At 37.5% G+C, this 57,671-nt stretch carries 55 protein-coding genes, 4 tRNA genes and 1 pseudogene (1 of these 60 only partly in view); 23 read left to right on the top strand and 37 right to left on the bottom strand.

Annotated features, from left to right (window positions below; translation table 11 throughout):
• The first annotated feature begins 294 nt into the window (after positions 1–294).
• Together C9J41_RS07955 and corA are read left to right on the top strand one after the other, a co-directional pair.
• Positions 295–1,338 (top strand): GMP reductase, encoded by a 1,044-nt coding sequence (locus C9J41_RS07955; protein WP_107207012.1) that lies wholly within the window; start codon positions 295–297, stop codon positions 1,336–1,338.
• Positions 1,339–1,892: 554 nt separating this feature from the next.
• Positions 1,893–2,843, top strand: a complete 951-nt coding sequence (gene corA / locus C9J41_RS07950; RefSeq protein WP_107207013.1) for a magnesium/cobalt transporter CorA — start codon at positions 1,893–1,895, stop codon at positions 2,841–2,843.
• 95 nt (positions 2,844–2,938) lie between these two features.
• On the opposite strand, the gene C9J41_RS22015 is transcribed toward corA, so the two are convergent.
• The 5 genes from C9J41_RS22015 to C9J41_RS07925 all read right to left on the bottom strand — a co-directional run bounded on the left by C9J41_RS22015 (position 2,939) and on the right by C9J41_RS07925 (position 10,105).
• Positions 2,939–4,903, bottom strand: coding sequence for a chitinase (locus C9J41_RS22015; protein ID WP_233220398.1), 1,965 nt, complete (start codon positions 4,901–4,903; stop codon positions 2,939–2,941).
• Between the two features lie 289 nt (positions 4,904–5,192).
• Entirely contained in the window at positions 5,193–5,468 is a 276-nt protein-coding gene (locus tag C9J41_RS07940) for a hypothetical protein (protein WP_107294440.1), read from the bottom strand.
• 85 nt (positions 5,469–5,553) lie between these two features.
• Complete coding sequence (locus tag C9J41_RS07935; protein ID WP_107207015.1) at positions 5,554–5,907, bottom strand: putative quinol monooxygenase; 354 nt, start codon at positions 5,905–5,907, stop codon at positions 5,554–5,556.
• Between the two features lie 175 nt (positions 5,908–6,082).
• Entirely contained in the window at positions 6,083–7,993 is a 1,911-nt protein-coding gene (locus C9J41_RS07930; protein WP_107207117.1) for a BCCT family transporter, read from the bottom strand.
• A 723-nt stretch (positions 7,994–8,716) separates the two neighbouring features.
• Entirely contained in the window at positions 8,717–10,105 is a 1,389-nt protein-coding gene (locus C9J41_RS07925) for a lytic polysaccharide monooxygenase (protein WP_107259836.1), read from the bottom strand.
• Between the two features lie 949 nt (positions 10,106–11,054).
• Between C9J41_RS07925 and C9J41_RS07920 the strand changes: the two genes are divergently transcribed.
• Both C9J41_RS07920 and C9J41_RS07915 read left to right on the top strand, forming a co-directional pair.
• Positions 11,055–11,447, top strand: coding sequence for an H-NS family nucleoid-associated regulatory protein (locus C9J41_RS07920; protein WP_107207017.1), 393 nt, complete (start codon positions 11,055–11,057; stop codon positions 11,445–11,447).
• 322 nt (positions 11,448–11,769) lie between these two features.
• Positions 11,770–12,174 (top strand): annotated as a pseudogene (locus C9J41_RS07915) (alanine dehydrogenase); the annotation flags it as partial.
• A gap of 76 nt (positions 12,175–12,250) precedes the next feature.
• Here C9J41_RS07915 and C9J41_RS07910 read toward each other — a convergent pair.
• The gene (locus C9J41_RS07910) at positions 12,251–12,802 is read right to left on the bottom strand and encodes a YbhB/YbcL family Raf kinase inhibitor-like protein (protein WP_107207018.1); all 552 of its coding nucleotides are present in this window, start codon (positions 12,800–12,802) and stop codon (positions 12,251–12,253) included.
• 172 nt (positions 12,803–12,974) lie between these two features.
• Between C9J41_RS07910 and C9J41_RS07905 the strand changes: the two genes are divergently transcribed.
• Complete coding sequence (locus tag C9J41_RS07905; protein WP_107207019.1) at positions 12,975–13,868, top strand: LysR substrate-binding domain-containing protein; 894 nt, start codon at positions 12,975–12,977, stop codon at positions 13,866–13,868.
• A gap of 45 nt (positions 13,869–13,913) precedes the next feature.
• Here C9J41_RS07905 and C9J41_RS21790 read toward each other — a convergent pair whose 3' ends face one another.
• Complete coding sequence (locus tag C9J41_RS21790; protein WP_158259674.1) at positions 13,914–14,066, bottom strand: hypothetical protein; 153 nt, start codon at positions 14,064–14,066, stop codon at positions 13,914–13,916.
• A gap of 17 nt (positions 14,067–14,083) precedes the next feature.
• Positions 14,084–14,458 carry a hypothetical protein gene (locus tag C9J41_RS07900; RefSeq protein ID WP_107207020.1) on the bottom strand — a complete coding sequence of 125 codons (375 nt, stop codon included), beginning with the start codon at positions 14,456–14,458 and terminating at the stop codon, positions 14,084–14,086.
• Positions 14,459–14,752: 294 nt separating this feature from the next.
• Here C9J41_RS07900 and rpoS point away from each other — a divergent pair, with 294 nt between their 5' ends.
• Positions 14,753–15,613: an RNA polymerase sigma factor RpoS gene (rpoS, locus tag C9J41_RS07895; protein ID WP_107207021.1), complete on the top strand. Its 861-nt coding sequence runs from the start codon at positions 14,753–14,755 to the stop codon at positions 15,611–15,613.
• A gap of 233 nt (positions 15,614–15,846) precedes the next feature.
• Here rpoS and C9J41_RS07890 read toward each other — a convergent pair.
• A tRNA-Ser gene (locus C9J41_RS07890) sits at positions 15,847–15,937 on the bottom strand.
• 249 nt (positions 15,938–16,186) lie between these two features.
• On the opposite strand from C9J41_RS07890, the gene C9J41_RS07885 reads away from it, so the two are divergent.
• Positions 16,187–16,696, top strand: a complete 510-nt coding sequence (locus C9J41_RS07885; protein WP_107259840.1) for a hypothetical protein — start codon at positions 16,187–16,189, stop codon at positions 16,694–16,696.
• A gap of 68 nt (positions 16,697–16,764) precedes the next feature.
• On the opposite strand, the gene C9J41_RS07880 is transcribed toward C9J41_RS07885, so the two are convergent.
• The 3 genes from C9J41_RS07880 to C9J41_RS07870 form a co-directional block, all read right to left on the bottom strand.
• Positions 16,765–16,855 (bottom strand) — tRNA-Ser (locus C9J41_RS07880).
• Between the two features lie 137 nt (positions 16,856–16,992).
• Entirely contained in the window at positions 16,993–17,625 is a 633-nt protein-coding gene (locus C9J41_RS07875; protein WP_107207023.1) for an HD domain-containing protein, read from the bottom strand.
• A gap of 72 nt (positions 17,626–17,697) precedes the next feature.
• Entirely contained in the window at positions 17,698–18,009 is a 312-nt protein-coding gene (locus C9J41_RS07870) for a hypothetical protein (RefSeq protein ID WP_107294439.1), read from the bottom strand.
• 246 nt (positions 18,010–18,255) lie between these two features.
• Between C9J41_RS07870 and C9J41_RS07865 the strand changes: the two genes are divergently transcribed.
• The 3 genes from C9J41_RS07865 to C9J41_RS07855 all read left to right on the top strand — a co-directional run bounded on the left by C9J41_RS07865 (position 18,256) and on the right by C9J41_RS07855 (position 20,651).
• Positions 18,256–18,843, top strand: coding sequence for a TetR/AcrR family transcriptional regulator (locus C9J41_RS07865; protein ID WP_107246853.1), 588 nt, complete (start codon positions 18,256–18,258; stop codon positions 18,841–18,843).
• 142 nt (positions 18,844–18,985) lie between these two features.
• On the top strand, positions 18,986–20,005 hold the full coding sequence (locus C9J41_RS07860; RefSeq protein ID WP_107294438.1) for an NADP-dependent oxidoreductase: 1,020 nt from the start codon (positions 18,986–18,988) through the stop codon (positions 20,003–20,005).
• Between the two features lie 22 nt (positions 20,006–20,027).
• Positions 20,028–20,651 (top strand): glutathione S-transferase family protein, encoded by a 624-nt coding sequence (locus C9J41_RS07855; protein ID WP_107207027.1) that lies wholly within the window; start codon positions 20,028–20,030, stop codon positions 20,649–20,651.
• 292 nt (positions 20,652–20,943) lie between these two features.
• On the opposite strand, the gene C9J41_RS07850 is transcribed toward C9J41_RS07855, so the two are convergent.
• The 9 genes from C9J41_RS07850 to C9J41_RS07810 all read right to left on the bottom strand — a co-directional run bounded on the left by C9J41_RS07850 (position 20,944) and on the right by C9J41_RS07810 (position 29,331).
• Positions 20,944–21,020 (bottom strand) — tRNA-Asp (locus C9J41_RS07850).
• Between the two features lie 40 nt (positions 21,021–21,060).
• A tRNA-Ser gene (locus C9J41_RS07845) sits at positions 21,061–21,151 on the bottom strand.
• Positions 21,152–21,272: 121 nt separating this feature from the next.
• Complete coding sequence (locus C9J41_RS07840) at positions 21,273–21,698, bottom strand: hypothetical protein (protein WP_107294437.1); 426 nt, start codon at positions 21,696–21,698, stop codon at positions 21,273–21,275.
• A 12-nt stretch (positions 21,699–21,710) separates the two neighbouring features.
• Positions 21,711–24,092: a S8 family serine peptidase gene (locus C9J41_RS07835; RefSeq protein ID WP_107294436.1), complete on the bottom strand. Its 2,382-nt coding sequence runs from the start codon at positions 24,090–24,092 to the stop codon at positions 21,711–21,713.
• 134 nt (positions 24,093–24,226) lie between these two features.
• Positions 24,227–24,871 carry a response regulator transcription factor gene (locus tag C9J41_RS07830; RefSeq protein ID WP_107207030.1) on the bottom strand — a complete coding sequence of 215 codons (645 nt, stop codon included), beginning with the start codon at positions 24,869–24,871 and terminating at the stop codon, positions 24,227–24,229.
• Positions 24,852–26,219 carry a cache domain-containing protein gene (locus tag C9J41_RS07825; protein ID WP_107294435.1) on the bottom strand — a complete coding sequence of 456 codons (1,368 nt, stop codon included), beginning with the start codon at positions 26,217–26,219 and terminating at the stop codon, positions 24,852–24,854. Before C9J41_RS07825 ends, C9J41_RS07830 begins: the two co-directional genes overlap by 20 nt.
• A gap of 95 nt (positions 26,220–26,314) precedes the next feature.
• Entirely contained in the window at positions 26,315–27,601 is a 1,287-nt protein-coding gene (locus C9J41_RS07820; protein WP_107294434.1) for a TRAP transporter large permease subunit, read from the bottom strand.
• A 12-nt stretch (positions 27,602–27,613) separates the two neighbouring features.
• Entirely contained in the window at positions 27,614–28,147 is a 534-nt protein-coding gene (locus tag C9J41_RS07815; RefSeq protein ID WP_107294433.1) for a TRAP transporter small permease subunit, read from the bottom strand.
• An 89-nt stretch (positions 28,148–28,236) separates the two neighbouring features.
• Positions 28,237–29,331: a TRAP transporter substrate-binding protein gene (locus C9J41_RS07810; protein WP_107207033.1), complete on the bottom strand. Its 1,095-nt coding sequence runs from the start codon at positions 29,329–29,331 to the stop codon at positions 28,237–28,239.
• Positions 29,332–29,796: 465 nt separating this feature from the next.
• On the opposite strand from C9J41_RS07810, the gene C9J41_RS07805 reads away from it, so the two are divergent.
• On the top strand, positions 29,797–30,348 hold the full coding sequence (locus C9J41_RS07805; protein ID WP_107207034.1) for a hypothetical protein: 552 nt from the start codon (positions 29,797–29,799) through the stop codon (positions 30,346–30,348).
• A gap of 503 nt (positions 30,349–30,851) precedes the next feature.
• On the opposite strand, the gene C9J41_RS07800 is transcribed toward C9J41_RS07805, so the two are convergent.
• The 6 genes from C9J41_RS07800 to C9J41_RS07775 all read right to left on the bottom strand — a co-directional run bounded on the left by C9J41_RS07800 (position 30,852) and on the right by C9J41_RS07775 (position 38,086).
• Positions 30,852–31,055 (bottom strand): hypothetical protein, encoded by a 204-nt coding sequence (locus tag C9J41_RS07800; protein ID WP_107246857.1) that lies wholly within the window; start codon positions 31,053–31,055, stop codon positions 30,852–30,854.
• A gap of 242 nt (positions 31,056–31,297) precedes the next feature.
• Entirely contained in the window at positions 31,298–31,507 is a 210-nt protein-coding gene (locus tag C9J41_RS07795; RefSeq protein ID WP_005364106.1) for a cold-shock protein, read from the bottom strand.
• A 355-nt stretch (positions 31,508–31,862) separates the two neighbouring features.
• Complete coding sequence (locus C9J41_RS07790; protein WP_107207036.1) at positions 31,863–33,359, bottom strand: DHA2 family efflux MFS transporter permease subunit; 1,497 nt, start codon at positions 33,357–33,359, stop codon at positions 31,863–31,865.
• Positions 33,359–34,408, bottom strand: coding sequence for an HlyD family secretion protein (locus C9J41_RS07785; RefSeq protein ID WP_107207037.1), 1,050 nt, complete (start codon positions 34,406–34,408; stop codon positions 33,359–33,361). Before C9J41_RS07785 ends, C9J41_RS07790 begins: the two co-directional genes overlap by 1 nt.
• Before the next feature lie 79 nt (positions 34,409–34,487).
• The gene (locus tag C9J41_RS07780; RefSeq protein ID WP_107207038.1) at positions 34,488–34,931 is read right to left on the bottom strand and encodes an NUDIX domain-containing protein; all 444 of its coding nucleotides are present in this window, start codon (positions 34,929–34,931) and stop codon (positions 34,488–34,490) included.
• A gap of 329 nt (positions 34,932–35,260) precedes the next feature.
• Positions 35,261–38,086, bottom strand: coding sequence for an FAD-binding and (Fe-S)-binding domain-containing protein (locus C9J41_RS07775; RefSeq protein WP_107259854.1), 2,826 nt, complete (start codon positions 38,084–38,086; stop codon positions 35,261–35,263).
• Positions 38,087–38,208: 122 nt separating this feature from the next.
• Here C9J41_RS07775 and C9J41_RS07770 point away from each other — a divergent pair, with 122 nt between their 5' ends.
• Entirely contained in the window at positions 38,209–39,114 is a 906-nt protein-coding gene (locus tag C9J41_RS07770; RefSeq protein ID WP_107259856.1) for a LysR family transcriptional regulator, read from the top strand.
• 6 nt (positions 39,115–39,120) lie between these two features.
• Here the strand turns inward: C9J41_RS07770 and C9J41_RS07765 are convergent, their stop codons facing one another.
• Positions 39,121–39,603 carry a GreA/GreB family elongation factor gene (locus C9J41_RS07765; RefSeq protein ID WP_107207041.1) on the bottom strand — a complete coding sequence of 161 codons (483 nt, stop codon included), beginning with the start codon at positions 39,601–39,603 and terminating at the stop codon, positions 39,121–39,123.
• A 284-nt stretch (positions 39,604–39,887) separates the two neighbouring features.
• Between C9J41_RS07765 and C9J41_RS07760 the strand changes: the two genes are divergently transcribed.
• Positions 39,888–40,298: a hypothetical protein gene (locus tag C9J41_RS07760; RefSeq protein WP_107259859.1), complete on the top strand. Its 411-nt coding sequence runs from the start codon at positions 39,888–39,890 to the stop codon at positions 40,296–40,298.
• Positions 40,299–40,382: 84 nt separating this feature from the next.
• On the opposite strand, the gene C9J41_RS07755 is transcribed toward C9J41_RS07760, so the two are convergent.
• On the bottom strand, positions 40,383–40,958 hold the full coding sequence (locus tag C9J41_RS07755) for a porin family protein (RefSeq protein ID WP_107207043.1): 576 nt from the start codon (positions 40,956–40,958) through the stop codon (positions 40,383–40,385).
• A 443-nt stretch (positions 40,959–41,401) separates the two neighbouring features.
• On the opposite strand from C9J41_RS07755, the gene C9J41_RS07750 reads away from it, so the two are divergent.
• The 6 genes from C9J41_RS07750 (at position 41,402) to C9J41_RS07725 (ending at position 46,958) form a co-directional block, all read left to right on the top strand.
• On the top strand, positions 41,402–42,019 hold the full coding sequence (locus tag C9J41_RS07750) for a hypothetical protein (RefSeq protein ID WP_107207044.1): 618 nt from the start codon (positions 41,402–41,404) through the stop codon (positions 42,017–42,019).
• A gap of 977 nt (positions 42,020–42,996) precedes the next feature.
• Positions 42,997–43,512, top strand: a complete 516-nt coding sequence (locus tag C9J41_RS07745) for an SRPBCC family protein (protein ID WP_107207045.1) — start codon at positions 42,997–42,999, stop codon at positions 43,510–43,512.
• A 175-nt stretch (positions 43,513–43,687) separates the two neighbouring features.
• On the top strand, positions 43,688–44,221 hold the full coding sequence (locus tag C9J41_RS07740) for a GNAT family N-acetyltransferase (protein WP_107207046.1): 534 nt from the start codon (positions 43,688–43,690) through the stop codon (positions 44,219–44,221).
• An 82-nt stretch (positions 44,222–44,303) separates the two neighbouring features.
• Complete coding sequence (gene lhgO / locus C9J41_RS07735; RefSeq protein WP_107294432.1) at positions 44,304–45,497, top strand: L-2-hydroxyglutarate oxidase; 1,194 nt, start codon at positions 44,304–44,306, stop codon at positions 45,495–45,497.
• Between the two features lie 57 nt (positions 45,498–45,554).
• Positions 45,555–45,860: a DUF1289 domain-containing protein gene (locus C9J41_RS07730; RefSeq protein ID WP_107207048.1), complete on the top strand. Its 306-nt coding sequence runs from the start codon at positions 45,555–45,557 to the stop codon at positions 45,858–45,860.
• A 63-nt stretch (positions 45,861–45,923) separates the two neighbouring features.
• The gene (locus C9J41_RS07725; RefSeq protein ID WP_107287355.1) at positions 45,924–46,958 is read left to right on the top strand and encodes a DUF2157 domain-containing protein; all 1,035 of its coding nucleotides are present in this window, start codon (positions 45,924–45,926) and stop codon (positions 46,956–46,958) included.
• A gap of 82 nt (positions 46,959–47,040) precedes the next feature.
• Here the strand turns inward: C9J41_RS07725 and C9J41_RS07720 are convergent, their stop codons facing one another.
• Both C9J41_RS07720 and C9J41_RS07715 read right to left on the bottom strand, forming a co-directional pair.
• Entirely contained in the window at positions 47,041–48,801 is a 1,761-nt protein-coding gene (locus C9J41_RS07720) for a lysophospholipid acyltransferase family protein (RefSeq protein ID WP_107207050.1), read from the bottom strand.
• A 178-nt stretch (positions 48,802–48,979) separates the two neighbouring features.
• Positions 48,980–49,315 carry a hypothetical protein gene (locus C9J41_RS07715; protein WP_005364081.1) on the bottom strand — a complete coding sequence of 112 codons (336 nt, stop codon included), beginning with the start codon at positions 49,313–49,315 and terminating at the stop codon, positions 48,980–48,982.
• A gap of 501 nt (positions 49,316–49,816) precedes the next feature.
• Here C9J41_RS07715 and C9J41_RS07710 point away from each other — a divergent pair.
• The gene (locus tag C9J41_RS07710; protein WP_045152230.1) at positions 49,817–50,305 is read left to right on the top strand and encodes a CreA family protein; all 489 of its coding nucleotides are present in this window, start codon (positions 49,817–49,819) and stop codon (positions 50,303–50,305) included.
• Between the two features lie 71 nt (positions 50,306–50,376).
• Here C9J41_RS07710 and C9J41_RS07705 read toward each other — a convergent pair whose 3' ends face one another.
• From C9J41_RS07705 to C9J41_RS07695, 3 genes are all read right to left on the bottom strand, one after another.
• Positions 50,377–50,655: a molybdenum cofactor biosynthesis protein gene (locus tag C9J41_RS07705; protein ID WP_107207051.1), complete on the bottom strand. Its 279-nt coding sequence runs from the start codon at positions 50,653–50,655 to the stop codon at positions 50,377–50,379.
• A gap of 464 nt (positions 50,656–51,119) precedes the next feature.
• Positions 51,120–51,653: a molybdopterin adenylyltransferase gene (gene mog / locus C9J41_RS07700; protein ID WP_107259863.1), complete on the bottom strand. Its 534-nt coding sequence runs from the start codon at positions 51,651–51,653 to the stop codon at positions 51,120–51,122.
• Positions 51,654–51,800: 147 nt separating this feature from the next.
• Positions 51,801–52,253 (bottom strand): isoprenylcysteine carboxylmethyltransferase family protein, encoded by a 453-nt coding sequence (locus tag C9J41_RS07695; RefSeq protein ID WP_107294431.1) that lies wholly within the window; start codon positions 52,251–52,253, stop codon positions 51,801–51,803.
• Positions 52,254–52,383: 130 nt separating this feature from the next.
• Here C9J41_RS07695 and C9J41_RS07690 point away from each other — a divergent pair, with 130 nt between their 5' ends.
• Positions 52,384–52,905 carry a M48 family metallopeptidase gene (locus C9J41_RS07690; protein WP_107207053.1) on the top strand — a complete coding sequence of 174 codons (522 nt, stop codon included), beginning with the start codon at positions 52,384–52,386 and terminating at the stop codon, positions 52,903–52,905.
• 86 nt (positions 52,906–52,991) lie between these two features.
• Entirely contained in the window at positions 52,992–53,342 is a 351-nt protein-coding gene (locus tag C9J41_RS07685) for a hypothetical protein (RefSeq protein ID WP_005364069.1), read from the top strand.
• Between the two features lie 58 nt (positions 53,343–53,400).
• Here C9J41_RS07685 and C9J41_RS21910 read toward each other — a convergent pair whose 3' ends face one another.
• Positions 53,401–53,538, bottom strand: coding sequence for a hypothetical protein (locus tag C9J41_RS21910; RefSeq protein ID WP_199194433.1), 138 nt, complete (start codon positions 53,536–53,538; stop codon positions 53,401–53,403).
• Between the two features lie 203 nt (positions 53,539–53,741).
• Entirely contained in the window at positions 53,742–56,528 is a 2,787-nt protein-coding gene (locus tag C9J41_RS07680; RefSeq protein ID WP_158259673.1) for a pitrilysin family protein, read from the bottom strand.
• Between the two features lie 381 nt (positions 56,529–56,909).
• Here C9J41_RS07680 and C9J41_RS07675 point away from each other — a divergent pair, with 381 nt between their 5' ends.
• Positions 56,910–57,332: a DUF3010 family protein gene (locus C9J41_RS07675; RefSeq protein WP_006644285.1), complete on the top strand. Its 423-nt coding sequence runs from the start codon at positions 56,910–56,912 to the stop codon at positions 57,330–57,332.
• A gap of 187 nt (positions 57,333–57,519) precedes the next feature.
• Here C9J41_RS07675 and C9J41_RS07670 read toward each other — a convergent pair whose 3' ends face one another.
• On the bottom strand, positions 57,520–57,671 hold the 3' portion of the coding sequence (locus C9J41_RS07670; RefSeq protein WP_107294429.1) for a glycosyl hydrolase family 18 protein. The gene runs 2,404 nt beyond the window's last position; only the last 152 of its 2,556 coding nucleotides appear in the window; its start codon lies off the right edge, out of view; it ends in the stop codon at positions 57,520–57,522.

Genomic DNA, 57,671 nt, shown 5'->3' with positions numbered 1-57,671 from the left:
GTACAAACTACGCAGGAAATTATGCAAGGATTTACCAAGAATGGAAGCGAAAAGTTTATAAAAAGTATTACTTTGATAGTAAATCAGGCTAGTTTTATCTTCATTTATCGTCACAAATACACATTTATTTACATTTATAGGCTTGTTTTTGAAAATTTGCTTCCTATAATGTTGAAAACCGGAGCGTCTGACAACGCTCCGGTTTTTTTGTGCCTGCTCACTAGGCGAAAATGTTTACCTGCCAGTAACGATTTCGTTGAGCAGCATTCGATAAGATAAGTTTAAGGAATAACCATGCGTATCGAACAAGACTTGAAATTGGGCTTTAAAGATGTACTGTTTCGTCCAAAACGTTCAACCTTAAAAAGTCGCTCTCAAGTTGAATTAACCCGCGATTTTACATTCAAACATAGTGGTCGTCAATGGTCTGGCGTACCCATTATTGCTGCAAACATGGACTCTGTTGGTAGCTTTGAAATGGTTAAATCCTTATCAAAACACAATGTGATGACAGCAGTTCATAAACACTATACGGTAGAGCAATGGGCTGACTTTATTAACAGCAACGACGCCTCTGTTCTGAATAATGCCATGGTTTCTACTGGCACTTCTGACGCTGATTTCCAAAAAACCAAAGACATCATGGCTATGACAGATGATTTAATCTTCATTTGTATTGATATTGCTAATGGTTACTCTGAACACCTTGTTGAGTATGTTGAAAAAGTACGTGCGGCATTCCCAGATAAAGTGATCAGTGCTGGTAACGTTGTAACAGGTGATATGGTTGAGGAACTGATTCTTGCAGGTGCTGATATTGTTAAAGTGGGTATTGGCCCAGGTTCAGTATGTACAACACGTGTAAAAACGGGTGTCGGCTACCCTCAACTATCCGCTATTATTGAGTGTGCAGATGCTGCGCACGGCCTAGGTGGCCGTATCATTGGTGACGGTGGTTGTTCATGTGCTGGCGACGTATCAAAAGCATTTGGTGGCGGTGCTGATTTCGTTATGCTTGGTGGTATGTTAGCGGCGCACGATGAAAGCGGCGGCGAACTTATCGAGCAAGATGGCAAAACATTTATGAAGTTCTACGGTATGTCTAGCCAAAGTGCAATGGACAAGCACTCAGGTGGCGTGGCGAAATACCGTGCAGCAGAAGGTAAAACTGTACTGCTTCCTTACCGTGGCCCTGTTGAAAATACAATCCAAGATATTATGGGTGGTGTCCGCTCAACATGTACTTATGTCGGTGCCGCGCAGCTTAAAGAGCTAACTAAGCGTACGACATTTATTCGAGTACAAGAGCAAGAAAACAACGTTTACGGTAAAGAGTAAGTTATTGATTTTATATTTAAAAAATAGAAAGTCATAATTTGATATAGCCTTTTTCTTCGCGACTTCCGTGTTTGAAGAAGGCTTTATTCTTTCCCATAGTTACTCATTAATACTCCTCGCGTTAGTAGAGAAGACGCCTCTCTACATAACACAACCACAACCGTCCTAGCAGCTATCTGCTCACAATAACTTTCCTGAATCAACGCTGAATGAGCCATTTACCTAACTTATCTTAGCGCAAATCTAATGTTGCAATAGCGCTAGTTGATGTTCTATGAGCTCAAGCGTAACATGCGCACACCATCATTTGAGAGGACACCACTTTGAACACTCCCAGTCGATACTGGAATAATATTTTTCCTCGTTAATCTGTCCTCCCCTGCTTTTGCGTGTGAGTTGACAACGTTTAACTGTCAGCATACGCAGCCCTATTGTTCGTTGCTTTTGTTTAAATCTTATTCCACCAGTTTGTATTGGTAGAAGCTCTGTTTATCTTGCTTCAAATTGTGTTTTAATGTGTTGTTAATATCATCACCATTCGCGGAGATATAAACATGCTAAACGCATTTAAATTGAACGATTTCCGTTTACAACGTTTGAATTTAGAAGATAAAGATCCAATCTCATCAGCATTATGGGTTGATCTTATCGAACCCAATGAAGAAGAACGAGATCGCGTTCAAATAGAACTAGGTCAAGAGTTAGCAACTCGCCCTGAACTAGAAGATATTGAGGCTAGTGCGCGCTTTTTTGAAGATGAAGACGGTCTTCATATTCACTCTTTCTTCTATTATGAGGATGCTGAAGATTATGCCACTAACTCAACAGTGGCTTTTACCATCCGTGATGGTCGCTTATTTACCTTACGTGAGCGTGAATTACCTGCATTTCGTCTTTACCGAATGCGAGCACGTACTCAACATTTACAACAAGGTAGTGCTTATGAGTTGCTGTTAGATCTATTTGAAACAAAAATTGAGCAACTGGCTGATGTTATTGAAGACATTTACAGCGCGTTAGAGTCAATTGGTAAGGTCATTTTAGGTGGTAAACCGGGCGAGCATTTTGACAAAGCCTTATCTAGTCTTGCAGAGCAAGAAGATGCAGGATGGAAGATTCGTTTATGTCTTATGGATACTCAGCGCGCACTAAGCTTTTTAGTAAGAAAAGCGCGTTTACCAGCAAGTGAGTTAGAGCAAGCACGCGAAGTATTACGCGATATTGAATCTCTATTGCCCTACAATGAATCTTTATTCCAAAAGGTTAACTTCCTGATGGATGCGGCTATGGGTTTCATTAATATTGAGCAAAACCGAATTATTAAAATATTTTCGGTGGTATCAGTAATATTTCTTCCGCCAACATTAGTTGCATCTAGCTATGGTATGAACTTTAAGTTTATGCCTGAACTTCATTGGGAGCTCGGTTATCCTTATGCGCTATTGCTCATGCTACTGGCAGGTTTTGCACCTTACCTCTACTTTAAACGTAAAGGTTGGTTATAATATCCCTTTTTATAGCGTCTTCTTGCTATAAAGAAAAAGCCCACAGCTGAAATTCATCATCACTGTGGGCTTTGTTATTTACTTTTGGATCTTAATTAATTAGGAATAATGTCACCATTCACGCCCGTTGCCTGTACATTGAAATTATCTTCAACACACAGCTCGTAATCGCCAGCATTCCATGCACTGTAAGCGGTTTGATAACCCACTAACTTACATTTGAAGCTAGCATTACTTGGAGTATTCGCATCCCAGCTCCAATCTTTGTCCCAGTACACTTCTAGTGCTCCTGCACCGCTCGTATTAAACGGTTTCATATCAGCGCAATCTAACTTCTCGCCTGAGATATCAAGATTTAAGTAATTAGTGATTTCTTTATAATAAGCAATACGCGCTTTAGCTTGTGGTGTTGTCGATCCTTTCGTACATTCAAAGGCACCGTTAATGATTTGAATCGTGGCGCCAAAGCCATGCTCAATACCGTTGGCTTTGTCTGCTGCATTTGGCTGCCACGTACCATCAATAACATGTAACATACTCGGCTTTGGTGGTTGTGGATAGACATAAAAGAAAACTGCAGACGCAAGATTTAACCATGTATCAGCCACCAGCTCTGGTTTTTCTAACAGCACCATTTTGTCGTCAAACATAGCCTCAGAGAAAGGTCCGTAGTTATAGTTCCAACTTAACTGTTTTGCTCCACGTCCAAAGTAACTCTTATTTGCACAAGGCCAGCGATCACCAGCCCACCCAGTACATTTATTGTAAGGGCCTGTGGTATCACTTTCTGACTTGTTAATTTCACGCACATAATACAATCCTTGACGCCACTCAGGATTACCTAATGCTCCTTCCCAGTTTGGCGCATGAGCCCCCGTTTCTTGTACAAAATGAGCAAACATAGTGGCAAGTGAACGCTTACAGATCGCTAAAGAGTCTCGACCATCATTATAGGTACGGCAAAACGCAGGGAATTTTGCAATCGCTTGAAGGAAACGATTATAGGTATAAGCTTGATTGCGGATCGGGAACAAGAACTCCCATAATGCTTCATTTACAATCGACTCTGCTCGTTTTACGTTTTCAGGATTCGCTGCACGTAATGGTAATACCGCTTCTACTGATACGTTATCTAACGTTACAGTATCTGAACGTACTCGATCGAATAACTCACCACTGGTTAGGCTTTGTTCAATTGCAATAAACTCAGCACGTGGAATTAAGTATCCTCCGTTACCATCAGAGGTTACTGTCATGGTTGTTGGTACATCAATAGCCGGGCAATCTTCAACCTTAGTTGCAGTTGTTCCATCAGGACACGTCACAGGTATGACAGGGCACTGTGCAATATCATCAACTTGGCTACCATCTTCACAGACCACTTTTTCTGGCGGACAAAACTCAACAGAATCAGCAGAATTTCCATCAGAACACACCACAGGCGGAGCAACTGGGCACTCATCTACCGTTGCTGCGTTGCTGCCATCAGGACATTCAACAGGCGCTATCACACATTGATTTTCAATTAATACTTCAGGTAACTCACAAGTAATTGGTGGCTCAACAGTGCCACAACTTGTTTGAGCCCAGAACCATGAACTGGCTTTTGGTGCTTCCCATACCCCAGGGTTATTTTGAGCAATAAAACACTGTCGTTGATAAGAAACAATATCACCATTAGCTACACGAGTTTCACCTAACACAAAAGTGGTAATATCAGAAGGTATGTCTATTGTTGGTGGCTCTGGGTCTATGACGGGTGGCTCAGTAACAGGAAGTTCTACAACAGGAGGCGCGACAGGCGGTTCAACGGTATCACTTGAGCAGATTACCGGCACCCAAAACCATGAACCTGATTTTGGTGCTTCCCAAGTTCCCGGGTTATTTTTTGCGGTGTAACATTCCCCTTTAAAAGAGACAATATCGCCATTAATGACTTTCGTAACACCAAGCTCAAAAGGGATTTCTTTAGCAGAAACATGGGTGGCAAATAGCCCTATTGCAGCTGATAGGTATAAAGCAATTGAAGCGACTTTATTTGCTGGTTTAATTCTCAGCATTTTATCATCCTTGATTTGGAAGTTTACAAGATGACAAAATAAATGATGATGAATAATGAGAGCTATGTTTAAACCCTCAACCTCTATTTCTCAACTTGTTATTTTATCGTGGATATACTTTTTCAGTATTGCGAGCGCATTTTTACATCGCAACCAAACCCACAATTTTTAGAGAAATAACACAAGTGGTAAGACAAAATAACAAGAGAGCTATCAATAATTACATCAAAGTTGCAACCTATGCCAAATTTATGACGCTATACATCATCCAATAACACCATTACTGCGGCTATTTATTCGCAAATAAAATTTTACGATGGTTATCTTTTAAAACAATACCAATTTCAGCGAGTTTATCTGCTACTAATAAACGCATCTCATTTTTAACCGTATCGGTCGGCTCAATCTCATAAACGCACGTAACCGTTAAACTATCTGGAAAAGATTGATAATTAACATTGTGTGTTAACCATTGAAAACCTGGCTGGCTTTGTTGGGCAATATGGCAAACATCCGTTAAGGCCGAAATAATGGTGTTATCTATTTTTTTATCTGTTTTTCGCATTTTAAAATACCGATCTAATCAAAATATGCCCTGTAATATCAACATTATCAGGGCATCTTTAACATTCAAAAAATATGACCTCTATCTATACATCAAAACACGGCGCATCATAATCGTAACCTTCATCACTGTAAGCGGTAACAATGGCATCTTCGACTAACCCTGCTGGATCTTTAACTTGGCTATTAAAAAAATGTTGGATTTGTTTACGTCGACCATGAGCGGCCCACGATTCAGCATCTTGCCAGATTTCATTAAAAACAATCGGGTAATCATTTCGAGTTGCACTAGGGTGATCAATCTGACGCGTCAACATATATTGAATACAACCTTCTTCACGGTATGAATCCGGCTCTAATGCTTTTAGCACATCAAATAATTCAGCTTCTTTCCCTGCTTTTGGTTTAAATTGAGCAAGTACATATACTCGGCTTGTCATTATCATTCCCCTTCTTGTGCTATGTTTTGCGTATCGGTAAGTCAAAACTTTAACGTATCAATGTTTACAAAGATACTTGTTACTTCTTTGATATTTTTATTTTGTTATCTCAATGCCAGTAAAATAAAAAAAGCGACCCCTAAGGATCGCTTTATGAATGCAATAACGTTAGTTATTAAGCGGTTGCTTCAGTTATTGCTGCTTGTTCTCTCTCTTTCATCAACTCATTGAAAACAACACGTGCTTCCTGTGCTTGTGCTGATGCTTCAAGCTTGGTTTCTTTCGCTGCCATCGCTTCTGTGGTTAGGCGGTGTAACTCTTCTGCTAATTCAGCAGGAACCTCACCCATATCCGCGCCACTATCACCACGGGCTAATGCTTCAGCTCGAATTGTTTTCTTAATTTTCCAGATTGCATTCAGTGCATCACGCTCAGCATCTGCCGCTTCAATCGCAACATCTTTCAATTGCTCAAACTTCGCTAACGCCATGCCTTCTTTTGACCATGGATCAACATCAGGTAAATCTTCGATGTTAATAACAGGATCTTCGTAGCCTTCTTGGTGACTCAAGTCTAATGTTGCAGCTTTAACTGCTGAAATCATTAGCATTACAGTAATGAACAGTAATGGTAAGCCACCTACAATCGCCGCAGTTTGCAATGTTGCTAAGCCGCCCATGAACATCAATACCGATGGCATAAATGACATTGCGAAAGCCCAGAACAGACGGTTCCATCGCATTGGCTCTTCTGTTACGTCGTTTTGTACAACAGAGGCCAGAATGTACGAGATTGAGTCAAACGTTGTCGCTGTAAAGATTAAACATAATCCAGTAAATACAGCGATAACTAATGTGCTAAATGGCAGTTGTTCTAGGATAGAGAAGATCGCTTTTGTTGCACCTTCAGCATTCAGGATTGACACCACATCTAACTGACCCGATAGCTGTAGCGATAAACCATAGTTACCCAGTACCATGAAGAATAGGAAACAGCCCATTGAACCGAAGAAGATAGAACCCGCTACCATTTGCTTGATCGTACGACCACGAGAGATACGTGCGATAAACAGACCCATACTTGGTGCAAACACTAACCACCATGCCCAGTAGAAGATTGTCCAATCTTGTGGGAAGTGCGTGTCTTCAAATGAACCGTAGCCGCCAAATGGCTCTGCCCATGTTGCCATCACAAAGAAATTAGACAGCATACGACCTAGTGAATCTAAGCCTGTTTCCAGCATGAAAATAGTAGGACCAACAGCCAAGATAAACGCAAGTAAGCCAAGCGCACCCCAGAAGTTGATATTACTTAGGATCTTGATGCCTTTTTCCATACCCGCATATGCTGAGTAACCAAAAATTAAAGTACAAATCAGTAGTACGAAAATTTGTGTTTCTGTATTTTTTGGTGTGCCGAACAGGTAGTTTGAACCTTCAGTAATAAGAGGTGCGGCTAAACCTAATGTTGTTGCACCACCACCTAGTAAACCAAAAATAAAAAGAACATCGATAACTTTACCTGTCCAACCGTAGCTACGTGCTTCACCAATAACAGGCATTAGCGCTGCAGAAACTTTTAAGACAGGCTGCTTACGAACATAGAAGAAATAAGCAATTGGCACAGCCGGTACAAGGTAGATAGCCCACGCAACAGGTCCCCAGTGGAATACACCGTAGGTCGCAGCCCAACGTACCGCTTCTTCACTTCCTGGTGTTAATTGGAAAGGCGGACTTTGGTAGTAGTAAGCCCACTCAATAGCACCCCAATAAAGGATACTTGCACCAATACCACCACAAAATAGCATTGCAGCCCATGATGCAGTTTTAAATTCAGGCTCTTCGTCTGCATCACCCAATTTAATTTGGCCTATATCAGAGAAGATAATGTAAACCATAAAGAATACAGCAGCTAAACCTAACGCTAGGTATAAGAAACCGAGTTTATCTGTCATGAATGTTTTTGCTGTCGCAATCCAGATAGCCCCTTCTTTAGGGAAAAGGATCAGTGGAACAACCACCGAGATCAACATTGCGAGTGCGCCAAAGAATGTTGGCTTATCGATCAACTTAAAGTTTTTTTGTATTGTGTTCACTATGTTTCCTTACTGCTACACATAGTCCATAAAAGTAAAACTAATGTTCATCTTTTAACAACAACAACACAAACAGAAAACTTAATTGAGGTTATAAGTTTTTTTTATCGATTCTGTTTTTATTCATTTTCTGAGCACTAATCCGCATATATATTAAAAAACAGACGGTAACACGTTACTGAATTAACATTTTGATACAATTGAGAGCTCTTACTTTCCTTTTCACATCTCCCCCTCTCTTTCAAAAATATTCACTCTGATAAGTAGCTATTAACAACCTATTCATACTTTATATCGAACCAGATCATAAATATCCCTAAAAAAAAAGCGAAGCCCTATTCGGGCTTCACTTTATAAATGATGATTAAGCTAAATCAAATAATGAGGTCATTGATAAGTATTTACTTTCACCTTACTTTTTGGGCTGCTTAAATTTATATCGAGCAAGATCAAATCCTTTTATTCTTGGATCTTTAAAAGCAGAATACTGAACAATTTTATCTGTGTTTTTGTGCAACAACATTGGGTAGTTTTGCTTACTCTCATATTGGCTTTCAATAATAGAGCATAATGTTAGATAGCTTTTTAGATAGAGCGCGATCAAAACTTCTTGCTATTCTTGCCGACAAAATATCTGACGAACTCATAAGTTCTAACTTATCGAATAGAAAAAAGCCTATATCCAGTAGATATAGGCTTCTCTTTTAGTTAAGGTTACAGCTTACGCCAAACACCCCAATCACCCGTTGTTCCTGGCTCTTCGCCTTTAGTGTACCAACCAGCTTTCCAACTTGAGCCGTTGTGAGTTACAACGTCATTCTCGTTGTAAACTCTAGAAGAAGACCAAGCTCCCAGTTCTGGTTTTTCACCTTCAGCGAGTACTTGTTTCCACACATCTGCTTTGCTTGGCTCTTCGCCTTTAGTGTACCAACCAGCTTTCCATGTCTTACCTAGGTGAGTTACCACATCACCATCGTTATAAACAGCCGTTTTGCTCCAGCTACCTTCAGGCACTTCTGTTTCTGGCTCTTCAGGATCAACAGGTGGAACTGGTGGTAGTGGCTCTAGTGCTTTAATCGTACTAACAGCAAAAGCGTAATCTTTCTCTGATACCCATACTTGGTTTGCATGAATATTAGAGTCATTAAATTCGTATTGACCTGAAGTTTGGTTCCATACACCTACAATAAGCTTTTCTGAATCTAGAGCATTAATCTCAGATGCTAGTGTTTCTACCCATGTAGCTTGGTTAGCAGCAGTGATCACTAAACGGTGATCAAACACTTCTGCACCCGTTACTGGTGCCATTAGACGGAAACGGACAATGTCACCTTCAGCTGGTACTTGGTAACCCGCAGGTACAAAGTAACCTGGAATTGCGTTCATATCACCACCAACAACTGGTGGAGGCGTCACTTCACCACCATTACCAGACTGCTTAATGATAATATCACTACAGTTGTAGAAACCTTCACCCACTGGATCAATACGCTGCCAGCGAGTGTAAAGTACTGCATCACCTGAACGATCCTTTGGAAGCTTCACTTTAAAGTTATACGTTTTGTAAGGTGAGCCATCACTTGGCATCACATTACCTGCCGTATGAACAAGTTCTAGATCATCCCAGTTTAAAGGTTGTGAAAAATCGTGACCGGGTTTCGTCAGGTAAAATTCCCAGAACGATGGGTTATGTGGTGCTGTTGCTGTCCACACGAAATCGAACTCACCGTTTGAATCAAGAACGATTTCCGTTTTTTGCCAATCTTTATGTGGGATATCTAGACCCGTTTTACCTGGCATACCCGCGGCACAAAGTTGACCATCTTTAATGTTCGCTTTAACCGTATTGATATCATTGTAATTAGGATTCAAAGATGCCACTTCATTACGTTGAATGAATGCCTCTACACCTGATTTTTCGTACGATGCTTTACACGCTGCGTTAGGGATCGCATTTGACCAAAAACCACCATCGTTATAACACGTGTTTTGACGAGCACTTGGGAACTCAGCCCAACCGTGAGCATTTGCAGCACCAATTGCAGCTATATTAGCTAGAGCAAATGCTACAGATAAAGATAGTTTTTTTAATTTAGATGACATTATTTTCTCTCAATAAATGTGTCGTGACCTAAGTTTTATTTAAAATTTAGAACACTATTCTATAACCACTGTTTTAATCCACTTTTATGGTTATTTTTATACAGTGAAAGCGCAAAGAACTCATTCCATCCGCTGCTGCATTTTATAATGCATAGAACAAAAAACGTATAATAAACAAAATTAATCAATACGATAAAACCACAAACAACAACAACCCAACCAATTGTTTTAAAAGAAATAATTACATCACAGATGCGTTGAAACAATACTTTTTGTTACATTTAAAAATGTTAAATTGATATATTTTTAAAAATAAACATCACACATCACCATTATTAAAATAAAAAAATTAAAAATAAGAATATATTATTGCCACGTCAAAAAATCAGCTGCAAATATGTCAATATATCGACAGTCGATAATTGAAAAATATTTAAGATTACAATCTACCTACTATTTAATCGTCAGTTTTATTTTAAACATTAAATTATTAAGGTATTTCCAACACTACAGGTAAAAAATCATTTACAACGTCTATAGTAAGAGTACAGGTCAAAACCACACACTTAATGATATTGATTTGTATTACCATTTCATTTTTATTTGGTGTTTAATAGCAACTTCTACCTTCTATCTACGCAACAACAAATGAGATAAAACGAGTGAGCCGATAATAATTGCAGTGAATAAATGCTCATATTGGAATTCCTGAACATTGTTCAAAAAACGATTTTTTATGCTTACACTCCGTCATTTTAGCACTTTAGATAAAATAGCATTCTATATTTAGAATGTTTCATTTCTATATTTTTAATTACGGCATTTCTATTTTATTAATTTTTTAAAAATGAGATTTAGTTTCAAATATATCGCTTTATTTTTCGTGCCTTATTTAAAAACTTAAGTACAATAGGATCTAATACTTCTTTTTATTTCAGAATCAAATTACATGATTGATATTCTTTTAAACCTACGTTCATTGCGTGCACAAGCACGTGAAATGTCAGTTGCAGATCTTCAAGAAGGCCTACAAAAATTCACTCAAGTTGTTGAAGAACGACGTGAGGAAGAAGAAGCAGCAAATGCTATAAACAAAGAGCAAGAAGCTAAGCTTCAAAAATACCGAGACATGCTTGAAGCTGAAGGTATTACTGCCGAAGAGCTTGTTGCCCTTTTAGGTGATGCACCTAAAGCAAAGAAAAAACGTGCTGCTCGCCCTGCTAAATATAAGTTTACAGATGAAAACGGCGAAGAAAAAACATGGACAGGCCAAGGCCGTACTCCAAAAGCACTGCAACAACTGCTAGATAATGGCGCACAACTTTCTGAGTTCGAAATTTAATTTCGTGACATTAAGTAAAAAGTCGCTAGTAAATAGCGACTTTTACTCATTCCTTATATTCACCGTTAACGCCTCTCCTCTACTTATCTTTCTGTGTTGCTCATTTTATTATTGATCTCTAGTACCACTCTAATAACAGCAATAGATATTTATAATAATACAAAAGACAAATGAACTCAGAATGTTACGTTATAATGATATGGAGGCACATAGATACTGTTATGCCTAAGTGAGCTTAAGTTGCAAATTCTTTCACGACTTTACATTCTAAGAAACTAACCCCATGTAATCGCAGGTTATTTTCATATTGCTTGGGAGTATACAATTTGATGGTGAAATCAATACAAAATATGCAACGAGTGCAACTATAGAAGATCATGTAATAAGAGCTGATCTTGTTATTGGAGGGGTCTTATTGCAGGCGTAGCAGCACCTAAACTGTTCACAAAAGCAATGATAGAAAAATGAAGCCTGGAACTGCTATTGTAGATGTTGCTATTGACCAAAGTGGCTGTGTAGAAACATCACACCCAACAACACATGATGATCCCACTTACATTATTGTATTGCCAATATGCCAGGTGCCATTGCTTTAAATAACGCAACACTGCCTTATATTCTTGCATTAGCATATAAAGATTATAAACAAGCACTTCTCACAGATAAACATCTACGTAATGGATTAAATATATATCACGGCAACATTACCTGTAAAAACGTCGTAAATGAAAAAATACTTAACAAAAAGCCACTTACAAAAACGATTGATAGTTTAGGTAAGTGGCTTTTTCATCTAATTTCAATTAACGTGCATTCGTTGGCGCAACAAGCACAGCTTTACCAATAACATGAGCAAGAATGTTATAGCCTGCTAATGCTGGTGATGCATTCTCTGGTAATTTAATATTCGCCGTATTTAATGCATACACTGTAATTTCATAATTATGCGGTTTTGAGTTTGGCGGAGGACATGCACCACCAAAACCTTTAAAGCCAAAATCATTCGTTACCATACTTGCGCCTTTTGGTAATTCTTTACCGCCAACAGCACCCGCGCCCGCAGCTAAACTATGTACATCAGCAGGAATGTTAATAACACTCCAATGCCACCAACCACTACCTGTTGGTGCATCAGGATCATACATCGTAACAGCGAAGCTTTTTGTTCCAGCAGGAACATCTTTCCATGTTAATTGTGGTGATACATTCTTGCCTGTACAACCCCATTGGTTAAACAGTTGCTGATTTTGTAATGTTTTATCATTAGTAATATCGTGGCTCGTTAGCACCATCGCTTGCGACATAAATGCAGGAACTGCTAGAAGTACAGCTGCTACTACTTGTTTGATCTTCATTGTTAGTACTCATCATTATAGATTAATAACGATTTAACAGCATAATGTTATTCTAAATTGGTATACTGCCAAACACTTTTTGTTCGTTTTGAATTATATGCACAAAAAATAAATACTACAAATCGATAATAATATTTTGTGAACTTAGAAAAAATAACTTGAAGGTATACCAATGCGGGTCATCCCACCAATAAAAGCCATTGTCTATTTTGAAGCCGCTGCAAGACTACAAAGCTTTAAACTAGCCGCAGAAGAATTATATGTAACGCCAGGGGCTGTTAGTCATCAAATAAGCACACTTGAAGATTTTATAGAACAAAAATTATTTCAGCGACATAATCGCAGTATTACTCTCACTAATGCAGGTCTTCGTTACTTTAGTCGAACAACAATAATTTTAAATGAACTAGAACAAGCAACGGCCGATCTCGGTATCTCTAAAAAAAATCAAAAGTTAACCGTTGCGATACCACCTGCGTTATTAAATAAATGGCTTTTGCCACTCATTAATATTCGACAGTTATCTCAGCAAGGGATCTCGCTCAATTTTATTGATACATTAGAAACGCTCGATTTTGGCAAAGAGAATATAGACATTGCGATTCGATATGGATTAAAGCCACCAGAGCAACATGAATATGATGTCTTATTTAAAGAAAAGATGGTTGCAGTCTGCACTCCTGATTATATTCCTTCATCTAAAGTAAAACTCACAGAGCAACTACTCAGTGAAATCACATTGATAGAAACGACTAATCGTCTAATTCAATGGGATCTTGTTTTACATAATATGAAGATCAAACCGAACAGAAATCAGAATAAAGTTTTTTTCCAAAACTCAATTCAAGCCATAGAGGCGGCTTGTAACGGTTTAGGCATCGCTTTTGTAAATAGAATCTTAGTCCAAAAGCAACTTAATGATGGCACCTTGGTTGAACGACTCAACATCACTTACATTAATGATAAAATGCCAACTTATTATCTCGTGTGTCCTCAAGATAATAAAAATAACCCATCAACAGTTTTGTTATACAATTCTATTTTGCAACTATCTAAAACCAAATAAAAACGGATGATCATTGTATCTTCATCCGTTTATTCTTAAAGCAACTTAATCCTGTTTTAATTGACTATCTGTTAATGCTTTATCATCAGCGATAGCATCTAGCAATCGCTGTAATGATTCTAGTGATTGTTCAAGACTTCCTGAATGCTCTTGAACAATCACGTCTATCTGTTGTTGATAGTCAGATAAATGTCGCATAATCCCCAACCATTCGACTAGTATTTTTCATTTAACACTGTATCACGTGCACGAGACCAGCCATTAGCATAACAAGCCGCTATTTTAGCTTCTTTGTCAGATTTAATCATTGTTGTATCTGTATTAAGTTTTACTTGTAACTTTTGACATTGGCTATCGATAGCACTTTTATAATGCTCACCTTGACTTGATAAATTATAAACTTGATCTTTTGCTGTTGCTTCAGCTTGTTGATAGCAATGAATCAAGCCTTGCTCATCAAAATTTTGGTTATCAATACAGGATTGAACCACAATCGAATTACCAGATATCTCAGCTGCATTAGCATAAGAAAAACATAAAGAAGATAACAGTGCGATTGATAGAGACACGTTTTTAACTAATGATGACATATTTACAAACTCATATATATTTTTTATATAGTACAACGATATATACCAACACGATATATAAACAACAAAAAAAGAGCAGTGTAAAAATAACATTACGTTTATTGATTGTTTAATTTAGATATGAAGCCAATAAATTTATAAATTTACCACACCCAACAGAATATTACATGAATATTACATAAATGTTACAATTAATGTTTGCTTTTTATTAACATTTATATTTATATTTATATAATCAACAAGGTGTTCACGGATTGATTGCACCCCTGCATTTATTTATTAAGGATGAATAAAATGGAAACGACAAGTTTTGAAGTGGATGTAATACGCCTATATCTTAATGATATTTCAAATAAACCTTTACTTAATAAAGATGATGAAATTCAATATAGCCGTAAGTCTTTAACTGGCGATCTTGCTTCAAAAAAAATTCTTATTGAATCTAATTTAAGGCTTGTCGTTAGCATTGCAAAAAAATATCGTGCTTCTAATCTCTCATTAAGTGATCTTATCGATGAAGGTAACATTGGTTTAATGACTGCCGTTGAAAAATTCGATCCAGAAAAAGGGTTTCGTTTCTCTACTTATGCTTCATGGTGGATTAAACAAACCATCGAACGTGCTATTCACAATCAAAACAGAACTATACGTTTACCAGTCCATATTTCTAAAGAAATCAACACATTAATTCGTACTCATCGTGAGCTAATGAAGCGAAATAATAATGAACCTACTCACGAAGATATTGCGCAAGCACTCAATAAAGAAAGTAAAGAAATATCAGCCTTATTCTCTAATGAAGTCAATGTTATTTCACTCGATCAAACCATTGGTGATACTGAACAATCACACACCATTGCTTATTTAGTGGCGGATGAACAAATAACATCACCGAGTGCAGAGGTCGATAATGATGACATGGTAAAAATCACGAACTTGATACTAAATAGAATGAATGCAAGAGATAAGGAGATCATCTGTCGTCGTTATGGCCTGATGGGCTACGAACCGCATACATTACAAGAAGTTGCCGATGCTGTTGGATTAACAAGAGAACGTATACGTCAACTTCAAATAAAATCCTTAAGTAGTTTAAAACGTTCACTAGCACGAGAAAATTATGATTTAGATATTTTATTTTCAAATATAACTTAAAAAAATAAAATAAGTGTGTTTATGGTTCTATTTTATAGCATTCTGCTACAACTCTTTTCTAAAAATAAATATAAACTTGCAATCACACGATTTCATTCAAACAGCAATAATCTTTTAGGCCAAATATCTTACGACTCTTGAAGCTTGTTTGATCACTCTTCGGGGATTATTGATAATCATCAATTCTATTTTGATATAAAAAAACCTCGTCATTTCTGGCGAGGTTTAAAATGTGGCGGAGAGATAGGGATTTGAACCCTAGATACGCTATAAACGTATGCCGGTTTTCAAGACCGGTGCTTTCAACCACTCAGCCATCTCTCCATGCCGCAAATACTACTCGCTATTTTTAGTTATGTAAATCAGTAGCCGTTTGACTGCGTAATAAAGAGACAAAAGCCTCTACTTCTCTAAATCACTTACCTATCACAACGTTATTCATCAACTATTCTGATCATTTCTACACAGTAATGCTGCATAACTGGCAATTGCGTCACTGAATGAAGGGAATATCATTAAATGCATTCGTGCAGTTATCTTGCACATTTTGTTAGCGTAAAAGGAAGCATTGCTATGCCAACTGACACTACTTTTGATCATTCTGATTTACTTCACTCACTCATTTCTCGACAATCGCTACTTGCGAATAACCGAATTCAATATATTGCTTATGCAGCAGCACTCGCGACACAAAATAGTACTGTGCTACAACGTATCAAACAGCAAGTCGGTGATATTAATAGCTTACAATTCGCCGATATTAATCACGCTGTCATGCGTATGGCCATGACAAATAACTACTATATGGCAATTCAAAGCTTACATTTATCCAATATCAAACAAACTAATGCGTTAGAGCTCAAACCATTACATAGTTTAGATATCGATGATGAAACTGCTTACTACTATGCTTGCATTGCGGCATGTATGGTAAACCAAGGTTATAGTTGTCTAGATGGACATGTTGAATTATTACGATCATTGAATGAATCGGATGATGCAATCAACGCAGCTCTACGTTTAACAGCTTCAATTATGGCAATGGCGCAAGCTGATTTTATTAGTCAATATACTCAATGCTAAAGAAGCGAACTCACAGTTTAAATTTCAGATGCAAAAAAGCCCCGTCATTGCTGACGAGGCTTAAAATATGGCGGAGAGATAGGGATTTGAACCCTAGATACGCTATAAACGTATGCCGGTTTTCAAGACCGGTGCTTTCAACCACTCAGCCATCTCTCCATGGCGCGAATAATACGGAGATAATATGTAGATGTAAATACCCATCTAAATTAAGTGGTTACTATTACAGCGTTATCTTACTATTTACTCTTTCAGCAAGATCAAACACAGCATAAATGCTTATTCTTTGTACTATCTCACCCTATCTCTGACTCTAACTGCAAGAGATAACTTTTCATAAACTCGATCCGTTTAACCGCTTCAATCTTCGCAGCATCTGTTTGCATGGTGTCAGCTAAACCAAGTAACTTAATATAAAAGTGATCTAGGGTGTAACTCGTGTCATCAGGTTGTCGGTTTTGACAAAAAGGATCGTCAAGAGCATACAATGGTCGACCTAAAGATGTGCCAACCTGAATACACCGTGTTAAACCTATCGCGCCAAGTGCATCTAATCTATCAGCATCTTGAACAATTTTTGCTTCCAATGTTAACGGTTTAATATCAGCACTAAAGCTATGCGCCACAATCGCATGATGAATCTCATCATGATGGTCAACGAGTAACTTTTTGTCTGATAAAAATTCGATCGCTTTATTAGCTGCAAGTGTTGAAGCTTGTTTTCTTCGAGGATCATTTTTAGCAACGGCAACACAGTCATGTAAATAGGCCGCAGCAAGAGTAATGTTTAATCGTGCTTGCTCTTGCTTAGCAAGCTGTTTTGCTACTTTCACCACACGTAAAACATGCGCTTTATCATGCGCTGCATCTGCACTATTTAACAGCTCAAGCTCTGTCGTTAATATTGATTCTAATGTCTTGAGATGCATATCATCGCCTCTGATAATCAAAAGCCGACATCATGTCGGCTTCAATAGTTATATTTCTTTATGCGACGAGCATTACTCTTCGTCAAACTCTTCATCATCGAATTCGACAACGAAGCTATCTTCTAAGTAATCAACAACACAACCAACAGCGGCTGATGATACTGAGAATGTATTAGGCTCTACACCTGCTTGCTTAGACATTTCAAGTACAGCCAGTGCGGTATGCTCGTCATTAAAGCCAACGTCAAACTGTTTAGCGATATCGCAGCTTGTTTGATAAAGCTCATCCGTTAAGATGACCTCGCCATAGTATTCGCCATCGTCTAAATCAAAATTATCAACCAGTACTTCTATAATGATCTCGTAGTAATTTTGAAAATCCATCACTTAACCTTTTTAACCAATAAAATAAGCAGAAAAGCGTTCTGCTTGAAGATCGTTATAGTTTCATAATCTTGTTTTACACACAATAAAACAAATCCCCCAACAGTAAGTGGGTGACCAGTCTTAGCAGAGCTAACTTAAAAATAGAGCATCAAACATCAAATCATTACTCTTAAGCTAATTTATAGTAAAATCATTCAAATCCAAGCACTAGACGACTGGTCTAATTTATTCTATAGTGACTTCATGAACGAAAAAACAATTGATACAAGGCAGCACATTCTTAATGTTGGTTACCAGCTAGTGGTCACGAAAGGATTTACGAGTGTTGGTTTATCGCAATTATTAAGTGCGGCAGAAGTACCTAAAGGCTCTTTTTATCATTATTTCAAATCTAAAGAGCAATTTGGTGAAGCATTGATCCACTCTTATTTTCATCATTATTTACAACGTGTCGCTCAGGTATTAAAAAGCGAGCAAGGCACAGGCTTTGAACAACTCAATGAGTATTTCAAGCTATGGATCAAAGTTGAAAACGGCATCTGTAATGCCAATAAATGTTTGGTGGTAAAGCTCAGTGCAGAAGTCTCCGATCTCTCCGAGCCTATGCGAGAAGCATTAAAGCAAGGAGCAGATAGTGTTGTCGCTTTAATCGCCAAAACAATAGAAAGAGGAATAAAAGATGGCTCAATCGCTAACTGCGACAGCCATGTAACCGCCCAAACTCTTTATAATTTATGGCTTGGAGCAAGTTTACTCAACAAACTAAGTCACGATTTATCAGGATTACAGCAAGCATTAACAACAACACAATCACTACTGCAACCAAAATGATTATCGACAAGACACGTAATAGTGATAAACCGCAGTATTGAAAAGATAATGCCCGCCTATCTACACATTAACGATGCGATAAGGCGGGATTTTTTGAAACACCAACTAGACGACTGGTCTAATTGAAAAAAGGAAATCAGCAATGACAGCCACTAATCGCCAACTACTATTAGCCTCTCGTCCTGTAGGCGCACCAACTCCTGAAAATTTTCATTTAACAGAAACAACGATCCCAAGCCCGCAACAAGGCGAGTTACTACTTAAAACCGTTTATCTCTCACTCGACCCTTATATGCGTGGGCGTATGAGTGATAAAAAATCCTATGCTGAGCCTGTCGGTATTAATGAAGTGATGGTCGGTGGCACGGTATGCCAAGTAACCGCTTCTCACCACCCTGACTATCAAGTGGGTGAATGGGTATTAGCGTATTCTGGTTGGCAAGATTATGCCGTTTCAAATGGTGAAGGATTAATAAAGTTAGGAATGAATCCCACTCACCCATCCTATGCATTAGGAGTAATGGGTATGCCAGGCTTTACCGCATACATGGGGCTACTCGATATCGGTCAACCAAAGCAAGGTGACACTATCGTTGTTGCTGCTGCAACTGGCGCAGTAGGCTCTATGGTTGGTCAAATTGGTAAGATAAAAGGCTGTCGTGTTGTTGGTATCGCAGGTGGTAACGAAAAATGCCAATACGCAAAAGAGACATTAGGATTTGATGAATGTATTGATCACCATGCTGCTGACTTTGCTCAACAATTAGCAGAGGCATGTACCGATGGCATTGATATTTATTATGAAAATGTTGGCGGTAAAGTCTTTGATGCAGTGCTTCCTCTACTGAATACAGGCGCACGCATTCCGCTTTGTGGCTTGATCTCTCAATACAATGCAACATCGCTTCCAGACGGCCCAGATCGTATGAATATGTTAATGGGACAACTACTGGTTAAGCGTATCAAGATGCAAGGTTTCATTATCTTTGACGATTATGCTCACCGTTATGACGAATTTGCACAACAAATGTCGCAATGGCTTGCTGAAGGAAAAATTCATTACCGTGAAGATAGAGTCGAAGGCCTAGAGCAAGCTCCACACGCTTTTATTGGCTTACTTGAAGGTAAAAACTTCGGCAAAGTTGTAGTTAAAGTTAGCTAACTAAACCTAAAAAGGACTTATCATGATCATATTGCACCATCTTAATCAATCTCGTTCAAAGCGTATTATCTGGCTACTTGAAGAGCTAGGTGTTGAATATAAAATTCAACCTTATTGCCGAGACAAGGTCACATTTCTTGCGCCACCAGAACTTAAAAGTGTTCATCCACTAGGTAAATCACCGGTATTGGAAGATAACGGAATGATCATTACCGAATCAGGCGCTATCACAGAATATTTAATTGAAACTTACGGTAACGGTAAATTTATGCCTGAACGTGGCACTCAAGCCTATATTGATTATATTCAATGGCTGCATTTTGCCGAAAGTTCAGCCATTTTACCGTTACTTTTAAAGATGTTTGTCACCAAAGATGGTGCAAAAATGAATTTCCTTGGTGATTATGCTGACATGGAAACTCAGAAAGTAATGCAATATTTTGATCAACGGTTAGTGGATAAAACTTATCTTGTAGAAGAGCGTTTAACCGGTGCCGATTTCATGATGTCATTTATTACTGAAATCCTTGGTAACTATGGCGTATTAGCTGCGTTTCCAAATATTCAACGTTACGCAGAGCAGCTACAAAAGCATCAAGGCTACCAAACCGCTCAAGCGTTAGAATTACAATATAACGGTGAATAAACCAGTCTCTAAAGCCAAACAGGTCGTTGTTTGGCTTTTACTATACTATTGATTTACAGTGTGAATAGCTGGCTTTCTACATACAGAAGCCATCATATTTCAGTAACAACATAGATTTTATATACAAAAAAGCCCCGTCATTGCTGACGAGGCTTCGTTGTGTTGGCGGAACGGCTGGGCTGGCATTCCAGCGGGACTCTCGACCTCGGCTAGGTGCATCAAGACATACAAACAACAGCTTAAACTTTAGATACAAAAAAGCCCCGTCATTACTGACGAGGCTTCGTTGTGTTGGCGGAGCGGACGGGACTCGAACCCGCGACCCCCGGCGTGACAGGCCGGTATTCTAACCAACTGAACTACCGCTCCAATTCTTTATGAAACCCGATAAAATCGAACTTCTAGAATATGGCGGAGAGATAGGGATTTGAACCCTAGATACGCTATAAACGTATGCCGGTTTTCAAGACCGGTGCTTTCAACCACTCAGCCATCTCTCCAATGGCGCGAATAATACGTAGATTATTACTTTCTGTAAACTATTTAATTAAAAAAACCGTTCAACAGGCTAGGTTTTAATCAACTTTAATAATTTACTCGCGCTTCTATGCCCTCAAACAATCAATTAGGTTTTAAAAGATTATTTACTACTTCTATTTCAGCTTTTTTAACACCATCCTGCTGTTGTAACCAATTTAATTTTTTACTTAAATCAGTGCCTTCAGGATACTGAATTATCCAAATACCACCACCAAGACGTTTTTTAGACATATCTGGCTCATCGAATGGTAGTGCATCAGAAAATATTGTTTTTAAAATAATACTACCTGACACTAGCCCGTTAATATTTAGGTCTTCATTTTGAACTTTTACGCCTTTAGTGACTTTATTGTCTTGAGAGTGAGTCGCACTAAATGCAGTTTGTTCACTCGCAATAACTTCATAATTTAAACCACCACTAGTGAACGTTGTAGATGTATAGGCATTAGCACTACAGCTCGTTAACATAAATAAGCTAATGAATAGTAAATGATTGCTCTTTTCCATAACGATAAATCCTTATTTATGTCCATAAACTTTGATACTTGCATCAAATAACAAACCTGAGAAATAGTTGTTAGGCAATTCCAGCTCGTTATCATCGTATTTAGCTATTTTCATGGTGTTTTTATTTGTATCAACAATCTTAACAGTCCAAATACCTGCAGCAACTTCATCTAAAAATGCATGACTAAGAAATAGAATTTCAGCATCATATCCATAGTAATATTTCGGATTGACATAATGTAAATGTCTTGGTGTCGCAACAACAGATCGTGTACCTGAAGGGGAAATAACTTCAACGGCGATATCACTCATTCTTTCATGGTCTAAATCAAGTTTTAGTTGAATAGCCTCAATTGTTATATCGTCGGTAATTTCAATTTGTTTTGTTATTCCTTCAAAATTTTCTGGAATTTCAACAGCTGCGATAACATCACTAGTGATAAATTCCGACTCAATCAACGGAGGTAATAAAGTATAATTTCGAGTTGCCATTTGTACAGCTTCAACAGCATTAATCATGCCATAGCCATACCAGTTATGATAACGATTCCCAGCCCCGTTAGTAACCCAACCGGGTTCTGCAATATACTGCTCTCCATCTTGTGATAAAATAACGGGCGCAAAATCTAAATCTATTTTTGTGGCTGTTTTTGCCATGATATATCTCACATCACGCCACGATAATTCAGGGTTTGATTGCATAATTAATGCTGCAACCCCAGATGCTACAGGCGCAGCAGATGATGTACCATTAAATCTTGAAGTATAGCTACATTCTGATTCACTCTGTACTTCATCATCTAACCCACCAGAATAGCCGCCAAATTCATACTCAATTGAATATCCTCGGTCACAGCCAGCAACATCCGTTGTTATCATAGCTGGGTATTCAAGGCCATATTCTCCACCAGGAGCAGCAAACAATACAGAAGCTCCTACCGTTGAATAGCTCGATAATGGTGTTTCACTATTGGCATTTAAAGCAGAAACGACCGTATTATAAAAACTCGCATTTTCAGGATCGGAATTAGCGATTTGAGCAGGTAATCGCGCTTCCTCTTCAGAACTATTCACACGCCAATAGAAACCTAATTCTTGAAAACCATTGCCTGCAGACTTGATCATTAACGCAGGTTTATTTGCCGTTTTATAATGATTGTTAATTAATACTTCTTTCACCTCAAAATCGAAAGCGTTGGTAGGGTATATTATTGGAGCACCATAACCATAACTTTGATTTATGACGTCAGCTGTTTGAGTTTTATCACCACCATGTGTTTCAAAAAAAACTTCAAGACCTTGTTCTTTCAGGTAATTAAAACCAGACAAAGATGCAGATGGAGCAACACCGCGCCCCCCTTTACCATTAAAACCAACGGCAGCGGTTAACCCCGCAACTGAGGTGCCATGATCACCATCTGTTTTATATTGATTCGGACTAGGATCATTATCCTGCTCGACGAAATCATATGACATACCAGGAATAACATTCTCAACTAAATCTTCATGCGCAATTTCTAAACCGGAATCAACAATAGCGACATGAATATCCTTTCCGGTTATCCCTTGAGCGTGCAGTTGGCCAATATTAATATCAAATCCTTCACTTGCCTTTGATAACGCGTAAGCATCTTGACCTGTATTATTTAGATGCCATTGTTGGAAATATAATGGATCGGAAAAAGCATCAATATTGATATTCTTTTGCTCTGTTAAATACTTTATTTGAGCAGTTACCGTTTTATTGTTACTTGTTAACGTAACATCAATATAAATGGGCTCTGAATAAGGCTGTGCCGTTAATTTAAAAGAACCATCGTTATTAATTACAAAAGAATTGACATCAGGTATTTGCGCTCTATTTACATCACTTATTAACGGTATAAACGACGGAGTATTATCATCTGATATTACGTTATAGCTAAACTCAACATCAGCGCCGGCAATAAATTCAAACTTTCCTTCAACTATATTGTTTAAGCTTTCAAATTCTTCAGGTTTAAGTACCAACTCAGGCTTTAAAGTAATCTCAAATTCAGTTTCATCAATACCATCCGAAGCGATTAAAGAAACAACCTCTTCTTTTATTGATGACAAATTAGATATAAATGTAAATTCACTATTTTCATTATCAATTGAAAAGTTACCACTTTTTGGAGAGTTAATGATTTCAAACGTTACTCTATCACCATCTTGGTCAGTGATAGGTAACTTTTGAGTGAGAGCATCATTACCAATGTAGTAATAAACATTACTTCCATTCAATTTAGGTTTACTATTTCTATCTTTGGTTATACTTGTATCACCTTTATTTTCTGTATCGCCGCTATCTCCACCACCACAACCTAGCAAACTTAGAAAGACTAAGGTATTCATTATTATAATTTTTTTCATTTGAAATCCTTATCAACACAATAAGAACTTACTTTACAAATAACTTATATAATAATTAAACAACCAAAACTATTTTTTGCGATTGATATAGTAAATAAATAATGAAAGATCTATTTTTTCAAAATGATTGGATACTATTCAATAAGCCCTTTTTCTAATGCATATTTCGCTAACTCGGCTGTTGAATGCAATTCAAGCTTATGTTTTATATTCTGACGATGCGTCTCAACGGTCCGATAACTAATCTCTAATGCTTTAGCAATTTGCTTACTGCTCAACCCTTCGGCAACATGTTTAAGTACCCTTTCTTCGCGACGGCTCAAAGGATTAATATCAGGGCTTTTCACTGGTGAAGATGTCTGAGTAAAAATAGTTTGGCTCGTCGTTTCACAAAAATATGTCGCACCTTGATTCACTGTTTTAATCGCTTGAACCATTTTTTCTGCCGAAATTTCTTTCAACATATAGCCCATTGCACCAACCTGCATTACCTTCATGATATATTCACGGTTATCATGCATCGTCAGCATCAATACTTTTGCATTAGGCAGTGTTTTTTTAATTTGCTCTGTTGCATCAATACCATTCATGATGGGCATACTGATATCCATTAAAATAACGTCAGGTTGAAGATAACTGACGGTATCTAGTGCCTCTAAGCCATTACTTGCAGTACCAATGACCTCGATATCAGGCTCTAATTGTAACCTTGCCATAAAACCATCAATCACCACTTGATGATCATCGACTATCACAATTTTAATCGTTTGTTCTGTCATACACTAAACCATCCAAGTTTAATAATACGGTGAGTTCAGTACCAAATCCGGGCTCACTATTAAGATCAAACTCGCCACCAATAAACTCCACTCGCTCGCGCATATTTCGCAAACCAATCCCTTTTAAATGATAACGATTTTGGCTATCAAATCCTTTTCCATTATCTCGAATGATCAATTGCAATAACTTTCCAAGTTGTTTCAAATGCACTTCAACATGCGTCGCATCTGCATGCTTAACAATATTATTTAGCGATTCTTGTACTACCCGATAAAGTGTTGTTGCAACATCAGAGTCTAGCTTTCCAGCCTTTGTATCAAATAGCATATCAACTGATGTACCGGCGTGAGATTGATAGTCTAGTAATAATGTGGTGAGTGCCGCTTCTAAACCAATATCATCCAGAGAGCTTGGGCGTAATTTATGAGAAATATGCCTTACTTCATTAATCGCTAATGTTAAGGAATGCATCGATTTATTCAGGTAATCGACAAACTTTACATCAATGGACTGAAGGCTAAGTAACTCTAAGTGACATTTACTTGAGACTAATAACTGATTGATCCCATCATGTAATTCTCGGGCGACATGTTTTTTTTCAGCTTCTTGAAATAAGACTGTTTTATGCGCTAACTCTTTAAGATTTCTATCAGCCAATCGATGTTCATGTAAGTTAATTGCCAATGTGATCACGATAATTACTGCGACAGTTATTGTTAATATCACCACAATGGAAAAGAAGATCGTATCAATATTATGGTTAATCGCTTGCTGCATAATCGCGACATCTTGGCTGACATCTTCAATATATAATCCGGTACCAATCATCCAATCCCATTTATCTAACCATGCGGAATAACTTAACTTAGTAACCGTTTCTCCCGTTGATGGTTTCTGCCATAAATACTGATGATAGCCCCCCCCACTTTGTGCTTGCGATAACAAAGAAGCAATTAAAAAATCGCCTTGTTCATCTTGTATCTTAATAAGATTTTTACCAATCAACTCAGGCATGATCGGATGAACTAAACTAACTCCATTTTTATCATAAACAAAAAAGTAACCGTCTTTTCCATAACGTAAATTAGTCAATATTGCTTTAACACGCTGCTGCGCTATATCAACATCAATTGTAGAATCATGATAAATATGGGAAATGGCATTTAAAGCAAGATCAACGCTATCTTTCAATGCTGCTTCTTTGGCATCAATTAAACTATCACGAAAAACAGTGACTTCTTTCTGGCCTAAGGTTTTTGCCTGGTAAATCGATATCCAACTGATACTGACAGTCACAATCAGTAACGGTAATAAAGTTAATAAGATCAATTTTGCTTTTAATGGCATAGAGACCTCCAAACAGCAAAAAGCTGATGTTTTACCACCAGCTCATATTAACAATTTATTATCATTTTTTACTTTTATAGATCACATTATCAATATTAACCCATGCCATAGAAATTCGGGAAAATCAAAATAGAAGCCAGTACCGCAATTTGAATAGCGATAAATGGCATAACTCCACGGTAAATATCACGTGTCGTGACACCTGCAGGTGCAACACCTTTCAAGTAAAACAAACTAAAGCCAAATGGTGGTGTTAAAAATGAAGTTTGAAGGTTCATCGCGACAAGTATGGCAAACCAAGTCATATTTAATCCCATCGCTTCGGCAACAGGCGCTAAAATCGGTACGATAATGAAACAGATCTCAACAAAATCGATAAAGAAACCAAGTATTAAAATAACCAGCATAGTAATGATCAAAAATCCCCACTTTTCACCGGGTAGCGCCATCATCCATTCTTCAACTAAGTAATCACCACCAGTGTAGGTAAATGCCATCGAAAATGCGGTCGCACCTAACAAAATAGCAAAGACCATTGCCGTGACTTTTACCGTTTCTTTTGCTGCCTCATAGATCATTTTCCAACTAAACATGCGATATAAAATTGCTAACACAATCGCGCCAAATCCACCTAATGCAGCAGACTCTGTAGGCGTCGCAATACCTGCAAAAATAGAACCTAGCACCACGATAATTAACGCTAATGGTGGAATAACCGCTTTTAACGCAGTAAAAACCTCTTGCGAACGACTAATGCTGTCATCTCGCTCAATTGGCTGTGCCGCTTCAGGGTTAAACTTGGCATAAATTAAAATATAAGCGACGTACGCACCTACCAATACAAAACCCGGTAAAATAGCCGCTTGAAATAAATCACCAACAGGCACACCTAGCACATCACCTAATAGTATTAATACAATCGATGGTGGAATAATTTGTCCTAATGTCCCCGATGCACAGATAGTTCCACACGCAAGGCCTTTATCGTAATTATATTTGAGCATAACGGGTAATGAGATAAGCCCCATCGCAACAACAGATGCCCCGACCACACCCGTTGATGCCGCGAGTAATGCACCAACGAGTACAGTCGAAATTGCAATACCACCACGAACGCCACCAAACAGACGCCCCATTGACTCTAATAACTGCTCAGCTAAACGGGTTTTCTGGAGCACTAAGCCCATAAAAACAAACAGAGGCACCGCCATAAGCACCGTATTTTCCATGATTGACTGAATGCGATAAGGCATAAATGCAAACATGTCGAAACCTTCAGCCCAAACACCAAAAATTAAGGCTATTCCGCCAAAAGTAAATGCCACAGGAAAGCCCAGTAATAAGGCAAATAATGCGACAAAAAACATCACGATTCCGATCATTGACGTATTCCTTTACTGATCTTGTTTTAATGCCGCGTGGTGCGGATTAAATAAGGTATTTAATGAGTGAACAACCAGCCCTAAACCGCTGATCGCCATTAAGCCAAATGAGAGAGGGATCATTGCTTTAATTATCCATCGATAAGCAAGACCACCAGGATCGCCAGATGTTTCGCCTAATGCATAGCTCTCTTTGGCGAAATCAATGCCATACCATGCCACCAGTAAACAAAAAGGTAGTAAAAAGAAAAGTGTACCTAAAATATCAATGATCGCTTGGCTTTTACGGGATAGACGCTCATAAAAAACATCAACACGAACATGTTCCGCAGAACGGATCGCGTAAGGAACGCCAAGTAAAAACACAGCGGAAAACAGGTGCCATTCCATTTCTTGAAGGGCAATGGAAACATCATTAAAAACGTAGCGCATAACAACGTCATAAACGACATTAACTAATAATAATATAAATAGGATACTGGCAAACCAACCGAGCACATCACCAATACGATTAAAAAAACGCTCTAGCGTAATCAGACTTTTCATTCCTTACTCCATGGAATCCCACCAAATACGCATAACTGCGATCTTATATGCATAAATGGCAGGATAATAACGTCCTTATTTAAACAGACTTATTGCGCTTGGCTATTAAGGTAGGCACGATGAGATATATTGGTCCATGAACGTACCTGGTTTAGATAATCCGCTTGTGATTTTTGGATCGCTTTTGCTTGTTCATCTTTTTCTGCATGTTGTGCAAGGAGGCGATCATTCGCGTCACGTAATGCTTTCATCACTGCTGGCGGGAAATCTTTCACTTTTATATCAGGGTAAGTTTGTTGAATTGTTGACCAGTTTTTACCGCTTGCATGAGTAGCTTGGGTATACATATCATAAGCCGCAGTACGCATTGCAACACGTAAGATCTCTTGAAGATCGGCAGGTAAACGCTCCCATGTGCGCTTATTTACTAGGAACTGTAATTCTGATCCTGGCTCATGCCAACCTGTGTAGTAATAAGGTGCTATTTTATGAAAACCCATGCGCAAATCTAATGATGGGCCTACCCACTCAAGCGCATCAATGGTATTTCGCTCAAGTGAAGTATAGAGCTCTCCTGGTGCAATATTGGTTGGCTTAGCACCAACTTCAGCAAGAATTTCACCCGCAAAACCAGGGATTCTCATTTTCAACCCTTTCAGATCATCAACGGTATTGATCTCTTTTTGAAACCATCCCCCCATTTGAATATCTGAATTACCGCCAGGAAATGAAAGCAAGTTATGAGGTGAATAGACTTGCTCCATCAACTCCATACCACCACCATGATAGAACCACGCATATTGCTCAGCAGGGGTCATACCAAAAGGCATAGAGGTAAAGTATAAGGTGTTTGGAACCTTCCCCTTCCAGTAATACGATCCTGAATGTCCCATGTCGTATTGACCAGATTTCACCATATCGAAGATACCAAGTGGTGCTTTATGCTTATTGGCAGAGTCAATACGAATTTTCAAACGGCCGTTAGACATTTTTTCTGCCATCGCCGCCATGTTCTTTGTGGCATCACCAAAGATCGGAAAATTGGGTCCCCATGTTTCAGCTAATTTTAAACGGTATACTTTTTCTGATGCTTGTGCGCTTGTTGCCAGAATAGCAACACACCCTAGTGCAACGATTAGGCTTTTTTTCACCACACGTTTCACTACGCTACCAATAATAGTCATTCTCTCATCCTTGCTTTATATGATTAGGCTACAAAATGATGTTCAACATACTTTGGCTTAACGCTATACAAGATAAAATGAGAAGGACTACGGATTAAAAGTTAAAAACCGTTAATAAATACAAAAAGAAAACCACGTATAAAATCGTAACGATAAAATTTAAATTATTATTTATCAATAAGTTATAAAATAACTTACACTACGTATTTATACGTACTAATCAAGAATAACGATTCGTTGAACAAGATATAATTTATGTGAACTCAGCACATTTAATTCATTCCGTATAAGAAGAAATTAGTTGAAATATGAAGCTTCATCTAATGTCATGGAAATGACAACTGTGGTAGGATCCCTCGAAATTAGCTTAACAACAAGTAACTAATGTTGCTTAAACGTTAATAAACAGAATCAAGCACTATTAAATGTCATTACTATCAATGACATCACTGAGAGATATTTACATTGGTTGATCTATTAAAAGAAGTATTAGGCTGGACTTCCGTCGTCTTATATATCCTGCTTACTATATTTAACAGCATGAAATTCACTCGTTATGCTGCTTTTGCATCTGCAACAAATGATACTGTTTGGTCAATTCTAATGGGATGGTGGCCGAAAGTAATTTTAAACCTTTCCGTTAATGCGATTAATGCTTATCGCTATGTAAAAGACTTCACCAAAATGGGGAAGGCAATAGTCCACACACTCGCTGCCATTATGGCATCTGCCATTATATATATAACTTACGTTGCTATTAGTGCTTTCATTGCAGAGCCAACGATTACTGTCGCATTACAATATTTAGATTTAGCCGTTATTGTTGCCGCGCTTTATATGACTTCACTGAAAAATTATCGCATGTTAATGCTGACATCAGGTTTTGTTGGTATGGCCGGATATTATGGCAATCCACAAATGATGATCATTAAAGCATTAGTGATTGTTATTATGAGCTACAAACTATATTCGACACGTCATCAGACACAAGAACAACTACTAGCTGAAAATCATTAAGATCTCACTGGTTTATTAATAAGCTGTAGAGCGCAACGTTCTGCAGCTTTTTTATAACGAGCGCCACATTATCCTACCTTTTGCACATTCAATTCAGTGCCAAAATCAACCTAGCCCTTTACTACACATAGAGAATGACACTCACCAAGTAAGTAGCCTACATATAGTTTCAATCATGGATACGAATAAATGTGTCAGGATCATCGACAAAATAGGTATGTTGAACATTAAGCCGTCATCGAATGCACTTTATCGCATCAGTGTGGCATTAAATGTTTTTGTTAACGAGGAGGAGAAGTTGCAGAATAGCCAAGGCAAGAAGTGATTGTTGTTGGCAATATGGGAAAATAAAGGAAGTGTATGTAAGCCAACATAACCATAGACAAATGATGATTTTTACTTACTAACGGGTAACTATTTGCTAGTTTTAGTTTAAGGCAGACACCCCGTTCTGCCTCTCTGCTTTAAATAAACCATGACTTGCAAACATGTTATTTTAAACCTTAATCAACAATTGAAAAATGCCCAATCTCTTTATTATTGTGATTAGTAATAATGCCTTTTTCTGATTGTTCACAGTACGTAAAGTTGACATCTAATGTATCTAGCTTACCGTTAATTAAAACATGTCGGCGCAATACATCACTATTTAACTGATGCATAGATGCATTCCAGCTAAGATCATTAACCTTGAAGTTGATAATCATAATATACCTCTTTAAATTGTCGCGTTGATGAATTTTAGCTATGACATTAGTAAAGCTAATTATCAACGGTTTTATAGCGTTATGAATTTTTAATGAAGATTATGAATATAGCGATTAGCAAAACTGCTAAGAAGTAAAACCAAGATGAGTAAAGTATTTCGAAGAGTGTAGCGCAGAAGATATTTTTGGATTAAGTGGTGTAACAAGTTACACCACTTAGAAATCTTATAGAAACTATAAAATTAAAGAGCTACAACGTTTGCAGCTTGAAGACCTTTTTGGCCTTGCTCTACTTCAAAAGACACTTTTTGGCCTTCAGCAAGAGTTTTGAAACCTTCAGAAGCGATAGCACGGAAGTGAACGAATACGTCAGCACCGCCGTTGTCTTGAGTAATGAAACCAAAACCTTTCTCTTCGTTGAACCACTTAACGATACCAGTTGACTTAGACATAATGTGTCCCTTATATAAAATTCATAGAAAATATCGCAAAATTGCGATGCACTGAAAGCTTGAATTATTAAATATGATGAAGCGAAGGAAACACAAAGGTACAACTAAACGAAGATACTTCTGGAGATTTTCTTTAACTTAACTTTTCATTAATAACTCTGAACAACAGAGCGAAGACATCATCACATTAAATGTATTGACTGTAAACTGTTTTTTATAAAAAAAACCAAAATAAATTATAAATAACTGATTTAAAATGATTTAATACACATATCACCTATAAAAAAGCAGATCATTATTGATCTGCTTTTTTTCTATCACTCGATTAATGTATATTTACATTCTTAGGCACTGACTATGTTTTCTTAAACTTGAACAGTGTTAAGAGTGGTAACAGCACAATGTAAGAGACAAAAATAAATCCAAAGGTATACACAAAAGCAAGCAAAGTTGACTGCTGATGTAATAGCTCACTGATTTGGGCGATAAAATGAGGATCGGTTACAGTTGTATGCTGCATCATTGCCTGCTGCTGTAATTGCGGATTAGTTAATGTTAAATCCGCCCCTAAGGCATGCCACTCTCGTTGCTCTGTTCGTGTAAAATACGTATTAACAATAGAGATACCAAATGAACCACCAATGGTTCGGCAAAGGTTGAAAATAACCGCACCACCAATTGTATCTGTATGACTTAATGTTCGATATGCCATTTGGCTTAATGGTGCGAATACAAGCCCCATCCCTAACCCCTGAACAATCGATGGCATTACTACCCAGTAATAATCAATATTCATTGAATACTGCATCATTAAGTATGTACCAAGAATATTAAAACCGAGCCCTACTGCTACTAGCATACGTGGATCTAATCTATCCATAAATCTAGCAATCACTAGTAGTACAATTGCAGAGGTTAATCCCCTAGGCGCCATGGCAAACCCTGTTGCTTCTACTGGGTAATGTAGTAACTGTTCTAGCATCATAGGTTGTAATTGGGTAATACCAAACATCCCCATTGAGAAGCCAGCCATCATTAAACAAGAAACAGCAAGGTTTCTATCTTTAAGCAACCACATAGGAGCAACATCGCCTTTAGTGATCCATGAGCGTGCGATAAAGAAAATCCACGCGATAACGCTGATCACCGCAGAGAACAGAATAAAGTTAGATTCAAACCATCCTTCTTCATTACCTCTGTCTAATACCATTTGTAACAGCCCAATACCGATAGTCATACCTATCACTAAAGGCCAATCTAGTTTGCTCTTACCGCGTCCATCTAACTTCACAAAGAAATAAAGCAGAGATAAACAAATCAAACCAATGGGTACATTAACGTAAAAAATCCAGCGCCAATCCATATTTTCGGTAATGATACCGCCAACGGTAGGGCCTAAAATAGGCCCTAATAATATCCCAACACTGAATAACGCCATTGCTTTACCACGTTCTTCAGGCGGATATATTTGCACCATGATAGATTGTGATAAGGGGATCACTGATGCGCCGAACGCGCCTTGAAATATTCGAAAAGTTACCATTTCAGCAAGGCTGTCAGCCTGTCCACATAAAGCAGACATAGCCACAAAACCGGCAACCGAAAAGAGCAATAATTTACGTACTCCAAGTTTAAGCGCCAAATAGCTCGCTAAAGGAATGAAGATCGCTTCTGCCATCGAATATGAGGTTAACACCCATGTTACTTGCTCTGAAGTTACGCCTAACGCTCCCATCATATGAGGCAAAGCAACATTCGCGATAGTCATATCTATCAGCACCATAATGGCAGATAGCATGACAGCAAAAGTGATCAACAACCGATTGGCTGGCGTTAACGTAGCACCCGTCATTACTTAGTCTCTGTTAACGTATCAATAGTGACTTCCGCACTCGCTCCAACACGAAGTAAAGGTTTACCTTTTAAATCATCAAATTGAATACGAACAGGGAAACGTTGAGGTACTTTAACCCAATTACCCGTTGCGTTTTCAGGAGGGAGTAATGAGAACGATGAACCGCTTGCTGGTGATAAGGCAATAACGTGGCCTTGATATGTCACATCTGGGTACATATCTAAAACAATACTGGCTTTCATGCCTGGTTTTAATAAACCAATCGACTTTTCTTTGTAATTAGCTTGAAGCCACGCCGTATTATCTTCAATCAAAGGCATGACAGATAACCCTGGCGATACAATACTGCCAGGTCGGACACTCACCTTACCTAAACTACCATCATGGGGAGCATAAATATTGGTGTAGGATAAATTCAACGTCGCTTGGCTTAATGCTGCCGCCGCTTGTTTAACCTGAGGCGCTTCATCACCTTTAGCACCTTGCTGGTTAATTAACTGGCTCATTTTAGCACGCGCAGCTTCTAATGCTGTTTGAGCGGAGGCTAATTTAGCTTTAGCATCATCACCTTGCTGTAAAGGTAATAATTTGCGATTCACTAAATCCATTACTCGACGATAATTTTTTTGCACATCAACAAGCGTAGCGTCTGCTGATCGTACATTAGCACTTGCCGCTAAAATTGCATCATCTGTCGCTTTATTTTCTTGTGTCGCAACTTCATACGCAGCTTTTGCTTTTTCTAACTCTATTTCAAAAGGAGCAGGATCAATCGATAATAATAAATCGCCTTCCGCTACATGCTGGTAATCATTCACATTGACTGTAAGTACTTTGCCACTAATTTGTGGTGCAACATATAAAATATTGGCGTGGACATAGGCATCATCCGTCGCTGGATATAACTTTTGATGGCGAATATAAAAATACCCAGCCGTTCCTAACAGTGCAGCTAAAAGTACAAAAATTAATAGATTACGGAACATATGTGAATCATTTTCTGGCGTCTGAAGTTGTTCAGACGGCGAGTTATCAGTCGTTGCCATTAAAATATCCTATTTAGCTGAAATATCGCTAAATTTGAGTCTAGATGATAAATATATATTGTTGTAATAAATCACGTATTTACAAATCACTGCCCCAAAATGCTGGTTGGGATTTTGTAAATTCTAATTGCGAAGACATTAGCCACTCTCTTAATGCTAATGGGTATAAATTACTCGTTACCAGATCTTCTTTTTTTAACCAAAAATAATCGATATGAGCTTCACAACTCTTAATAGTATCAAGATTATTATCTGTTTTTGATGACAATAAAAATAATAAGCATAGTTCAGTATTTAATTCTTGCCCTATATGCCAGTTATTTTCTACGGCCCCCAAAAAACAATCAATGTTAACCTTTAAGTTCGCTTCTTCATTCAATTCTCGAATCACCGTTGTCGCTGCTGATTCTTTTGCATCAATATGTCCACCAGGTAAAAATGTTTTATCATCACCTTTAACTCGGGTTACAAGCACTGCATCATCGTTAATTAAAATACCGCGAGCAGTTGAGTGAAAATGCATATTAAACCCTTTATATTATATGGGATTTATAATCCATAGCTGAATATTCACTCATCGTTAGATGAGTAATAACGGATAAATTACAAATCCGAAAAGAACCTATCGGCTAATCTATCTATATATTTAAATAGAGTTATAGATCTAATAGTATACGAAAAAACAACATGTTCTCTTAACTTTCAGCCAATCATTTATGCAATGTAATATATCAAAATAAGTCATTTAAAATAGCGTTCCAACCAAACAGCCTTATTTTATAAATAACCCTCATTGAACATAAAAAAACGCTGATACTTTCATATCAGCGTTTTCATTTAAAAATTGATCACTTACATACTGACTTTATCAACTAAATAGAGAATTGAGCGATACTCTATCCCGCTATGTTCAGATAGCCCTAACTCACAAGTACGACTATTTGAATAACCTTCAGTACAGTCTACAGGTACTTGACGTTTTAAAGGCGCTAGTGAACTTGCGTTAAGTTCTGGTTTGGTAAAACCTTTATCGCCAGCAAAACCGCAACAGGTAATGTCATCTGGAATAATCACTGTCTTCGCACAAGCTTTCGTGACTTTTTCCATCACCCCAGCTAACCCTTTACGACGTGAAGTACAGGTAATGTGTAACATCACAGGCTCTTCTTGCTGTGTTATGGTTAATTTTGGCAACACATAATTTGCGACAAATTCAAAAGGCTCGTAGATTTTAATTTCACTGCGTAGTGTTTCTTTTCCTGTACTTGCACAAGGGCTGGTATCCATTAATACAGGATAGGTTCCTTGGCTAGATGCTTCCCATAACGCATTTTCTAATTGCTGTGCTTTTTTCGCTGCCGTTTCAGGAAAACCTTTACTGGTATATGGCATACCACAACATTGATTGTTTAAATCCTTCGGAATAACAACTTCATAGCCCGCTTTTTCAAGCAGAGAGATCGTCACATCGACTAATGGTCGAGGATCTTTTGCATTCGCTTCAGTGCCCATTGTACGTGCAGAACAACTCGGGAAATAAACGATCTTTTCTCGACCCACTTTTTTAACTTTCAACATTTCAGTGGATTTTACCGCGACAGGCATATGTGAAGACCACATCGGAATACGATGACCCGATAAGTCATAAGCCGCCTTCGTCAACTTACGCATTTTATTAGTGCCAAGTACCTTATGCATACCATTTGCGACAGTTAAACCAGTTTTAGCTACTGACGTAACGGTTGAAAAATGATCCGCAGTCCAGTTCGCAATTTGTTTTGCTTTATCTGTATGGTTTTGACGTAATTTACGAACAAGATCGCCGGTATTGATCCCAACAGGGCAACGATCGGCACATAATCCTGTTGCGGCACAGGTATCTAGGCCGTAGTAACGATAGGTTTTTTCCATCTGAGCAAGACGGCTAGGATCTTCGTTAGTTTTTCTTAAGCGAGAGATTTCACGAAATACTGTATTACGTTGGCGTGGTGTTAACGATAAATTACGAGAAGGACAAACAGGCTCACAGAAACCACATTCAACACACTTATCAATCAACTCATCTGCTTCAGGCATCCCTTTTAAGTTTTTGATATGTGATTCTTTGTCTTCATTGATGATCACACCAGGGTTTAAAATGCCGCGTTTATCAAAAATGCGTTTAATATTTTGCATTAATTGATAGCCATCAGCGCCCCACTCAAGCTCGATAAACGGCGCCATATTACGCCCAGTACCATGCTCTGCTTTTAATGACCCTTTATAATCAACGGCCACTAACTGAGCCACTGCATCCATAAAATCACTATAACGTGTTATTTCTACTTGGCTATCAAATGACTGAGTGAATACAAAGTGTAGATTTCCCGCCAATGCGTGACCAAAAATGATCGCTTCATGGTAATTGAACTGAGTAAATAACTCCTGTAGTTCACGTACAGCAGGGGCTAATTGTTCAATCGGAAAGGCTACATCTTCAATGATAACTGTGGTTCCAGTCTCTCGCACAGCCCCCACTGATGGGAATAGCTCTTTACGGATCCCCCATAACTGCTCACAGGTTTTGGTATCACGACTAAAATCAACCTGAGCAATCGGCGAGAAACCATTAATAATAGCTAGCAACTGTTCAATTTGTTGCTGTAATGCAGCCTCATTCTCAGCATGAATCTCTATCAATAATGCCGCGGCTTCAGTATCACCTTTTTCACCAAGCTCTGCGATAAAACCTGGCATTCCTGGCTTGTCGGCAACAGAAGCTAAAGAACGGCTATCCATTAATTCAACCGCAGCGACTGAAGTTTTACTCAACTCACTTACTGCAAGGCAAGTGATCTCAATATCACTGAAAACAAACAACCCAGATGCTTTGTGTGCATGATTCACAACTGTGTTGTAAGTTACGTCAGCAATAAAACCTAATGTGCCTTCTGAACCAATGAAAAGGTGTTGCAAAACGTCAATTGGATCATCAAAGTCAATCAGTGAATTAAGACTATAACCTGTGGTGTTTTTTAAACGGTACTTATGACGGATCTTAGCTGCCAGTTCGCTATCTTCCTGACACTGGGTGACGAGTGTCATCAACTCATCAATCATTTCTGCATGACTGAGTTTAAAAGCTTCAACACTGGCACTATCTAATGTATTTAGCACTGTACCGTCAGCTAAAACAACCGTCATCCCAGCAACTGTGCGGTAACTATTCTCTGAAGTGCCACAACACATACCTGACGCATTGTTAGCAACAATACCACCAATTTTACAGGTATTGATTGAGCCAGGATCTGGGCCAATTTTACGGCCAAATGGCGCTAAATACGCATTGACTTCAGCACCAATGATTCCCGGCTGGAGCCAAATCTGTTCACCATCATTTAATATCTCATAATCACGCCAATTTCGAGTCAGCGTGATTAACACAGAATCGGACTGAGCTTGACCAGATAAGCTAGTACCAGCAGCTCTAAATGTCACCGGAATTTGGCGCTCGTAGCACGTTTTAACGGCAAAAATCACCTCTTGCAAACTATCCAGTTGAAGGACAACTTGAGGTGTTAAACGGTAAAAGCTAGCATCGGTACCATAGGCCAGTGCGAGTGTTGGATCGGTGATAATGCGACTTTTATCTATTTGTTGTTCTAATAGCGCAATCAGTTCAAGGTAGGGCTGCTGCATCATGGCTCCATGTATATATACGAGTTAATTGTTTTATTTCTTATAGGTATATTCTACTTTACTCTGTATGGTTGATAAATATTGACTAATTCACATGTTTGTTGAAAAAAGTACACTAATAAATGAAGACGACGAATAATCTACTCCTTTTTTATCACCTAATTGATAAAGGCTCCTTTAGCAAAGCAGCCGAACACATTGGCTTAACAAAATCGGTGGTAAGCAAACGTATCACAGCACTTGAACAAGCGTTAGGCGTTCAGCTTATTTATCGGACTACACGCAAGTTGACACTGACAGAAGCTGGTGATGTTTTTTATCATCATGCGAGAGAAGTCTACAATGCGGTTCAAAATGCAGAAGATGCAATGAGTGGTTTGGGAGAAAGCTTAACAGGTAAAATCCGTATTACTGTCCCTACCATTTCGGGCGAACTTATTTTACCCGAAGCAATTGCAGCATTTAGCCGTCAATATCCTGATATTCATATTGAAATGGAACTCGACAATCGCTTTGTTGATTTAGTACAGGAAGGATTTGATATTGCGATAAGAACAGGCGCAATGCCAGATTCAAGCTTTATTGCCCGTCAATTGGTTCAAGCTCGCTGGGTGATATGTGCATCCCCCAGCTATATCAAGCAATATGGCATACCAACACAGCCTTATGATTTAGAAAAACATAACTGTCTGGGTTATAGCTTCCAAGAAACAGGGGCGAACGAATGGCTAATTGAAGATACATTAGGTATTCATACCGTTAAAGTAAAAGGCAACTTTACCACTAATAACGCTTCTGCTTTACGTGGCGCGGCATTACACGGACAAGGCTTAGTCTACATTCCCAAAGTATTAGTCGCTGAAGATCTTAAAAAAGGTCGCTTGATTGAAGTTCTCACTGATTATGTTGCGAAATCATTAGGCATTTATGCGGTATATCCGTATACCAAACAGCAACCAATGAAAGTGAAACTCTTCATTGAGCATATTTATCAGTATTATCAAAAATACCGAGATACCTTTAAATAAAATGATTTAATTGATCGCCATAACTTCATACCAAGTGACATTATCACCAATATGAACATCGACTTCTTCACCGATCTCACGACCAATCAATGCATCACCAAATGGCGAAGTTGGTGTCACTATCGTGACAGAATACTGATCAAACGTTACGACTAGTCCACCAGAGCTGGGGCCCAGAAAAACAAAACGCACGTTATCATCTTCATCAGCTAACGTTACAATATGCCCAAGTAGTACAGTATCAAAGGCTTTAGGTAAGTTAGCTTGTAATACTTGATAAGCTGCTATATCAGCTTTGCACTCTTCTACTCTTTGTGCCTGACCATGCGCTAAATAAGACGCTTCAAGCGCCAATGTGTCATATTGATTTTCGGCAACATTTTCATCATCAGTCGCCGTATTATAGGCACGTAAAGCCGCTTCAGTCGCCGCTTCTAATATTTGTTGTAGCCTAATTTGTACCTGATTTAATAACTTTTGCTTATTCACTATTACTGCCTATGATCTCAAACGCGCCATATCATAATACGACTTTGTCTGAATTCATATTTTCGTCATTGTGTATCTTCCTAAAAAGCGACTTATCTAGAACAAGATCCCCCTAAAAGAGCATTTAACGATCAATTAAAAGTAACATTGACAGATATAATGACTAAAGATGTCGCTTAATCTTTGGCGAAAAATCACTAGCAATTGTCGTGTACTATCAAAACAAAATAAAACAGTCTGTTAAAGTAACCACAGCTTTAATAAAACAACAAAAGGTACACTCAATGACAGAATCAAGAGCTCCTGACTGGGATAATATAAAAACTTACGAGAAGTTATATCAGGAAATATTAGTCAACCCTGATACATCAAAGTTTCATCATTATTTTACGGAAGATTGCTATATCAATATTAACGATAAAGAATATGATGCTGATGCTTTTAAGCAACGTATGGTCTGGTTGAAAAAGAATGCAAAGGTTAAAGTTGAAGTAGTTAACTTTTTTACCTCAAAAGACGGCACTAAGATAACAGACACGCATTTATCTCACTCCATAGATGCAGAAGGAATCAAGAGAACTTTTCGTGTTATGCAACAATCCGAACTTGAAAATGGCAGGATAAAAAGATTTATCGACAATACATTTATGCTTAGTGGTAATGATTCAGATTATAGTATTACAACAAATAAATAATTTTATTGCTTACCTTTTAGCTTCTACATCGCATAGCACCCCACTTTATGTGAGGTGCTACGTTTTTATAAATAATTAAATTTATTAGAATTTATAATCAACACTCCAAACAATTTGCTCTGTTCCTTTTAAACGAACACCATCTGTTTTGTAATTTTGATCAAGATAACGGTATGTAAGATCTGATGAAATATTATCCGTTAGTTGAACCATTGCACCTAGTTGTCCACCCCATACAAAATCAGTAGAGCTATCTTTACCACTCGCTTCTGATGTCTTAGCTGTTAATTTATTATGAGCAGCACCCATTGACGCACCAGCAAAAAGGTTAATATTAGAAGTGACTGGTACTAGGTAATCATAAGAAACTAAAAATAAATCTTGTTTATGCTTAGCCTTGATAGTTTCTTCTCCAGATTCAGCGATATTGAATTTATCTTTCTTATAACCGTAAGTTGCCATTAAGCGGTGATGGTTATCGACAATTACACCACCACGGATTTGATAGCTAGCATCTTCACTATGCATTTTAGCTGCATCTTTAAAGTTATCTAATTGATAACCCACACCACCACCCATAAATGTTTCCACATTTGTTGCCATCGCTGGCGCTGATACGATACCTGCTAAAACGACCGTAGATAAAATAGACTTTTTCATGATTTTATTCCTAACTTATTGTTATTAGTGAAAGTCATTAATCTAAAGGGAAGATTAATTGGCTTTCAAAATACCTGTGTCTTTTCGTTAGCAACAAAACTAAAGCATCTCTCCTGTACGAAAACTTAACAAATAAAACACTATTTTATTAACTAAATGCAACCTGAATAGAGCTGAATTTAAGCGTCTAAAAAGCACTTCAAGTGTAAGTATTTATTTCAAACACATGATAATTCATTTAGAAAATAGAAATCGATTTCTGGTTCATTACTATGCTTTTTATTTTTCGCGTAGACTGTCAGCTAATGACTTTTTAGAATGAATGCTTTGTTTATGTTGAGCTTGGTTCCAAAACAGTCTTTCGCTATTTACTCTAATAACAAAATTTCATTACTAATAAGGTAATAATTAAAGTTAACCACTTTAAACACGATAGCAATAATATGGACATCACTCGTGAACAACCAAACTCAAGCATGACGAATAACGAAATCATGAAAAAACAATTAAAAACAAGATTGACGCTGCATACGTTCGCCACTTTCTTATTGCTAGCTAGCTCTGCGCCGCTATATGCTTATGCTCTTTCACCTATTCACTTACTGAACTATGTCGATTCATATGGCAATGTCTCATTAAGAAATAGTAGAGATATACAACTACCCGATCCTCTTGTGATCACTGGTAACTTGAATCTTGAAAAAAGCAAGATTTCACAACTTCCACGTAGCCTGACTGTAAATGGTAATCTTAATCTTGCTTATACTGAAGTTGAGTACCTCCCCGTGGTATTTAACGTCGATGGATTCGTTAACCTTGCTCATTCAAAAATTAAAGCACTTAACTATGGTATGAGAGTAAAGGGAGATCTCAGTTTAATGGGAACGGAGATCCAAACGCTTCCAGATAACCTTTATGTCAAAGGGGATCTTTACTTAAACAACAGCAAAATAACTAAACTTCCTAATCAAATCATCGTTGATGGCGATATCCACATTAAGGGCACTCAAATAACAAGCATTCCAGATAATGCAAAAATAAAAGGTCGTATTATCAATTAACAAGCCATTGGATTATTTTGCATTTAAAAATAGCAATCGTTTGCCTTTTAATTTAAATGCCTATCTAAATATAGTTAAATGCGAATTTTAAATATAAGAAAGCCAGAAATATTCATTTATTTCTGGCCACTGATACTCAATAAGTATTTAAATTTACATTACTAAGATTTTGAACATTTAACGGGGGATTTGCTAAATGTATAAGACTTTCTGAATCACCTAAAAGAAAGCCTTTCTGTCAGCATTGATTATGCTTTTTCAACTTTAGTAGTTTGATTTTTATAGTAAAACCACTGTCTACGGTTACGTGTTTTCATTTAAAACCTCTCATTAATCTTATATGAGTAAGGTTGATATCACTAAAATTAATACCGTTCTTACTCTTTACTTATCTGTTCTACTTAAACAACTTGATGTGACATAAACATGACATCACAATAGTTTTTTTGTGAACATCTTTTTTTATTAATATATCTTAGGCAGCAAACTATCAGAAAAGTTCACAGTAGATTATTAAAATGATTTTTATAGATATGGGTTCGATAGGAAGTATTGAAATGCAACCATAGCTAAATATTATCAGCTACGTTTTCTTACTTTAAAAAACCTCGAACAATTTATATCGACAATTTAATATATGTATCTTTTGCTCATTTGACAACCACTAAAATAGATTTTTTTTGTGATTCAACTCTTTATTTTATTATACAAGTGATCATACCCTATTAACGATAATCTTAACCTATTGCAAAATAAGTATATTTTTATAACTATCGGCAATCTATACCAACGTCCTACCCTCTCAAAAATTTAATCAAAACAGCCAATTTTCACTTTTTATTATTAATATCATCACCAATTCATTCCTTTTAATACCATCATAAAAAAGAAAAAATCCCTTTAAAGCTTTCGCTTTGGCTTCCAACAACCAATTGTAAATGGTATGTTAGATGTAATTAAGTGCTATGGAGACGATAATGACGATTCATACCGTTACTTTAGAGGTAACCGCTAATGTACCTAAAACCGTCCTCTTTGCATTACTTTCTGATCACGCTAAATTAGGGCGTTTTTTTAATGCTCAGTACTCGTTGATTCGCTCAGGAAAACCAGAGATTAATGGGATCGGTGCTATACGCGAAGTCATTCAAGGGCCATTTACATATCAAGAGCAAATCATTGATTTTAAAGAAAATGAACACATTCACTATCAAATAATTCAAGGCGCTCCAGTGAATGAACATGGCGGGTGGATAAAGTTTAAAAGTATCAATGCAACCCAAAGTAAAATTCATTATCGCATTACTTTTTCCCCTAAAATTAAAGGCACTGGCTGGTTAATTAAGTTTCAAATACAAAACTTCTTAAAACAAGCACTAGCAAACGTGATTAAACACAGTGAAGATATGTGGAAATCCACAACGACAGCGAAACCTTATTCACGTAATACCACTTCAATAAAAGACATTCCAACCAAAGCCCGCATTAAATAATGCGCAACAGCAAATCGCGATCAACTCTACATTTTTGATTTTCTCTTCCCATAAACATGCCTCTTGTTGCGCGATCTTTGATTGAATCGAGGACGTACATATCAAAATACGTTTTAATAGCTCAACAATATGCCTTTAATTGCATTAATAACTACGTTGAGAGGTCGTTAAGACTATGTACCAATCACAACCACTACTAACAACTGACAGATTAATTCTTCGTCCACTACAATTATCAGATGCGACAAAAATTCAACATTTAGCAGGCAACATCGATATTGCAAATAGTACTATCAATGTTCCTCATCCTTACTCTGACGGTATGGCGGGTAAATGGATTGGTAAGCATTTAGGTGGTTGGCTCACCCAGAACTCAGCAATCTTTGCGATAACATTAAAAGCAAATCACCAACTGGTTGGCTGTGCTGGACTTGAAAATATACAAAACGGGAGTGGTCAATTGGGTTATTGGATTGGTGTACCTTACTGGGGCAATGGATATTGTACTGAAGCGGTTGAACGTCTTAAAGAGTTTGGTTTTAACCGATTACATCTCAAACATATTTATGGTCGCCACAGTAAAAGCATCACAGATCCTGCAAAGGTCATGCTAAAAGTGGGTATGTGCCCTGTTGATAAACTTTCTATTGCTTCTATAGACAATATAAATGATGACATTTCACTGTATGAGATCACAACCTCAGCATGATACCGACTGAATAACGACTCCGTATAGTAAATAGCCTTATGATAACTCTCATCACGCATCGCCATACCAATGGGAGGTTTTAGTGTTAGATTGTGACTTTCTAGTTATTGGGGCTGGAATAATTGGATTAAGTACAGCATGGGAGCTGCAACAACGTTTTCCCCAAAAAAAGATATGGGTTATCGAAAAAGAAGCTCATGAAGCTTTCCATCAAACAGGCCACAATAGTGGTGTCATACATGCTGGTATTTATTACCCTCCAGGCAGCTTAAAAAGTGATTTTTGTCTTCGTGGTAATCAAGCTATTAAAGCCTTTTGTAATGAATTTGATATTCCTTTCGAACAATGCGGAAAATTAGTCGTTGCCACAAACACTTCCGAGCAACAACGATTACAACAACTAGCAATACGAGCTGCTCATCTTGATATTGATATCACCCTTCTTGATCAGCATGCACTGAAACAACAAGAGCCTAACATTACAGGCATTAGTGCTATTTTTGTCCCAGATTCTGCCATCGTTAATTATCGATTGATTTGTCAAAAACTTGTTGAGTTGATCCGACATCACAACGGTCATGTTATTTTTAACCAAACCGTTGAAGCAATAGAAGAAAAGACTGATAGCGTTGCTGTTAAATGTAAAACGAAAACATTTGTCGCGGGTAAATTAATTGCGTGTGCTGGACTACAATCCGATAGAATTGTTTCTATGCTCGGTACTCAACCCTCATTTTCTATTGTTCCTTTTAGAGGAGATTACTATCAACTCCCAAACAAGCACAACGATCAAATAAACCATTTAATCTATCCTGTCCCAGATCCTACCTTGCCTTTTCTAGGGATCCACTTAACTAAAATGATCGATGGCAGCATTACTGTTGGACCCAATGCCGTCCTCAATTTTGCGCGTGAAGCTTATGATTCACCAATGTTTAATCTTAAAGATAGTTTGGACTTACTTAGCTTTAAAGGCTTATACCCTCTGCTATACAAACACTTATCATCAGCATTGGCAGAGTTTACTCAAGCAGTATGGAAGCCTTCTTATTTAGCTAAAGTACAGAGCTATTACCCTCAATTAACAACCTCTGATTTACAACCGTATCCATGTGGGATACGAGCCCAAGCGGTGAATAAACAAGGCCAACTGATTGATGATTTTATGTTTCATCAAACAACATTAAGCCTTGTCGTATGTAACGCGCCTTCACCAGCGGCTACGTCATGCTTTCCTATCGCTCAGTATATTGTTGATAAGCTACGCTATGAGTGAGTGATGTTTTTGATATACTCGCCAACATCAAAAATTATCGTAAAAAGGGATCTTGTAGTGAAAAGCCCATGTGTTGCCAAGTGTAAAAATAGTGATGGTATCTGTAGTGGTTGCTTACGCACCATGAAAGAAGTTATCGAATGGCAAAACTTTGATGATGCCAAGCGAGAATCAGTTATGGCTGAAATAAAGGGGCAGCCTGATACTCATTTTTGCCCTGAATGCCATGAGCCCGCACATTGCGATATTAGTGCGGGAAAGACAACGTGTTGGTGTTTCGAATTAGATAAACGCGATACTGCAGATTGTCCTTCAGGACGCTGCTTATGTCGTCAGTGCTTATCAAAGCAACCTCTCGCTTAATAATAAATGGCGTTCTAACTTATATAGATCGCTTTGCACGCCTTTTGTTACTAGGACAGTGAAATGACACTTAAGCTTAATAAAAGAAAAGCACAAATCCTTGATGAAGCTATTGCGCACTGGGAACAAGAAAAACTTGTAACTATGGAACAAAGTGAGCAATTACGACAAAGTTATCAAGTCGCAAATTTTGACTGGAAACTGCTTGCTGTTTATTCATTCTGGATAGCTATTGCTTGTTTTATCCTCTCCGTCATTTTATTAGTTGCTGATAACTATTTAATGTCGTTATTGGCCAAATTGATTAATACTCCTGCCAGTGTTTTAACTATTTTTACCGCGTTTTTATCCGCCGCTTTATACTATCTAGGTGTTAGAAGACGTACTAAGTTCCCTGAAAAAAGCATTAGTAATGAAGCCATTTTCTTTTTTGGTGTTTTACTCACAGCTGTTTCTGTCGGTTTTTTAAGTAAAACAACACTCGCTGAACATTGGCGAGAAAGTCTATTTATTGCTATTCCTGCCAGCATCTATTGTGGGTTAGGTATCAAGTTAAGATCGGTTTTAATTTGGTTATTTTTCTTACTAAGCGCAGGGCTTTATTTACTCTCAGAAACGTCCTATTTAAGTGATAGCCATTACCTCTTTTTAGGAATGAATATTCCGCTACAATTTACTTGTTTTGGCGCTATCATTATCTTAATTAGTCTGTTTTTTCCAAAAATAAAAATAGTAAAACCACTAACGGAAGCAACACGTTTTGCTGGACTGTTCTATTTTTTCACTTTTTTATGGCTACTGACTATATTCGGTAACTATGACAGTTTTCATGAGTGGTCACAGATAAAACAAGTGGAATTATGGGCATGGAGCCTTTTAGCTTTGGTTTGTTGTACTATCGCAATTGTTATTGGCATAAAAACTAATGATGTTATGACGCGTGCATTTGGTATTACTTTTATGTTAGTTGTGCTGTATACCGAATATTTCACGTATTTTTGGGGCGAGATCCATAAAGCACTTTTCTTTGCGATACTTGCTCTTAGCTTTTGGTTTATCGGAACACGAGCTGAAAAGTTATGGCAACCTTATCAGTAAATAAAACACATTCTTCCATACCATGAAAATGGGATAGCTTAATAGTAAAGCTATCCCATTATGAAAGTCATCGATTCAATCTCTATCGATGATAGGCTATGTACTGTTTGGCCTTTTTAAGTCCCATATACTTAGCCAGCGTCTTTTCTGCTACCTGACGTAAATCAACCACAACTAAACCATCTAACGCATCATTAAAAGCAGGATCAACATTAAAGCAAAGTAGCTTGCCATTTAAGCTTAGATATTGCCTTAATAAGACAGGAACACCTTTCTTATCGTTATCTAATCGACTCACAACTTTTGAGAGCAGTTGAATATCAGTAAGCGCGGCCAATATATCGGGATGATGATAACAACGATCCCCTTTCGGCAAAGGATAACTCGGCTTTACCAACGTTGCTACCTGCTGATCGTAATAGTGCACCTCTAGACTAGCCGCTAATAATTGGCGAGCCTCTAAACTATAGTCATTACTTATACTCACAGGACCAAATAAGTGCGTATATTGCGGATGACGATAGACAAATTCGCATATTCCCTTCCACAGTAACAATAGTGGGCTAAGGCTACGCTGATAAGGCTGAGCAACAAAAGAACGTCCTAATTCTAATGAATTACCTAACTGTTTCACTAACGCCTGATCATAATTAAACAAGGTTCTTGAGTATAACCCTTCAATCCCTTGCTGCTGTATGATTTGATCAGATGCTCCTAAACGATATGCACCAACCAACTGCTGCTGCTCTTTATCCCATACGAATAAATGATAATAAAAGTCATCAAACCGATCTAAGTCCAATGCTTTTCCAGTGCCTTCCCCGACAGCCCTAAAATTAACTTCTCGCACTCTACCAATTTCTTTTAATAAATGTGGCGCGTCTGCAGCTGTGGTGCAATAAACATCAAAGCGAGAATTTTCAATAAGCTTCTGATCATGTGGCAAATGTGCAATTTCTGCTGCTAGTAATTGAGCTGGGATAGGAGGATGGATCGTAGCCATTTCAGGGTTCGATACTGGTTCTTGCTTTGTTGACTGAGATAAATAGCTTGAACCTAAAAGATATGTATTGAGCCGTAAGTAATTAACTAATTGATAGTCATCATTAATATTTTTCACTTCCGAATAATGTATAGCTTCACCGATCGCTAGCCCTATACATTGTTGGCGTTTATTTAGCATCTCTCGCCCAAGCATTGCTGTACGTAATAAAGGATGAATTTTCCCTGCTAAATAAAACTTTTTACTGTTTTCACCACTAATAAAAATCGGCACTACAACTGCTTTATGACGGCGAATAAAGCGACTGACCGAGCGATTCCAACTTTTATCGACTAACCTTTTTTTTTGATCTTTAGTCGATACTTCTCCTGCTGGGAATACCAGCAATAAGCCCCCCGCAGCAAGGTGATGATGTGCTTCTCTTACTGCTTTTGCATTCGCTTTTACTGTGGATTGACTTTCAAAAACATCAACGCCAATGAACAGAGAATCTAATTCAGGCACTGTTTTTAAATATTGATTAGCCAAAATTTTTATATCTGCACGAACTGAAAGCAGAAGCTCAGCAAGAATAATGCCTTCCACACCGCCAAGAGGATGATTGGCAACAATCAAGGTTGAGCCTTGCTGTGGGATCGTTTGTACCGAGCCTTGTTGGAGTTGATAATCAATCCCTAACGATTCTAACGCATAGCGCACAAAAGTTGTTCTATCTGAATCAACGGGGCGTTTTAAATAATACTGATTAAGCTGCTTTAGTCCTGTCACCCATTCAGCCACGTTCTCAGCAATACCTAGTGGCGTTTTTCTTGGAAGTAAAAAAGGCGTGTCCGTTTCCATACTTTCACCGCAAATCACCGAATTTGGTGTCAGTATAAAAAGGATAAATGACGAAGGGGTTTCAATCTATTGCCGTTTTAATGACAAAAATAAAGCCACTGTTTAAAGTGGCTTTATATCGGTAAATTATTTATAAACGCTATCTGTAACAAAGTCGATACTCAAAAAAATAGATATATTATCTTACTGCTTGCATTTCAAGATTATAAAGACGGATCTCATGTAATACACGTTCTGTCAGAATTTCATTCATGTTGTCACGAACTGACGCTTGCATTTCCGATATAGCAGGAAATACGTTCTCATGCATTTCATCTAAACATTCCTTTGATACCTTCATTTTTAAATCAAACTCAAAAGATGCTAGAGCCAAAAACTTCTCCATTCGCTCTAAAACGACATCAATCATGTATTGATCAGCATTTAAATCAAGCAGTTCCTGCTCAACAATGGTTTCTAAAGGTGTCCGTTCTCTCGGTTGTTCTTTTACTGGAAAAGTAAGAATATTCGACATAATATCCTCCCATAGACAGTAACTGTGAAGTCCCTAACAAATTTCCCTGTAACAATACCGTTACATTTATCCTATGTGTATTTATTCATTCTGAAAAGCACAATTTTGAAAAAACGTTATAAGTATAACATTTTTTAAATCTAACATGCCCTATCCTAACTCTATAAAACCTTTAATAAACATACAGATAAACAAATAAAAATAAATTTAAACTTTTCTTATTTTTTTTTCGTACAACTATCAACGATGACCAATATTGTTCGATTTTCATGCATTTCCTCTAACAAAACATTTTTGATTTGGAGCCTTGTAGCGCCACTTATCCGAGTTACTCAAGCCGTATCTCGGTTTTTTTTGTCCTAAAAATAGCAAAACCTTAATATGTGGTTTAAATATCAAACGTTTAGTGAAAATAAGACATTTTTCACGTATAAAGCTATATATTCGATCTACCGTAAATAAAAACAAATCGATTACGGCGAATAGACTAAGGAGAGAGTAATGAAAAAAGCCATAATGGTGGCAGGATTGGTAGCATCAGCGCTATTAACAAGTGGTTGTTCAGATAATGAAGTTGGCGATGTATCACTAGGGGTATTTACCACCAAAGATATTAAATTAAATACTTTAGTTGACCCATTAGTGCCCGGTGTTACCTGTCATATAGCAAGTATTGAGGCAGATTTAAGCCTTGCAGATCCATCCGATTCATCGATTTCATGTCGTCAAACAGGTGAAATTACACCTGATATGATTGCAAAAATAGACAAATCGAAATCGGGTGAAGTGGTATTTAAAAAGTCGAAAAGTATTTTCTTTAAAACAATGAAAATTCGTCGTATTTATGATCCTGCTTCTGAAACATTGATGTATTTATCATACTCAACAAAAGAAACATCAGGCAGTTACAAGCATAGCTTATCAACTGTGCCTCTTTGGGGAACGAAAGCTTACGTACCCAAAGACGTAACACCACAATCTGCGCAGTAATATCGGTTTATACACCGCAACCATGTACTTTTAACATACATGGTTGCGGTATCCTGATAAGAAAAAGTAATTTAAAACTTGTTAAATCGACCTTTAACCATGATCGAGCCGATCAATGCCATGACAAGGCCCGTTAATAACACCACAAAGTTTTTATGACGCTCAGCGGCTAAAACTTTTTCTGCATAATTTGCATTAGGCAAATCAGTACTGCTCGCATGAATATATGCACCCATTTCCATTAGTACGTGCTCTTGTCCGACCATACCACTTAAAGAAATACTTGCCCATAATAGCGATACAACGCCAATTGAAATTGAAATAAAACCCCAGCTTTGTTTAACATCCATATTCTAGCCTGCTTTAAAAACCATAAAACATACTGTTTATTTATATAATGGATAAATACACAGTATGTGTAATAAATATCAGAGATGTTCCTCTTTGGTCGCATAGAATATTATAATAGCAATTGAAAAACAAATGATTAATATAAAGTCAAATACTGTTCAAAAAGGCACCAAATATAAGTTTAAGTATATATTTAAAAAACAAAAATAACTAACTACATGTTTTTAAATGATTTTATTTTTTACGTGTTTTTTTTGAATTTCAGTTTTGAAAATATGAATAAATAATTTTGGAATTCATATTTATATTATGCTTAATTTCGTGAGAAAGTACCAATTTCATTTACAAAAAAATAACAAGAAAAGATATGAAACTCATAATGCTGTGTATATATACACTGCCTTTTTACTCTGGCTAAATAAAAAAGTAACCATAAGGTTACTTTTTTATTTATAGCGCTATATTACTTCTGTTTTGGTCTAAAAGGCTTTATCACCGCATCATCACATTCTAAGAATGGACCATCCATTAAATCAATACAGTATGGAATTGCAGGAAAAACAGCATCTAAGCATTCGCGAATCGATTTAGGCTTACCTGGTAAATTAACAATTAAGCTATCGCCACGTAAACCCGCAGTTTGGCGAGACAATATCGCAGTGGGTACAAACTTAAGTGATTCAGCACGCATCAATTCACCAAAACCTGGCATCATACGATCGCAAACCGCTTCAGTCGCTTCAGGTGTCACGTCACGCTTAGCAGGGCCAGTGCCGCCCGTCGTAACAATAAGGCTGCAATTTTCTTCGTCTGCCATTGTAATAAGTGTTGCTTCAATCACATCTTGCTCATCAGGGATCACCTTATAAACAGGCTCCCACTCTGAGGTTAAATAATCATTTAGCGTATCGATAATCGCTTGGCCTGAAATGTCTTCATAAATGCCAGCACTTGCGCGATCACTTACCGTAACAATACCAATTTTCGCTTTGCTCATTCGTTTTCCCTCAGTTTTCTTTTGTCTCTTTATTACTTAATCTTTTAAGTAATAAACTCACGTGCTCGCAAGTGTAAAGAAAATGACGTCGAGGTAAACCGTTATTTTCCTTACACTCTCTATTATCAATTAATATCGTCTGACGTATTAACACCAACGACGAACATTTCTGCAATATTGCAAATATTCTTCACCAAACATAGCGAGTAATACCTCTTCTTCTGGCTCTATTTGAAAATTGTTCATCACCCATATAAAAACAGGTACGATCACAAAGCAACTCAGCGCGGAAAAATAAAAAGCAGCAGCTAATAGGAAAAAGACTAACCCTATATACATTGGATTACGCGTAAAGCGATAAATACCGGTCGTCACCAACCGTGATGTTTTCTGTGGATGGCGGGGATCAATTGTTGTATTGGCCTTTGCAAACGCAATTATCGCTGTAAATCCTGGAATAGCGCCAATAAAACACAACACCGAAACCAGAAAACTCTTACCACTAAAGTCAATGGTTAGAATCGGATAAAAGCGAGAAAGTAAGTACATGGCTAACACGGATAATAACAATAATATTGGAGGAGGGACACGCAACGACATACAGAGAGCCTTCTAAAACAGATAAAGATATCACTTTGATATTATAGATATAATTACATCCAGTAGATATTTTATTTGCCTCAAATGCGATCAACTTATAGCATGACCGTTTTATCTATTTTGTCACGTTATGCAGCCACTAAAATATCTACAGGGTTACCCAACTCATCTTACTGAGCAAGTACAACAGCTTATCGATAATGATACGCTCAAGACACTGCTCTTAAAGCGCTACCCGACGCCACATAACATCAAAACAGAAAAAGCACTGTATGATTATGTCGTTGAACTTAAAAATGCCTATCTAAAAAAATCAGCACCGATCAGTAAAGTGGCTTATGATAATAAGATCAACGTTATTAATCATGCACTAGGCCTACATACCTTCATCTCGCGTGTTCATGGAAGTAAGCTAAAAGCCAAGCATGAAATCCGTATTGCTTCCGTCTTTAAGTCTGCACCACTTGAATTCCTACGTATGATTGTGGTTCATGAATTGGCACACTTGCGAGAGAAAGAACACAATAAAGCGTTCTACGCATTATGTTGCCATATGGAACCTCGCTATCACCAATTGGAGTTCGATATGCGTATGTACCTGACCCAACTCGAACTATTAGGCCCAATTTATTCTCAACCGAAAAACGATTAAGGCCAGTACTCCTCTTTCTATGGAAAAATTAGGTCGTCGATTTAATTACGATTACAATAACGTAAAACGTCACAGAGATATTAAGCATGCAACAAGAAGAATTTGAGATTTTGGTAAAAGAATTGGCAGCACTCGATAGCGTTTCAGCGATCCTAAATGCCTTAAAAGACAACGATGAGCCTGAAATTGCAGAAACAGCAGCAGCAATGATTGGTCACTTTAGTCTTGCTGAAATCGACGGGCAACAGCGTATTTACCACGTTTTCACTCAAGAAAACGATCAAGGCGAAGAAGAAGAGTTTGCCGAGTGGGTAATGAATGCTAATGATGAGCTGATGCGCTTCATTGCATGGTTCTTCTACACGACCTTTGAAATTAACGATAAAGAAACGTATCAAGCTGCAGGTCGTTCGTACACACCTGCAAAACGTAGCTAATACGAAAGAATTTACACCGCCAATAACGTTCTTTTATTGGCGGTTTCTAGCTACACACTTATTCTTTTTCATCTTGAACACGAGGCACCCAGTTACATAACGTAAGCATTTTGATTATGGCATCATATTCTTCGTTATTTTCAGTATCATTAAGACGTTGAAGGTAAAATTGCGACATCACATTCGTTATAGTCATAACGACTCTCCTCTCTAGAAACTGTACTCAGTTTGCTAAAAAGAACCGTAACTAAAAACAGAACAAATGCGATTTTCCCCTTCCCTATTTCACCATTATCGATGCAATTACACTGACTAAAACGTCATGAATATAGAAATATGGAACAGTTTTCTAGTTTTATTATCCTTATTTAATTTAAAAAGCTTTATCACTGAAAAACGCTAAGGTAAAACAGTTAAAGTGACCTGCCCCGCATTTTTTAAATAGTGGTTAATCAATGAGTCAATATAAGCCTTATCAATTTCATCAACCACAGTTTGTGGCTCTAGAACTGCACCGATAGGAAAGCCATTGATAAAATCTCGATGAACAAACCAAGCCCGATCTTTCGGCAACTTATCATTATCAAGCATCGCTAAAACTAAAGCTTTTTTATGCTCATCCAACTCAAATTGCGGTACTCCTGTTTTATAAAGATCAGCTAATGCATACTCCACCGCCTCAATACCTTTTTTTGCATCTTTTTTATCAGTTACCACGTTTATCTGACATCGTGCATAATTACTTCCAGGTGTTGCAGAGCCACACCAAGCGTTAGGTGAATAGGTCAGCGAGAGTTCTTCTCTAACATAGGTAAGCATTTTTCTTTGTAAGATTCGAGAGATAAGATCCGATGCATATATATCTTTAATATTCGGTTCTGTTGCCTCAAAAATAAAATTAAACACTAAATCTGCACGATCTAATTTATTAATCCCCCTTTTTAAACTCACTTTCTTATTTAAAACGGGTTGTTTTTTCGTTGTATATTGATGCTTTTTGCCTTCTGGTAAGCTACCTATATATTTTTCTATTAAGGCTTTCGCTTTTAACGGTTCAAAATCACCAATTACAGTGAGTTTATACCCATTCGCATGACCAAATAACCACTTATATACAGTTTTGACTTTGTCTTTATCAAGATCATATAACTGTTTAAGTGATAACTTACCTTCATAAGGATTATGTGAAAACAAGTCACCTTTCGTGACCGACTCAAAGTTAGGATCATTATTTCTGGTCCATTGAATCATAGATTGCTTAACATGATGAAACACAGTGTCATCAATTTCTCCGTTTAACATAGCAGCATAAATACTCGACATCGCAAAATCTAAATTGTCTGCCACCGTTTCTATCGTGAAGCCTTGTGTAGTATTGCTAATATAAGGAATTAGCTGAGTATTATTGAGTTGAAACAACTGTGTCGTTTGCTGATTCGTCATACCTGACAAACCACTGTTAAAATATATATCGGTTAACGCAACAGCAGCAGCTCTATATTTAGGATCAAGTATTGTAATACCACCTGGCGCTGAAAATTCTAAATACACTTTTCCATCAGCACTGGCATCAGGCTGTAATAAAACCGCGACGCCATTGTCTAAATGTAATTCTTGCATATTATATTTAGGATGATCACTACTTTTAACAATTTTACCTAAGGAAGGTAAATTGACGATTAATGCTTTACTCTCTGTGACCAAACTACCATTAGGTAGACTCTGCTTAGTCAAAAGAATCTGCTGAATATCAGCAATAATCTTATCTGTATCTGGAGCCCCTGCCCCTTTTGTATAAAACGCGCTAAATTGTGGGTTAACTAATACTTCATACGTAAAATTATTAATTTCATCTAAACGTATTTCAGCTAAAAATTTTTTCGCTAAAGTGTTATCTAACGATGGAGAAACATTCACTTTATTATGTATTAATGAATCTAACGCTCTGTTTATAATATCAACTGATTTCTGATTTTTATAATCAACATTTGATTTTATTATCTGTGCTGATAATAAATTTTTTTGTAGCTCAAACTCTTCATTGGTGAAACCATATTGATGTAATCTAGCCACTTCACTTGCTAAAAATTTTATTGCTCCGCTTCTATTCTTATAAAAATTATCATGACCAACACCTAATGAGTAAACCCACTTATTACCGGCATCATTCGGTGTCCCAAGATAAGAATATGCATATTTATAAGGTGTTTTTAACAACTCATTACTTCGCGTTAAACGATGATTAATCAATTGATTCAAAAAGTTAACTAATCTATTATGATAATCATCTTGATACGTTTTATATTGATAATCTGACAAATTAAATACAAGCGATGACGTTTCTTCTTTTATCTGTGAGCTAAAAACGGTAAAAGGCGTTTGCTTAAAGGTTGGTAAATGCGGTGGTTGTTTCAACTCTAATTGACGATACCCTTTAAAATCAGAGAACTGTTCTTTTATAAATTTAACTGTGGTCTTCTCTTTTACATTTCCTACAATTAAAAGCTCCATATTAGTAGGGTGATACCAACTATCATAGTAAGCCTTAAGACCTTTATGTGTAGCTTTCTTTATACTATTAACTGTACCTGTTATTTTCTGATATTGATATTTAGTTCCCTCACCAAAATTCTCCATATAAGCAATATAAGGATTATCAATTAAATTAGCACGAGAATAAATTTCACCTTGGACAACACCAATCTCTTTCGCTATTTCATCTTGTTCCAAATTTATTTGATAACTAATATCAGCTAAATATTGTAAAACTTTTTTTAATAATTGCTCATTACCCTCAGGAATGCTTAGTTGATAGACGGTATTTTCAAAACTTGTAAAAGCATTTAGATCACGGCCAAACTCTAATCCAGCTTGCTCAAAAAGCCTGATAATTTCGTTTTTAGGAAAATGTTTTGTGCCATTAAATGCCATATGCTCAAGCAAATGAGCATAACCTTTTTGCTGATCCGTTTCTTGTACAGAGCCCGCTTTAACGCGAAGATATAACTGTATTCGATCGCTTTGCTCATCAACTGGCAATATGTGATATGTAAAACCTGTAACAAGCTTTCCAGTGATCCAAGACGGATCTTGAGGTAATAATAAATGATCACTATCAGCTCTTGCGTTAACCGAAACAACCATGGTTAACAATAATAGCCCTAAATGCATGATTCGTTGTTTCATACAACGCACTAAAACATTGATAGCTAAATCTAGCTTTGCTGTATCAGAGCCATTCTTTCTACAAAAAAAAACCGATATTACCCTTAAAAAGTTAAGAAACATTGTCACTACTACCACGCAAAATACTTAGTAGTAATTATTCATATTACTTTTTAACAATCTTAAAATGATTTGATTTTTACGATGTAGTTCATCATAAAATAATGCAACGCTATACCATTACGAAAAAATGCGTTTACATATCTTATTCATCTTACCCCCCTCTTTCGTTGCCCTTTTACCAAGACTCACTCAAAGAACGATAAAAATGTAATAGGTACTAACAGCAAATCACTTTTTCGCCTACAATAAGCGCCAAAATATTCAGATTCAGGTGTTAACATGAAAATTTGTGCTGTTGAGCTACGTAGTAACGAAGCGGTTATTTGCCTTCTTTCACTTCAAAATGGCATGTTCGATATTCCACAATGTCGTACACAAAAGTTCATCATGGAAGATTCTCTAGATAACCAACAAATGCGTGATTTCCAATTCGCATTTAAAAAACTACTGGATGATTACCAAGTAGATAAAGTTGTAATCCGTAACCGTGAAACGCGTGGTAAGTTTGCAGGTAGCGCAGTAGGCTTTAAATTAGAATCGGCTATCCAGCTTATTCCAGATGTTGATGTTAACTTCATGACCAATGCTGACATAAAGCAAAAGCTAAAGCGTAATCCAATGGCGGTTGATTTCCGTGATACCGGTTTACGTCAATTCCAAGAAGCAGCATTTACAACAGGCTACGCATTTCTTAGCCGTTAATACATTAACTAACATAATGTAATCAATATCTTAAAGGCGCTTTGCTTAATGCTTAGCGCCTTTTTTATCCGCATAATAAAAAATCCCCTGAGACACTAAATGTCTCAGGGGATAATTACTTAAAGCATGTTGTAATGGCTGATGAGTAGGTTATTACTGCACTATTACCAGCTCATTAATTTTACGCTTATTGACAGTTAGCTACGCCAACTTCTTTCCATACACCCCATTGACCAGATTTCGCTGGGTCTTCGCCACGTGTCCACCACTTAGCTTCCCAAACCTTACCATCTTTAGTCGCTTGGTCACCGCCAGTGTAAACTGTTGCTGCGTCCCATG

This window comes from Photobacterium sp. GB-50 (assembly GCF_003026755.1).
GTDB lineage: Bacteria > Pseudomonadota > Gammaproteobacteria > Enterobacterales > Vibrionaceae > Photobacterium.
This window is presented reverse-complemented; position numbering and strand designations above follow the sequence as displayed.

Coding starts and splice junctions, on each gene's coding strand:
- C9J41_RS07955 (WP_107207012.1), top strand. CDS start 295: ATGCGTATCGAACAAGACTTGAAATTGGGCTTTAAAGATGTACTGTTT.
- corA (WP_107207013.1), top strand. CDS start 1,893: ATGCTAAACGCATTTAAATTGAACGATTTCCGTTTACAACGTTTGAAT.
- C9J41_RS22015 (WP_233220398.1), bottom strand. CDS start 4,903: ATGCTGAGAATTAAACCAGCAAATAAAGTCGCTTCAATTGCTTTATAC.
- C9J41_RS07940 (WP_107294440.1), bottom strand. CDS start 5,468: ATGCGAAAAACAGATAAAAAAATAGATAACACCATTATTTCGGCCTTA.
- C9J41_RS07935 (WP_107207015.1), bottom strand. CDS start 5,907: ATGACAAGCCGAGTATATGTACTTGCTCAATTTAAACCAAAAGCAGGG.
- C9J41_RS07925 (WP_107259836.1), bottom strand. CDS start 10,105: ATGTCATCTAAATTAAAAAAACTATCTTTATCTGTAGCATTTGCTCTA.
- C9J41_RS07920 (WP_107207017.1), top strand. CDS start 11,055: ATGATTGATATTCTTTTAAACCTACGTTCATTGCGTGCACAAGCACGT.
- C9J41_RS07910 (WP_107207018.1), bottom strand. CDS start 12,802: ATGAAGATCAAACAAGTAGTAGCAGCTGTACTTCTAGCAGTTCCTGCA.
- C9J41_RS07905 (WP_107207019.1), top strand. CDS start 12,975: ATGCGGGTCATCCCACCAATAAAAGCCATTGTCTATTTTGAAGCCGCT.
- C9J41_RS21790 (WP_158259674.1), bottom strand. CDS start 14,066: ATGCGACATTTATCTGACTATCAACAACAGATAGACGTGATTGTTCAA.
- C9J41_RS07900 (WP_107207020.1), bottom strand. CDS start 14,458: ATGTCATCATTAGTTAAAAACGTGTCTCTATCAATCGCACTGTTATCT.
- rpoS (WP_107207021.1), top strand. CDS start 14,753: ATGGAAACGACAAGTTTTGAAGTGGATGTAATACGCCTATATCTTAAT.
- C9J41_RS07885 (WP_107259840.1), top strand. CDS start 16,187: ATGCCAACTGACACTACTTTTGATCATTCTGATTTACTTCACTCACTC.
- C9J41_RS07875 (WP_107207023.1), bottom strand. CDS start 17,625: ATGCATCTCAAGACATTAGAATCAATATTAACGACAGAGCTTGAGCTG.
- C9J41_RS07870 (WP_107294439.1), bottom strand. CDS start 18,009: ATGGATTTTCAAAATTACTACGAGATCATTATAGAAGTACTGGTTGAT.
- C9J41_RS07865 (WP_107246853.1), top strand. CDS start 18,256: ATGAACGAAAAAACAATTGATACAAGGCAGCACATTCTTAATGTTGGT.
- C9J41_RS07860 (WP_107294438.1), top strand. CDS start 18,986: ATGACAGCCACTAATCGCCAACTACTATTAGCCTCTCGTCCTGTAGGC.
- C9J41_RS07855 (WP_107207027.1), top strand. CDS start 20,028: ATGATCATATTGCACCATCTTAATCAATCTCGTTCAAAGCGTATTATC.
- C9J41_RS07840 (WP_107294437.1), bottom strand. CDS start 21,698: ATGGAAAAGAGCAATCATTTACTATTCATTAGCTTATTTATGTTAACG.
- C9J41_RS07835 (WP_107294436.1), bottom strand. CDS start 24,092: ATGAAAAAAATTATAATAATGAATACCTTAGTCTTTCTAAGTTTGCTA.
- C9J41_RS07830 (WP_107207030.1), bottom strand. CDS start 24,871: ATGACAGAACAAACGATTAAAATTGTGATAGTCGATGATCATCAAGTG.
- C9J41_RS07825 (WP_107294435.1), bottom strand. CDS start 26,219: ATGCCATTAAAAGCAAAATTGATCTTATTAACTTTATTACCGTTACTG.
- C9J41_RS07820 (WP_107294434.1), bottom strand. CDS start 27,601: ATGATCGGAATCGTGATGTTTTTTGTCGCATTATTTGCCTTATTACTG.
- C9J41_RS07815 (WP_107294433.1), bottom strand. CDS start 28,147: ATGAAAAGTCTGATTACGCTAGAGCGTTTTTTTAATCGTATTGGTGAT.
- C9J41_RS07810 (WP_107207033.1), bottom strand. CDS start 29,331: ATGACTATTATTGGTAGCGTAGTGAAACGTGTGGTGAAAAAAAGCCTA.
- C9J41_RS07800 (WP_107246857.1), bottom strand. CDS start 31,055: ATGATTATCAACTTCAAGGTTAATGATCTTAGCTGGAATGCATCTATG.
- C9J41_RS07795 (WP_005364106.1), bottom strand. CDS start 31,507: ATGTCTAAGTCAACTGGTATCGTTAAGTGGTTCAACGAAGAGAAAGGT.
- C9J41_RS07790 (WP_107207036.1), bottom strand. CDS start 33,359: ATGACGGGTGCTACGTTAACGCCAGCCAATCGGTTGTTGATCACTTTT.
- C9J41_RS07785 (WP_107207037.1), bottom strand. CDS start 34,408: ATGGCAACGACTGATAACTCGCCGTCTGAACAACTTCAGACGCCAGAA.
- C9J41_RS07780 (WP_107207038.1), bottom strand. CDS start 34,931: ATGCATTTTCACTCAACTGCTCGCGGTATTTTAATTAACGATGATGCA.
- C9J41_RS07775 (WP_107259854.1), bottom strand. CDS start 38,086: ATGCAGCAGCCCTACCTTGAACTGATTGCGCTATTAGAACAACAAATA.
- C9J41_RS07770 (WP_107259856.1), top strand. CDS start 38,209: ATGAAGACGACGAATAATCTACTCCTTTTTTATCACCTAATTGATAAA.
- C9J41_RS07760 (WP_107259859.1), top strand. CDS start 39,888: ATGACAGAATCAAGAGCTCCTGACTGGGATAATATAAAAACTTACGAG.
- C9J41_RS07755 (WP_107207043.1), bottom strand. CDS start 40,958: ATGAAAAAGTCTATTTTATCTACGGTCGTTTTAGCAGGTATCGTATCA.
- C9J41_RS07750 (WP_107207044.1), top strand. CDS start 41,402: ATGGACATCACTCGTGAACAACCAAACTCAAGCATGACGAATAACGAA.
- C9J41_RS07745 (WP_107207045.1), top strand. CDS start 42,997: ATGACGATTCATACCGTTACTTTAGAGGTAACCGCTAATGTACCTAAA.
- C9J41_RS07740 (WP_107207046.1), top strand. CDS start 43,688: ATGTACCAATCACAACCACTACTAACAACTGACAGATTAATTCTTCGT.
- C9J41_RS07725 (WP_107287355.1), top strand. CDS start 45,924: ATGACACTTAAGCTTAATAAAAGAAAAGCACAAATCCTTGATGAAGCT.
- C9J41_RS07720 (WP_107207050.1), bottom strand. CDS start 48,801: ATGGAAACGGACACGCCTTTTTTACTTCCAAGAAAAACGCCACTAGGT.
- C9J41_RS07715 (WP_005364081.1), bottom strand. CDS start 49,315: ATGTCGAATATTCTTACTTTTCCAGTAAAAGAACAACCGAGAGAACGG.
- C9J41_RS07710 (WP_045152230.1), top strand. CDS start 49,817: ATGAAAAAAGCCATAATGGTGGCAGGATTGGTAGCATCAGCGCTATTA.
- C9J41_RS07705 (WP_107207051.1), bottom strand. CDS start 50,655: ATGGATGTTAAACAAAGCTGGGGTTTTATTTCAATTTCAATTGGCGTT.
- mog (WP_107259863.1), bottom strand. CDS start 51,653: ATGAGCAAAGCGAAAATTGGTATTGTTACGGTAAGTGATCGCGCAAGT.
- C9J41_RS07695 (WP_107294431.1), bottom strand. CDS start 52,253: ATGTCGTTGCGTGTCCCTCCTCCAATATTATTGTTATTATCCGTGTTA.
- C9J41_RS07690 (WP_107207053.1), top strand. CDS start 52,384: ATGCAGCCACTAAAATATCTACAGGGTTACCCAACTCATCTTACTGAG.
- C9J41_RS07685 (WP_005364069.1), top strand. CDS start 52,992: ATGCAACAAGAAGAATTTGAGATTTTGGTAAAAGAATTGGCAGCACTC.
- C9J41_RS21910 (WP_199194433.1), bottom strand. CDS start 53,538: ATGACTATAACGAATGTGATGTCGCAATTTTACCTTCAACGTCTTAAT.
- C9J41_RS07680 (WP_158259673.1), bottom strand. CDS start 56,528: ATGAAACAACGAATCATGCATTTAGGGCTATTATTGTTAACCATGGTT.
- C9J41_RS07675 (WP_006644285.1), top strand. CDS start 56,910: ATGAAAATTTGTGCTGTTGAGCTACGTAGTAACGAAGCGGTTATTTGC.